At 56.4% G+C, this 57,671-nt stretch carries 49 protein-coding genes (2 of these 49 running past the window's edge); 41 read left to right on the plus strand and 8 right to left on the minus strand.

What is annotated here, in order from left to right; all coding sequences use genetic code 11:
• Positions 1–1,539: the 5' portion of an L-aspartate oxidase gene (gene nadB, locus NR201_RS15250; protein WP_010671303.1), read on the minus strand. It extends 81 nt beyond the left edge of the window; 1,539 of the gene's 1,620 nt are visible here — the first part of the coding sequence; its start codon is at positions 1,537–1,539; its stop codon lies beyond the left edge, outside the window.
• A gap of 414 nt (positions 1,540–1,953) precedes the next feature.
• Here nadB and rpoE point away from each other — a divergent pair, with 414 nt between their 5' ends.
• The 11 genes from rpoE to acpS all read left to right on the plus strand — a co-directional run bounded on the left by rpoE (position 1,954) and on the right by acpS (position 11,409).
• A complete protein-coding gene (rpoE, locus tag NR201_RS15255; protein ID WP_010257669.1) occupies positions 1,954–2,532 on the plus strand; it encodes an RNA polymerase sigma factor RpoE in 579 nt (192 codons plus the stop codon).
• A gap of 27 nt (positions 2,533–2,559) precedes the next feature.
• Entirely contained in the window at positions 2,560–3,213 is a 654-nt protein-coding gene (gene rseA, locus NR201_RS15260) for an anti-sigma-E factor RseA (protein ID WP_010257667.1), read from the plus strand.
• On the plus strand, positions 3,213–4,169 hold the full coding sequence (gene rseB, locus NR201_RS15265) for a sigma-E factor regulatory protein RseB (protein ID WP_010257666.1): 957 nt from the start codon (positions 3,213–3,215) through the stop codon (positions 4,167–4,169). Before rseA ends, rseB begins: the two co-directional genes overlap by 1 nt.
• Positions 4,166–4,630 (plus strand): SoxR-reducing system protein RseC, encoded by a 465-nt coding sequence (gene rseC, locus NR201_RS15270; RefSeq protein ID WP_010257664.1) that lies wholly within the window; start codon positions 4,166–4,168, stop codon positions 4,628–4,630. Before rseB ends, rseC begins: the two co-directional genes overlap by 4 nt.
• A 218-nt stretch (positions 4,631–4,848) precedes the next feature.
• On the plus strand, positions 4,849–6,648 hold the full coding sequence (gene lepA / locus NR201_RS15275; protein WP_010257661.1) for a translation elongation factor 4: 1,800 nt from the start codon (positions 4,849–4,851) through the stop codon (positions 6,646–6,648).
• A gap of 9 nt (positions 6,649–6,657) precedes the next feature.
• Positions 6,658–7,632, plus strand: coding sequence for a signal peptidase I (gene lepB / locus NR201_RS15280; protein WP_010257658.1), 975 nt, complete (start codon positions 6,658–6,660; stop codon positions 7,630–7,632).
• Between the two features lie 131 nt (positions 7,633–7,763).
• On the plus strand, positions 7,764–8,444 hold the full coding sequence (gene rnc / locus NR201_RS15285; protein ID WP_010257656.1) for a ribonuclease III: 681 nt from the start codon (positions 7,764–7,766) through the stop codon (positions 8,442–8,444).
• Between the two features lie 142 nt (positions 8,445–8,586).
• Positions 8,587–9,492, plus strand: coding sequence for a GTPase Era (era, locus tag NR201_RS15290; protein ID WP_010257653.1), 906 nt, complete (start codon positions 8,587–8,589; stop codon positions 9,490–9,492).
• A gap of 4 nt (positions 9,493–9,496) precedes the next feature.
• Positions 9,497–10,225: a DNA repair protein RecO gene (gene recO, locus NR201_RS15295; protein WP_010257651.1), complete on the plus strand. Its 729-nt coding sequence runs from the start codon at positions 9,497–9,499 to the stop codon at positions 10,223–10,225.
• 72 nt (positions 10,226–10,297) lie between these two features.
• The gene (gene pdxJ / locus NR201_RS15300; protein ID WP_228312493.1) at positions 10,298–11,029 is read left to right on the plus strand and encodes a pyridoxine 5'-phosphate synthase; all 732 of its coding nucleotides are present in this window, start codon (positions 10,298–10,300) and stop codon (positions 11,027–11,029) included.
• A complete protein-coding gene (acpS, locus tag NR201_RS15305; protein ID WP_010257645.1) occupies positions 11,029–11,409 on the plus strand; it encodes a holo-ACP synthase in 381 nt (126 codons plus the stop codon). Before pdxJ ends, acpS begins: the two co-directional genes overlap by 1 nt.
• Here the strand turns inward: acpS and NR201_RS15310 are convergent.
• Positions 11,406–11,654 carry a YfhL family 4Fe-4S dicluster ferredoxin gene (locus tag NR201_RS15310; RefSeq protein ID WP_010671305.1) on the minus strand — a complete coding sequence of 83 codons (249 nt, stop codon included), beginning with the start codon at positions 11,652–11,654 and terminating at the stop codon, positions 11,406–11,408. The two genes, acpS and NR201_RS15310, sit on opposite strands and share 4 nt — an antisense overlap.
• A gap of 55 nt (positions 11,655–11,709) precedes the next feature.
• Positions 11,710–12,549: a MurR/RpiR family transcriptional regulator gene (locus NR201_RS15315; protein ID WP_010257643.1), complete on the minus strand. Its 840-nt coding sequence runs from the start codon at positions 12,547–12,549 to the stop codon at positions 11,710–11,712.
• Positions 12,550–12,703: 154 nt separating this feature from the next.
• On the opposite strand from NR201_RS15315, the gene yfhb reads away from it, so the two are divergent.
• On the plus strand, positions 12,704–13,342 hold the full coding sequence (gene yfhb / locus NR201_RS15320) for a phosphatidylglycerophosphatase C (RefSeq protein ID WP_010257641.1): 639 nt from the start codon (positions 12,704–12,706) through the stop codon (positions 13,340–13,342).
• Between the two features lie 63 nt (positions 13,343–13,405).
• Positions 13,406–13,897, plus strand: coding sequence for a tRNA adenosine(34) deaminase TadA (gene tadA / locus NR201_RS15325; RefSeq protein WP_010671307.1), 492 nt, complete (start codon positions 13,406–13,408; stop codon positions 13,895–13,897).
• On the opposite strand, the gene mltF is transcribed toward tadA, so the two are convergent.
• A complete protein-coding gene (gene mltF / locus NR201_RS15330; protein ID WP_033758659.1) occupies positions 13,894–15,360 on the minus strand; it encodes a membrane-bound lytic murein transglycosylase MltF in 1,467 nt (488 codons plus the stop codon). The genes tadA and mltF overlap by 4 nt on opposite strands.
• Before the next feature lie 267 nt (positions 15,361–15,627).
• Here mltF and purL point away from each other — a divergent pair, with 267 nt between their 5' ends.
• The 5 genes from purL (at position 15,628) to glnB (ending at position 24,051) form a co-directional block, all read left to right on the plus strand.
• A complete protein-coding gene (purL, locus tag NR201_RS15335; RefSeq protein WP_061901198.1) occupies positions 15,628–19,515 on the plus strand; it encodes a phosphoribosylformylglycinamidine synthase in 3,888 nt (1,295 codons plus the stop codon).
• Between the two features lie 579 nt (positions 19,516–20,094).
• Complete coding sequence (locus NR201_RS15340) at positions 20,095–21,522, plus strand: HAMP domain-containing sensor histidine kinase (RefSeq protein WP_010257633.1); 1,428 nt, start codon at positions 20,095–20,097, stop codon at positions 21,520–21,522.
• Positions 21,523–21,525: 3 nt separating this feature from the next.
• The gene (qseG, locus tag NR201_RS15345; protein WP_033758654.1) at positions 21,526–22,194 is read left to right on the plus strand and encodes a two-component system QseEF-associated lipoprotein QseG; all 669 of its coding nucleotides are present in this window, start codon (positions 21,526–21,528) and stop codon (positions 22,192–22,194) included.
• Positions 22,194–23,528 (plus strand): two-component system response regulator GlrR, encoded by a 1,335-nt coding sequence (gene glrR, locus NR201_RS15350; protein ID WP_010257627.1) that lies wholly within the window; start codon positions 22,194–22,196, stop codon positions 23,526–23,528. Before qseG ends, glrR begins: the two co-directional genes overlap by 1 nt.
• A gap of 184 nt (positions 23,529–23,712) precedes the next feature.
• Positions 23,713–24,051, plus strand: coding sequence for a nitrogen regulatory protein P-II (gene glnB / locus NR201_RS15355; protein WP_003848647.1), 339 nt, complete (start codon positions 23,713–23,715; stop codon positions 24,049–24,051).
• A 201-nt stretch (positions 24,052–24,252) separates the two neighbouring features.
• Here the strand turns inward: glnB and hmpA are convergent, their stop codons facing one another.
• Positions 24,253–25,437 (minus strand): NO-inducible flavohemoprotein, encoded by a 1,185-nt coding sequence (hmpA, locus tag NR201_RS15360; protein WP_124890208.1) that lies wholly within the window; start codon positions 25,435–25,437, stop codon positions 24,253–24,255.
• Between the two features lie 327 nt (positions 25,438–25,764).
• On the opposite strand from hmpA, the gene glyA reads away from it, so the two are divergent.
• Positions 25,765–27,018, plus strand: coding sequence for a serine hydroxymethyltransferase (gene glyA / locus NR201_RS15365; protein WP_010257616.1), 1,254 nt, complete (start codon positions 25,765–25,767; stop codon positions 27,016–27,018).
• A gap of 128 nt (positions 27,019–27,146) precedes the next feature.
• Positions 27,147–28,295 carry a 3-phenylpropionate MFS transporter gene (locus NR201_RS15370; RefSeq protein WP_033772425.1) on the plus strand — a complete coding sequence of 383 codons (1,149 nt, stop codon included), beginning with the start codon at positions 27,147–27,149 and terminating at the stop codon, positions 28,293–28,295.
• Here the strand turns inward: NR201_RS15370 and csiE are convergent.
• Positions 28,277–29,545: a stationary phase inducible protein CsiE gene (csiE, locus tag NR201_RS15375; protein ID WP_010671313.1), complete on the minus strand. Its 1,269-nt coding sequence runs from the start codon at positions 29,543–29,545 to the stop codon at positions 28,277–28,279. The genes NR201_RS15370 and csiE overlap by 19 nt on opposite strands.
• Before the next feature lie 155 nt (positions 29,546–29,700).
• Between csiE and NR201_RS15380 the strand changes: the two genes are divergently transcribed.
• The 3 genes from NR201_RS15380 (at position 29,701) to NR201_RS15390 (ending at position 32,516) form a co-directional block, all read left to right on the plus strand.
• Positions 29,701–30,327 (plus strand): DUF1007 family protein, encoded by a 627-nt coding sequence (locus tag NR201_RS15380; RefSeq protein ID WP_010257608.1) that lies wholly within the window; start codon positions 29,701–29,703, stop codon positions 30,325–30,327.
• Positions 30,318–31,298 carry a nickel/cobalt transporter gene (locus NR201_RS15385; protein WP_256849942.1) on the plus strand — a complete coding sequence of 327 codons (981 nt, stop codon included), beginning with the start codon at positions 30,318–30,320 and terminating at the stop codon, positions 31,296–31,298. The genes NR201_RS15380 and NR201_RS15385 overlap by 10 nt, the downstream gene beginning before the upstream one ends.
• A 204-nt stretch (positions 31,299–31,502) precedes the next feature.
• Positions 31,503–32,516 (plus strand): TIGR04086 family membrane protein, encoded by a 1,014-nt coding sequence (locus NR201_RS15390; protein WP_010257601.1) that lies wholly within the window; start codon positions 31,503–31,505, stop codon positions 32,514–32,516.
• Between the two features lie 151 nt (positions 32,517–32,667).
• On the opposite strand, the gene suhB is transcribed toward NR201_RS15390, so the two are convergent.
• The gene (gene suhB / locus NR201_RS15395) at positions 32,668–33,471 is read right to left on the minus strand and encodes an inositol-1-monophosphatase (protein WP_008926709.1); all 804 of its coding nucleotides are present in this window, start codon (positions 33,469–33,471) and stop codon (positions 32,668–32,670) included.
• Positions 33,472–33,603: 132 nt separating this feature from the next.
• On the opposite strand from suhB, the gene trmJ reads away from it, so the two are divergent.
• The 5 genes from trmJ (at position 33,604) to sseB (ending at position 38,492) form a co-directional block, all read left to right on the plus strand.
• Positions 33,604–34,356, plus strand: a complete 753-nt coding sequence (gene trmJ, locus NR201_RS15400; protein ID WP_163762455.1) for a tRNA (cytosine(32)/uridine(32)-2'-O)-methyltransferase TrmJ — start codon at positions 33,604–33,606, stop codon at positions 34,354–34,356.
• A 130-nt stretch (positions 34,357–34,486) separates the two neighbouring features.
• Complete coding sequence (gene iscR, locus NR201_RS15405) at positions 34,487–34,984, plus strand: Fe-S cluster assembly transcriptional regulator IscR (protein WP_010257591.1); 498 nt, start codon at positions 34,487–34,489, stop codon at positions 34,982–34,984.
• Positions 34,985–35,072: 88 nt separating this feature from the next.
• Positions 35,073–36,233, plus strand: a complete 1,161-nt coding sequence (locus NR201_RS15410) for an IscS subfamily cysteine desulfurase (RefSeq protein ID WP_010671315.1) — start codon at positions 35,073–35,075, stop codon at positions 36,231–36,233.
• A 161-nt stretch (positions 36,234–36,394) separates the two neighbouring features.
• Positions 36,395–37,681: an aminopeptidase PepB gene (pepB, locus tag NR201_RS15415; RefSeq protein ID WP_010257585.1), complete on the plus strand. Its 1,287-nt coding sequence runs from the start codon at positions 36,395–36,397 to the stop codon at positions 37,679–37,681.
• A 46-nt stretch (positions 37,682–37,727) separates the two neighbouring features.
• Positions 37,728–38,492 (plus strand): enhanced serine sensitivity protein SseB, encoded by a 765-nt coding sequence (sseB, locus tag NR201_RS15420; protein ID WP_010257582.1) that lies wholly within the window; start codon positions 37,728–37,730, stop codon positions 38,490–38,492.
• Positions 38,493–38,532: 40 nt separating this feature from the next.
• Here the strand turns inward: sseB and sseA are convergent, their stop codons facing one another.
• A complete protein-coding gene (gene sseA, locus NR201_RS15425) occupies positions 38,533–39,375 on the minus strand; it encodes a 3-mercaptopyruvate sulfurtransferase (RefSeq protein WP_010257579.1) in 843 nt (280 codons plus the stop codon).
• A gap of 146 nt (positions 39,376–39,521) precedes the next feature.
• On the opposite strand from sseA, the gene NR201_RS15430 reads away from it, so the two are divergent.
• From NR201_RS15430 to NR201_RS15490, 13 genes are all read left to right on the plus strand, one after another.
• Positions 39,522–44,417: an alpha-2-macroglobulin gene (locus NR201_RS15430; RefSeq protein ID WP_256849943.1), complete on the plus strand. Its 4,896-nt coding sequence runs from the start codon at positions 39,522–39,524 to the stop codon at positions 44,415–44,417.
• Entirely contained in the window at positions 44,418–46,757 is a 2,340-nt protein-coding gene (gene pbpC / locus NR201_RS15435) for a peptidoglycan glycosyltransferase PbpC (RefSeq protein WP_256849944.1), read from the plus strand.
• A 175-nt stretch (positions 46,758–46,932) separates the two neighbouring features.
• Entirely contained in the window at positions 46,933–47,364 is a 432-nt protein-coding gene (gene ndk / locus NR201_RS15440) for a nucleoside-diphosphate kinase (RefSeq protein ID WP_003848684.1), read from the plus strand.
• 187 nt (positions 47,365–47,551) lie between these two features.
• Entirely contained in the window at positions 47,552–48,721 is a 1,170-nt protein-coding gene (locus tag NR201_RS15445; RefSeq protein ID WP_010257560.1) for a bifunctional tRNA (adenosine(37)-C2)-methyltransferase TrmG/ribosomal RNA large subunit methyltransferase RlmN, read from the plus strand.
• Between the two features lie 80 nt (positions 48,722–48,801).
• A complete protein-coding gene (pilW, locus tag NR201_RS15450) occupies positions 48,802–49,536 on the plus strand; it encodes a type IV pilus biogenesis/stability protein PilW (RefSeq protein WP_031292207.1) in 735 nt (244 codons plus the stop codon).
• Entirely contained in the window at positions 49,526–50,545 is a 1,020-nt protein-coding gene (gene rodZ / locus NR201_RS15455; RefSeq protein ID WP_033758630.1) for a cytoskeleton protein RodZ, read from the plus strand. Before pilW ends, rodZ begins: the two co-directional genes overlap by 11 nt.
• Before the next feature lie 37 nt (positions 50,546–50,582).
• A complete protein-coding gene (gene ispG / locus NR201_RS15460; RefSeq protein WP_003848692.1) occupies positions 50,583–51,704 on the plus strand; it encodes a flavodoxin-dependent (E)-4-hydroxy-3-methylbut-2-enyl-diphosphate synthase in 1,122 nt (373 codons plus the stop codon).
• Positions 51,705–51,809: 105 nt separating this feature from the next.
• Positions 51,810–53,084, plus strand: coding sequence for a histidine--tRNA ligase (hisS, locus tag NR201_RS15465; protein WP_010257545.1), 1,275 nt, complete (start codon positions 51,810–51,812; stop codon positions 53,082–53,084).
• A 39-nt stretch (positions 53,085–53,123) separates the two neighbouring features.
• Entirely contained in the window at positions 53,124–53,741 is a 618-nt protein-coding gene (locus tag NR201_RS15470) for a YfgM family protein (protein WP_010257542.1), read from the plus strand.
• Positions 53,742–53,760: 19 nt separating this feature from the next.
• Entirely contained in the window at positions 53,761–54,942 is a 1,182-nt protein-coding gene (gene bamB, locus NR201_RS15475) for an outer membrane protein assembly factor BamB (protein ID WP_010257539.1), read from the plus strand.
• A gap of 174 nt (positions 54,943–55,116) precedes the next feature.
• Positions 55,117–56,607, plus strand: a complete 1,491-nt coding sequence (gene der / locus NR201_RS15480; protein WP_010257536.1) for a ribosome biogenesis GTPase Der — start codon at positions 55,117–55,119, stop codon at positions 56,605–56,607.
• A gap of 61 nt (positions 56,608–56,668) precedes the next feature.
• On the plus strand, positions 56,669–56,890 hold the full coding sequence (locus NR201_RS15485) for a zinc ribbon domain-containing protein (RefSeq protein WP_022624126.1): 222 nt from the start codon (positions 56,669–56,671) through the stop codon (positions 56,888–56,890).
• 312 nt (positions 56,891–57,202) lie between these two features.
• Positions 57,203–57,671 carry the start of a glucose/quinate/shikimate family membrane-bound PQQ-dependent dehydrogenase gene (locus NR201_RS15490; protein WP_010257526.1) on the plus strand. 1,973 nt of this gene lie beyond the right edge of the window, so the window shows 469 of its 2,442 coding nt (coding positions 1–469); the start codon lies at positions 57,203–57,205; its stop codon lies beyond the right edge, outside the window.

Genomic DNA, 57,671 nt, shown 5'->3' on the forward strand with positions numbered 1-57,671 from the left:
CAGGCCGCGACTCTCTTTTCGCTCCAGCGCACAGCGCACCATCAGGTCAGCGACCTGCACCAGATTCCGTAGCTCCAGCAGGTTATTAGAGAGGCGGAAATGACGATAATATTCATCGATCTCCTGCTGAAGCAGGTTGATGCGGCGCAGCGCCCGCTCCAGTCGGCGGGTCGTGCGGACGATTCCCATGTAATCCCACATGAATAACCGCAGCTCGTGCCAGTTATGCTGGATCACCACGCGTTCATCGGCGTCATCAACCTGACTTTCATCCCATGCGGGTAGCGCAGTAACGGCTTCGATGGCGGGCAGGGTGCGAATCAGCTCCTCTGCGGCTGACCAGCCATAAACCAGACACTCCAGTAGCGAATTGGATGCCATGCGGTTAGCGCCATGCAGGCCGGTATAACTCACCTCACCGATGGCATAGAGGCCACTCACGTCGGTCTGGCCATGCTGATCAACGACTACGCCGCCACAGGTATAGTGCGCGGCAGGCACAATCGGGATGGGTTCTTTGGTGAGGTCAAAGCCAAAGGTCAGCAACTTCTCATAGATCATCGGGAAGTGCGCGCGAACAAACTCCTCAGGCTGGTGGCTGATGTCCAGATACATACAGTCAACGCCCAGCCGCTTCATCTCATGATCGATGGCCCGGGCGACGATATCGCGCGGGGCGAGTTCGGCACGCTCATCGAAATCGGGCATGAAACGGCTGCCATCGGGACGCAACAGCCAGGCACCTTCTCCGCGTAACGCTTCGGTTAACAGGAAATTCTGCGCCTGCGGATGAAACAGGCAGGTCGGGTGGAACTGATTAAATTCCAGATTGGCAACCCGGCAGCCGGCACGCCAGGCCATTGCGATCCCGTCACCGGAGGCGATGTCGGGGTTAGTCGTATATTGATAGACCTTGGCGGCACCACCGGTTGCAACCACCACGGCCCGTGCCCGACAGGTTTCCACCTGTTCGCGATTACGGTTCCAGATCCACGCGCCTACTACACGGCGTGGGCCTGGCAGGCCGATTTTATCTGAAAGAATCAGATCGACCGCGTTGGTGCGTTCCAGAATCCGGATGTTGGGATGGCTCAACGCCTGGCTTACCAGCGTCGTTTCAACCGCGTGGCCGGTGGCGTCAGCGCTGTGCAGGATACGGCGATGACTGTGGCCGCCTTCCCGCGTCAGGTGATAACGCATGTCGCCGGCCGCCTGCGGATCGAGATCAAAAGCGACACCGTTGTCGATCAGCCACTGCACGCAATGCCGGGCATTACTGGCGATAAACGAGACGGCTTCACGGTCGCATAATCCTGCTCCGGCAATCAGCGTATCTTCGATGTGCGACTCGATACTGTCAGTCTCATCAAATACCGCAGCAATACCGCCCTGGGCGTAAAGGGTTGACCCCTCATTGACCTGCGCTTTACTGAGAACTGTCACCTGATACTGTTTTGCCAGCCGCAACGCCAGCGACAGGCCAGCAGCACCGCTGCCCACAATGAGTACATCACACTGATAATCCGGGTTCGCATTCATCATAATGTTTAATTTACTAAACAAGAATAGGGCTGAGCATAAGCGCAATAGGGGTTGCTGTGAAGTATTTTAAACATCTGGCGCAGGTTTTTGTCTGATGATTTCCCAAAGTTACTTAATATCAGTGAGTTAAAACCTGGCTGCTTTTGGCGGGGTTTTTTATAGCAAACTTATTAAACCTAAAGGATTTAATGATGAAAAAGCTGTTGTCATAGGTTACTCTGCCTGCGATTTACGCTCCTTACACTGAACGAAAACGAAGAACCTGTGTAATGTCCATCGGAGCGGTAAATATCAGGGCGAGAAGTGAACTTCGCACCACATCACAACTCTAAGCGCATGCTTGCTCAGAACCATGAGATGTGCTGGCAGTTACTTTATGCGTATGAAAAATTTGGGGAGACATTACCTCGGATGAGCGAGCAGTTGACGGACCAGGTCCTTGTCGAGCGCGTACAGAAGGGAGATCAAAAAGCTTTCAACTTACTGGTGATTCGTTACCAGCATAAAGTGGCGAGCCTGGTTTCACGCTATGTTCCCTCGGGCGACGTACCTGATGTAGTACAGGAATCGTTTATTAAAGCGTATCGCGCACTGGATTCATTCCGGGGCGATAGCGCGTTTTATACCTGGCTGTACCGCATTGCGGTAAATACAGCGAAAAATTACCTGGTTGCTCAGGGGCGTCGTCCGCCATCCAGCGATGTGGATGCTATTGACGCAGAAAATTTCGAAAGTGCGGGTGCATTAAAAGAAATTTCGAACCCTGAGAACTTAATGTTGTCAGAAGAATTGAAACAAATTGTCTTTCGTACCATCGAGGCGCTACCCGAGGACTTGCGTATGGCAATCACCCTCAGGGAACTGGACGGTCTGAGTTATGAAGAGATCGCCGTCATTATGGATTGCCCGGTAGGCACTGTTCGATCACGTATCTTTCGTGCGCGAGAGGCCATTGATAACAAAGTTCAACCGCTTATCCAACGTCAGTGATAACGGCTACTGGAAGGGTACATAGGCATGCAGAAAGAAAAACTTTCCGCTTTAATGGATGGTGAGACCTTAGATAACGAGCTGTTTTCCGCCTTGTCTAAGGACGCAGAATTACAGAAAAGCTGGGCAAGCTATCATCTCATTCGCGATACCATGCGCGGTGATGTGGGCGATGTCCTGCATTTTGATATTTCTGCGCGCGTCGCTGCTGCCATCGAAAAAGAACCGTTGCGTACGGTTACAACGTTGATCCCTGAAGCTCAGCCAGAACCTTCCCGCTGGGAAAAAATGCCGTTCTGGAAAAAAGCGCGCCCGTGGGCTGCGCAACTGACCCAGGTCGGTGTCGCTGCCTGTGTTTCACTGGCCGTGATCGTAGGCGTTCAGCACTATAACCAGCCAGAGGGCAGCGCCACGCAGACCTCTGACTCTCCGGTGTTCAATACGATGCCGATGATGGGCAAAGCGTCTCCGGTGAGCCTGGGCGTGCCGTCTGATGCATTTGACACCAACAGTTCTAACCAGCAGGTTCAGGACCAGCGTCGTCGCGTAAATGCCATGCTGCAGGATTACGAACTGCAACGTCGCCTGCACGCTGACCAGCTGCAGTTTGAAACCACTGCGCCAAAACAGGCGCAGGTTGATGTTCCCGGAAATCAATCATTAGGACAGCAACAGCAGTAATGAAGCCGCTTTGGTATGCTGTTAGCCTGCTGACAGGCAGCCTGTTGTGGTCATCTGCCGCCCCGGCGCAACCTTCTGCGTCCGGGGCGCTATTGCAGCAGATGGAGCAGGCAAGTCAGAACCTCAACTACGAATTCGCCTATATCAACGTTTCCCGCATCGGCATCGAATCGCTGCGTTATCGTCATGCTGTAATCGATAACCGGATATTCGCGCAGCTGTTGCAGATGGACGGGCCACGTCGGGAAGTGATCCAGCGCGGCAACGATATTAGTTACTTCGAACCCGGCCTCGATCCCTTTTCGCTCCCCGGCAATCACATTATCGATGCTTTACCGTCGGTAATTTTTGCTGACTTCACCAAGCTCGCCACAGCCTATGATTTTATTACCGTGGGCCGCTCGCGCATTGCCGATCAGATGTGTGATGTGTTGCGCATCGTTTCACGCGATGGCACCCGTTACAGCTATGTGGTCTGGCTGGATGTGGACACCAAGCTGCCGCTGCGCATCGACCTGCTCGATCGTGATGGCGAAACGCTGGAGCAGTTCCGCGTCATCAGCTTTGCGGTGGACGAAGGGGTGCGTAATCTGATGCAGGGGCTGGAGAAAGCCAATCTGCCTCCGTCGCTTTCGGTGCCGAAAGGGGATGCGGTCACGCTCACCTGGCAGCCAGGCTGGATACCTGCCGGTATGTCGCTGGTGTCGCAGAATCGCCGCACGCTACCCGGTCTGAATAAAAATATGGAATCGAAGCTCTACAGTGATGGCCTGTTTAGTTTCGCTATCAACGTGACGCCGGCCGATAAAACCAGCACAACGCAGACATTGCGCACTGGGCGTCGTACGGTACAGACCGTTGTGCGCAATAATAACGAAATAGCGGTGATCGGCGAATTACCGCCCTCGACCGCAAAACGTATTGCGGACAGCATCGACCTGGGGTCACAAAAATGATGAGAGAATGGGCCACCGTGGTGGCATGGCAGGATGGCATCGCCACGCTGCACACTGAAGCAAAAACCTCCTGCAACAGCTGCCAGGCGCGTAAAGGCTGCGGCAGCCATATGCTGAATAAGCTCGGTCCGAAGAATGCCCACGTGATGCAAATCGCCAGCAGCAAGCCGCTGCAGCCGGGGCAGCGGATCGAACTTGGTATCAAAGAGAGCAGCCTGCTGGGTTCAGCGTTGCTGGTCTACATGACGCCGCTGTTTGGCCTGTTCCTGGTTTCCGGGCTGTTTCAGGCGCTGTTCAGCAGCGATCTGGCCGCCGCCTGCGGTGCGCTGCTGGGCGGTATCGGGGGTTTTATTGTCGCCAAAGGCGTTTCAATGAAATTCGGCGATCGAGAAGCCTTTCAGCCGGTCATTCTGAACATCGCCTTGCCTCCCGATGCGCTGCGTGTTGAAAGCGAAGCGTAACGCACGTCCAGGCCGCGCATCCCGCGGCCTTTGTCTGTTCTGCCTCGCGCAGATATCTGTTTCGCTTCCACCACGTTCCATTCTTTTATGCGCGGCGTTAACAGTGTAATATGCGTCGTCATTAATGAGGCTGACAGGATTGTGGGTAAAGAGCGATCTTCCTGAATGTGTCTGTGCTCAGGTTTTCAACTGAATTTTAAGCGAAGATATCCCAATAAATGAAGCACATAAGAAATTTCTCCATCATCGCTCATATCGACCATGGCAAATCTACGCTCTCTGACCGCCTGATTCAGATTTGCGGCGGCCTCACCGCTCGTGAAATGGCTGCGCAGGTTCTTGACTCTATGGATCTGGAGCGCGAGCGTGGCATCACCATCAAAGCACAGAGCGTCACACTCGATTACCACGCGAAAGACGGCCAAACTTACCAGCTCAATTTCATCGATACCCCAGGACATGTAGACTTCTCTTATGAAGTTTCCCGCTCACTGGCCGCCTGCGAAGGTGCGCTGCTGGTGGTGGATGCCGGTCAGGGTGTTGAAGCGCAGACACTGGCGAACTGCTACACCGCGATGGAGATGGATCTGGAAGTGGTGCCGGTTCTGAACAAAATTGACCTGCCCGCTGCCGATCCCGATCGCGCCGCGCAGGAAATTGAAGATATCGTCGGCATTGATGCAACTGACGCGGTGCGCTGCTCAGCTAAAACCGGCGTCGGCGTTCCGGAAGTGCTGGAACGCTTAGTGCGCGACATTCCGCCGCCAGAAGGCGATCCGGAAGCGCCGCTGCAGGCACTGATTATCGACTCCTGGTTCGATAACTACCTGGGTGTTGTTTCCCTGGTGCGCGTGAAAAACGGCACCATGCGCAAAGGCGACAAGATCAAAGTCCTGAGCACCGGTCAGGTTTATAACGCTGACCGCCTGGGTATCTTCACCCCGAAACGGGTTGATCGTAATGAGCTGAACTGCGGTGAAGTAGGCTGGCTGGTCTGCGCCATCAAAGATATCCTCGGCGCACCCGTGGGCGATACGCTGACTACCGCACGTAACCCGGCAGACAAAGCGCTGCCAGGCTTTAAAAAAGTGAAGCCACAGGTTTACGCTGGTCTGTTCCCAATCAGCTCTGACGACTATGAAGCGTTCCGTGATGCGCTCGGTAAGCTGAGCCTGAACGACGCCTCGCTGTTTTATGAGCCAGAAAGCTCAACGGCGCTGGGCTTTGGTTTCCGCTGCGGCTTCCTCGGTCTGCTGCACATGGAGATCATCCAGGAGCGTCTGGAGCGCGAATACGATCTCGATCTGATCACTACCGCACCGACGGTGGTGTATGAAGTCGTGACGACCAGCGGCGAAATCGTTCATGTCGACAGCCCATCCAAGCTGCCGGCACTGAACAATATCGAAGAGCTGCGTGAACCGATTGCCGAATGTCACATGCTGCTGCCACAGGAGTATCTGGGCAACGTCATCACGCTCTGTATTGAGAAGCGTGGCGTGCAGACCAACATGGTTTACCACGGCAATCAGGTGGCACTGACTTACGAAATTCCGATGGCTGAAGTGGTACTCGACTTCTTTGACCGTCTGAAATCAACTTCGCGCGGTTATGCCTCGCTGGATTACAACTTTAAACGTTTCCAGCCTTCAGACATGGTACGCGTCGACGTACTGATTAACTCTGAGCGTGTGGATGCGCTGGCGCTGATTACTCACCGTGACAACGCGCCTTATCGCGGACGCGATCTGGTTGAGAAAATGAAAGAGCTCATCCCGCGTCAGCAGTTTGATATTGCGATTCAGGCTGCCATCGGCAACCACATTATCGCGCGTTCAACGGTGAAACAGCTGCGTAAAAACGTTCTCGCCAAGTGTTATGGCGGTGACGTCAGCCGTAAGAAGAAACTGTTGCAGAAGCAGAAAGATGGTAAGAAGCGAATGAAGCAGGTTGGTAACGTTGAGCTGCCACAGGAAGCGTTCCTCGCCATTCTGCATGTCGGTAAGGACAGCAAATAAGGATTTCCAATGGCTAATATGTTCGCCCTGATTCTGGCGATAGCGACGCTGATTACTGGCATCGTATGGGTAATTGATCGTTTTAAATGGGCACCCGCGCGTCGCGCGAAACAGGCTGAGGCTCAGGCCCAGACCGGTAACGCGCTCGACAGCAAAACGCTGGCGAAGGTCGCTGCAAAGCCAGGCTGGGTTGAAACCACCGCGTCTGTGTTTCCGGTGCTGGCCGTGGTTTTCATCGTGCGTTCGTTTATCTACGAACCGTTCCAGATTCCCTCTGGCTCGATGATGCCGACACTGCTGATTGGTGACTTTATCCTGGTGGAGAAGTTTGCTTACGGCATCAAGGATCCGATCACCCAGACGACGCTGATCCCAACCGGTCAGCCGAAGCGCGGCGATATCGCGGTATTTAAATACCCGAAAGATCCGAGCCTGGATTACATTAAGCGCGTTATCGGCCTGCCGGGCGACAAAGTCATTTATGATCCTTACAGCAAAACGCTGACGGTGAAACCGACCTGCTCCGATGATAAAGCCTGTGACACAGCGTTAGCGGTAACTTACACCGACGTTGAGCCAAGCAACTTTGTTCAGACCTTTAGCGGCTTTGATGGCAACGAAACCGGCAACGGTTTTTATCAGGTGCCGCAGGGCGATACCCTGCGCGGTGGTTTGCGCCTGGGAACCCGCAAAGAGACAATCGGTAACGTGACGCATGACATTCTGCTGGTAAACGAAGCGCAGAGTCAGGCAGGCATGTATTATCAGCAGCCGGGTCAGCCGCAGGCGAGCTGGGTCGTGCCGAAAGGGCAATACTTCATGATGGGCGACAACCGTGATAACAGCGCCGACAGCCGTTACTGGGGCTTTGTCCCGGAGCGTAATCTGGTCGGTAAAGCGGTCGCTATCTGGATGAGCTTTGAGAAACAAGAAGGCCAGTGGCCAACCGGCGTGCGATTCAGTCGCATCGGTGGTATCCACTAACATTATTGTCTGATTAACAGGCAAATCGGGTGGCCTCCTCAGGGAGGCCACTGCACACCAAACGGAACGTGTTGGATTACCAGCCCCGTTTGGTATGCAGAGTCACAGACGCAACAAAGAACTGGAATCGCATGAACCCCATCCTGATTAACAAGCTTCAGCGCAAACTGGGCTACACTTTTACTCATTCGGAACTGTTACAGCAGGCCCTGACTCACCGCAGCGCCAGCAGTAAGCACAACGAACGCCTGGAATTTCTTGGCGATTCTATTCTTAGCTATGTGATTGCTAATGCCCTTTATCACCGCTTCCCGCGGGTTGATGAAGGTGACATGAGCCGCATGCGCGCCACGCTGGTGCGGGGCAACACGCTGGCTGAAATGGCTCGCGAATTTGATCTTGGCGAGTGCCTGCGCCTGGGACCCGGTGAGCTGAAAAGCGGCGGTTTCCGTCGTGAATCGATCCTGGCGGATACGGTGGAAGCGCTGATTGGCGGTATCTTCCTCGACAGCAGTATTGAGCGGGTAGAGCAGCTGATCCTCGACTGGTATCAGACCCGCCTCGACGAAATCAGTCCTGGCGACAAACAAAAAGATCCGAAAACGCGCCTGCAGGAGTATCTGCAGGGACGTCATCTGCCGCTGCCAAGTTATCTGGTAGTACAGGTACGTGGCGAAGCCCACGATCAGGAATTCACCATTCACTGTCAGGTGAGTGGCATGGCCGAGCCGGTTGTCGGCGTCGGCTCCAGCCGTCGTAAAGCTGAGCAGGCAGCGGCTGAACAGGCACTGATAAAATTAGGTCTTGAATAGATCTGTCGGGATGACAGTGCCGGAACCGGCACTGAACCATTAACCTGACACTCTATCCCGGCGTCAGAAGACGCTGAATGACACATGACTCAAATAGCACTCTTTCGGCGCCGCATCAGGCGCTGAACAATTCAGGACTCGAATGAGCGAAAACGTTACTTATTGCGGCTTTGTCGCGATTGTTGGCCGACCAAACGTCGGTAAATCCACCTTACTGAACCAGTTGCTGGGGCAGAAGGTGTCGATCACCTCGCGTAAGCCGCAAACCACGCGCCACCGCATCATGGGCATTCATACCGAAGGCGAATATCAGGCGATCTACGTCGATACTCCCGGTCTGCACATGGAAGAGAAGCGCGCCATTAACCGTCTGATGAACCGCGCAGCCAGCAGTTCTATTGGCGACGTAGAACTGGTGATCTTCGTGGTTGAAGGCACCCGCTGGACGCCCGATGATGAGATGGTATTGGGCAAACTGCGCGACAATAAAGTGCCGGTGGTGCTGGCGATCAATAAGGTCGATAACATCCAGGATAAAAGCATTCTGCTGCCGCATCTGCAGTTCCTGAGCCAGCAGATGAACTTCCTCGATATCGTGCCTATTTCCGCTGAAAGCGGCAAAAACGTCGATACCATTGCGGCGATTACCCGCAAGCATCTGCCGCAGGCCGATCATCACTTCCCGGAAGATTACATCACCGACCGCTCACAGCGTTTCATGGCGTCAGAGATGATCCGTGAAAAACTGATGCGCTTCCTGGGGGCTGAACTGCCTTACTCCGTTACGGTTGAGATCGAGCGCTTCGTGACCAACGAACGTGGCGGTTACGACATTCACGGTCTGATTCTGGTTGAGCGCGAAGGGCAGAAGAAGATGGTGATTGGCAACAAAGGCGCCAAAATCAAAGTCATCGGAACAGAAGCGCGCAGAGACATGGAAGAGATGTTCGAAGCGAAAGTGCATCTCGAACTGTGGGTGAAAGTGAAATCCGGCTGGGCAGATGACGAACGTGCGCTGCGCAGCCTGGGTTATACAGACGATCTCTGATTCAATGGAAGGCTGGCAACGCGCCTTTGTGCTGCATAGTCGCCCCTTCAGCGAAACCAGTCTGCTGCTCGACCTGTTCAGCGAAAGCGAAGGGCGGGTGCGGGTTCTGGCCAAGGGCGCACGTTCGCGGCGCTCGCAGCTGAAGGGGGCGTTACAGCCTTTTACCCCGCTGCTGGTTCGCTGGAGCGGGCGCGGGGAAGTCAAAACCCTGCGCAATGCCGAGGCGGTGTCGCTGGCTTTACCGCTCAGCGGCATCACGCTCTACTGCGGTCTCTACGTCAATGAGCTGGTCTCTCGCGTATTGCAGCAGGAATTCCCCTTCTCAGAACTCTTCTTCGACTATCTCAACTGCCTTCAGGCATTAGCCTCAACGCACGGCAAGCCCGAACCGGCACTGCGACGTTTTGAACTGGCGCTGCTCGGTCACCTGGGTTATGGCGTCGATTTCCTGCACTGTGCCGGCAGCGGCGAGCCGGTCAGCGACAACATGACGTACAGCTACCGCGAAGAGCGCGGCTTTATTGCCAGCCTGGTGGTCAATCAGCGCAGCTTTACCGGCCGCGAGTTGCGCGCCCTGTGCGAGCGAGAGTTTCCCGATGCCGACACCCTGCGCGCCGCGAAGCGGTTTACCCGCATCGCCCTGAAGCCCTATCTTGGTGGCAAGCCGCTGAAGAGTCAGGAGCTGTTCCGCCAGTTTATCCCGAAGAAAAAGCCTGAACAGGCAGAAGAATAGCGCGGGTCGTACCGCCTGTTTCACTTTGCGCGGTACACTCAACATCACGATGAATAAGAAGTGAGGATGGTCATGGCTGAGTTGCTGTTAGGCGTCAATATCGATCACATTGCCACGGTGCGTAACGCCCGTGGGACAAACTATCCCGATCCGGTACAGGCGGCGTTTATCGCCGAGCAGGCGGGCGCAGACGGTATTACCGTGCACCTGCGCGAAGATCGCCGTCACATCACTGATCGCGACGTGCGTATCCTGCGTGACACCATCCAGACGCGGATGAATCTGGAGATGGCGGTCACCGATGAGATGATCGGCATCGCCTGTGATATTCAGCCCCACTTCTGCTGCCTGGTGCCGGAAAAGCGTCAGGAAGTGACCACTGAAGGCGGGCTGGATGTGGCGGGGCAGCAGGAGAAGATGAACGCAGCCGTACGACTGCTGAGTGACGCAGGCATTCTGGTTTCGCTGTTTATCGATGCCGATCACCGTCAGATTGAAGCGGCCGTGGCCAGCGGCGCGCCTTACATCGAAATTCATACCGGCGCTTACGCCGAAGCACCAGAGGGACTGGCGCGAGACGCGGAGCTGGCGCGTATCCGTCACGCCGCGAGCTTTGCCGCCAGCCTGGGACTGAAGGTCAATGCCGGTCACGGTCTGACCTACCACAACGTGCTGCCGATTGCGGCGCTGCCGGAAATGCATGAGCTGAATATCGGCCATGCGATTATTGGCCGCGCGGTGATGAGTGGCCTGCCGGATGCGGTGAAAGAGATGAAGCAGCTGCTGCGTGAAGCCCGTCGCTGATGGCTATTCTGGGACTGGGTACGGACATCGTTGAGATTGAACGTATCGCCGGGGTGATAGAGCGCTCCGGCGACCGGCTGGCACGGCGGGTGCTGAGCGAAGCCGAATGGCAGCAATATCAGGCGCACAAGCAGCCGGTGCGCTTTCTCTCTAAACGCTTTGCGGTAAAAGAGGCGGCAGCAAAAGCCTTTGGCACCGGTATTCGCGGTGGTCTGGCGTTTAATCAGTTTGAAGTTTACAACGATGCGCTGGGAAAACCGGGATTACGCTTCTTTCAGCATGCCGCTGAAGTGGCGGAGAGGCTGGGCGTTAAACACGTTCACGTGACGCTGGCCGATGAGCGTCACTACGCCTGCGCCACGGTGATCATTGAAAGCTAGCCGTGCAGCAGCACGAACTTCTCCCACAGCGCATCACGTGATTCGGTGTGCTGTGGGTCAATGATGATGGTGTTGTCGATGGGGCATACCTGCTGACAGGTTGGCGTCTCATAATGCCCGACACATTCCGTGCAGCGGCTGACATCAATCTCATAGATCGCATCGCCCAGTGAAATGGCCTGGTTCGGGCACTCCGGTTCACACATATCGCAGTTAATGCATCTGGACGTAATCAACAGCGCCATTTTACCCACCTGATAACAACAGAGAAAGCGCGGGTATTATACGCGCTGCCGCTGATCAGACCAGCTTTTTCACCAGCGCTTCGCTGTGGCGAATATGACTGGACGCGCGTTCCGGATCGTTTTGCACCAGCGCCATAAACAGCAGATCGGTCAGGGCCAGCTGCGCCGTGGTCGAGGAGATGGCCGCGCTGCGGGTACTCTGCTCTTCCGCCACCGTATAGAGACAGTAACTGGCGCTCTGCTGCAGCGTATTCGGCGTAAAGCCGGTAAACGCCACCACATCGGCGCCTACCTGAACCGCCTCCTGCGCGGCCAGATTGATCTCCCGTCGTTCACCGGTGTAAGAGATGGCGAGCAGCACATCGCCGGGCCCCATCGCCTGCACGCTGGCCAGCAGGGCGTGCATATCCTGCTCCGCCACCGCATTAATGCCGATCTTCATCAGCTTCCAGGAGAAGTCCTTCGCCACCAGACCCGAAGCGCCGATGCCCACAAGTAAAATACGCCGGGCATTTTTCAGCAGCTGCAACACATCGTTGAGCTTCTCTTCGCTGTTGATATCCAGCGTGGCGCGGATCGCCGAGAGTTTCTCCGTCAGCAGCTTCTCGCCCACCATTTTAAGGGGATCGTCGCTGAGGATATGGTTATGCACGGTAATGGCATCTTTGTCCGCCAGTGACTCACTCAGAGCCAGCTTAAGCGCCGGAAAACCTTTGTATCCCAGTTTCTGAGCAAACTTCACTACGCTCGACTGGCTGACGCCAGACTCTTCCGCCAGCTTTTGCGAACTCAGGTGGCGCGCCCGATCGGGTTGCGACAGTAAAAAATCAGCCAGCCGACGCTCGTTCAATGCCAGACGTGGATAAAGCTGGCGAATGCGCAGCAATGAACTCATGCCCAATCCTCGTAATTCAGGGATAATCTGTGAAGAATAAACTATTCATCAGGCATTGTAGTCATCGGAATTAAAAATGACAGTCATCGCCGTAGCGCCTGATGATGGCTACACTACTCTTTATCATTCCAGAATCAGCCTGAAGGAGAGTTGTTTGACCAGGGGAACACAACGTCGCGTCGTATTTTTTGACCTGGATGGCACTTTGCACCAGCAGGACATGTTCGGCACTTTTATGCGCTATCTGCTGCGTCGCCGCCCGCTTAATCTGCTGCTGGTGGTGCCGTTATTGCCGGTAGTGGGTATCGGCTTGCTGTTTAAAGGCCGGGCGGCACGCTGGCCCATGAGCCTGCTGCTCTGGTCTATTACTTTTGGTCGTTCTGAGCGGACGCTGCTGCAACTCGAAGCCGAATTTGCGCAGTGGTTCCGCCTGCGCGTTAAAGCCTTTCCGGTGGTTCAGCAGCGCCTGACCGATTATCTCGGCAGTGATGATGCTGACGTCTGGCTCATCACCGGATCGCCACAGTCTCTGGTGGAGCAGGTCTATTACGACTCCGCGTTTCTGCCACGCGTGAAGCTGATTGCCAGTCAGATGCAGCGCGGCTGGGGCGGGCGGGTACTGGCAATGCGCTGCCTCGGCCATGAGAAAGTGGCACAGCTGGAAGAGAAAATCGGCACGCCGCTACAGCTCTACAGCGGCTATAGCGACAGCAAACAGGATAACCCGCTGCTGTTTTTCTGTCAGCATCGCTGGCGCGTAACACCCGCAGGTGAGCTGCAACAGCTGGAATAAGTTTCTAAAGGATCGGTGAGACCGCTATAATGCGCCGCTTTTCTGTCGCCCGGAGTGGTCAGCATGAAACAACAAGATGAATACTGGATGCGCCATGCGCTTGACCTGGCGCGCCGGGCGTGGGAGCAGGGCGAAGTGCCGGTGGGTGCGGTGCTGGTTCAGAATGACCGGGTGATCGGTGAAGGCTGGAACCGGCCCATCGGCCAGCATGATCCGACGGCGCATGCGGAGATTATGGCGTTGCGGCAGGGCGGTAAAGTACTGGAAAATTATCGTCTGCTGGACACCACGCTCTACGTGACGCTGGAGCCGTGCGTGATGTGCGCCGGCGCCATGGTTCACAGCCGCATCAGCCGGCTGGTCTACGGTGCGCACGATATCAAAAGTGGAGCGGCAGGATCGCTGCTCGATGTGCTGGGTCACCCCGGCATGAATCATCAGGTTGAATTACAGAGCGGCGTGCTGGCTGAAGAGTGTGCCGCTATGCTGAGCGACTTCTTCCGTATGCGTCGCGAGCAGAAAAAAGCGCTGCGGCAGGCGCAACGCCAGGATTAGTTCATGGCGATCTTCGGTTCGACCGCCGGATAGCCTTTGGCCAGTTCGGCCTGTGCTTGTTGTGCTTCAGCCTGCTGCGCCAGGCGCTTTTCCTGCTCCTGCAGATAACCCACCAGGCTTAACTGATATTTGCGGATGTTCTCCACATAGTTATAGGCTTCATGCCCACGGGCATAGCCATAAGCCGTCTGGGTGTAGTAACGCTTCTGGCTCAGCATGGGCAGACGCAGCTTCACATCCGCCCAGCTATCCGGATTACCCCCCTGGCGGGCAGTGAGTTTACGGACATCCAGCATATGGGCATAGCCCATGTTATAGGCCGCCAGCGCAAACCAGATGCGCTCATCTTCCGGGATGGTCTGCGGCACCTTCGCCATCATATCCTGCAGATACTGACTGCCGCCGCGAATGCTCTGTTCGGGATCGGTCCGGTCGCCCACGTCCAGGCTCTCAGCGGTGTTACGGGTCAGCATCATCATGCCGCGCACGCCGGTAGGGGAGGTGGCCTGCGGGTTCCAGTGCGACTCCTGATAGGAGATTGCCGCCAGCAGTCGCCAGTCAATGCTGGTGGCGTACTTCTCAAACAGCGGTTTGATGTCAGGCAGCGTGTTGTCGATGGCGCGCAGGAAAGTGCGGGTATCGACATAATCAAAGGTGCCGACGTGGCCGAGATATTTCTCCTCCAGCCGCGCCATCGCCCCTTCTTCACCCATACCGTTAAAGAAGTCGAGCATCGCGGCATTCAGGCTGTCGTCATCGCTGTGCCGCACATACCAGGTGACCGGCTCTTCGTCAGTGACGTCAAACGCCACCGCCAGCTGCGGATAGATGCGCTGCAGCAGAGCGATGGTCACGGAGTCGCCAATCGTATAGTCGAGCTTGCCGTCTGCCACCGCTTCGAGCAGGGCTTTAGGACTTTGATCGGTGGAGATCGCCCAGTCCAGATCGGGGTACTGATTTGACCGCGCGCTCTTCAGCGTTGACAGATACGCCGATCCTGACGCAACAGTCAGCCGCCCCTTTAAGTCACCGAGGTTTTTAGGGCGCGGCTTATCCACGCGATAGACCAGCTGCTGCGAAACGTTGTAGTAGCCTGGCCCGGTCTGATAGCGGGTCAGGCGTTCGCTGTTGTAGTTCAGACCCGCGGCCAGCAAATCGGCTTTGCCATCATCTAAATCGTCAAACAGATCGCTCAGGTTGGGACGTACAGTCACCTTGAGTTTGACGCCCAGATAATCGGCGAAGCGTTTTGCCAGCTCATAATCCATACCGGCCGGAGATTGGTTCACTGTGTAGTAAGTCAACGGGGAATTGATAGTACTGACACGCAGTACTCCCCGTGATTTAATCTGTGAAATCTGGTCCTGCCCACCCCCATACCAGGGAATGGATGGCCATAGCGCTAACGCTAACAGCACGGCAACCAGACCGATAAACAGATAATTAAATTTTAGGCGTTTCAAATAGTTATCTCTCGCTGGCTCTAAGGCCTCTGTCTTTTAAAGGCAGTATTTGTCTTCTTTGAACTCCCAGAGCGAGGGGCATTTTGCGCAACAAAATCACGCTGAGCAACTTTTATAGCAGCTTTTGCGCAAAATTCAGGCAAATCCGGGTCGCCAAAAATTGTGCGCAAACGGTTTCGTCGCGAGGTCGCTTTCTCTATAATACGCCCCGTTTTCCCTGTTGCGCCCAATGAAGCGTCGCCCGGCGCCCTGACGAGAGATTTATTAATGGAAATTCTGCGTGGTTCGCCCGCCCTGTCGGCATTTCGTGTAAACAAACTGCTGACCCGCTTTCAGGACGCTCATCTGCCGGTGAGTGATATTTACGCTGAGTACATCCATTTTGCTGATGTCAGCACGCCCTTAAGCGCTGACGAACAGAGCCGTCTGCAGCGCCTGCTGAAATATGGTCCCTCTCTCGCTGAACATGCCCCACAGGGGCGTCTGCTGCTGGTGACGCCTCGTCCCGGCACCATTTCGCCCTGGTCATCCAAAGCCACTGACATTGCCCACAACTGCGGCCTGCCGCAGGTACGTCGCCTGGAGCGCGGCCTGGCCTTTTATGTACAGGCCCCACAACTGACGGAAGCACAGTGGCAAACGCTGGGCACACTGCTGCACGATCGGATGATGGAAACGGTCTTCGGCGATCTGGCGCAGGCTGAACAGCTGTTCGCGCATCACACGCCACAGCCGGTGAAAAGTGTCGATCTGCTGGGTGAGGGCCGTCAGGCGCTGGTTCAGGCGAATATCTCACTGGGTCTGGCGCTGGCCGACGATGAAATCGACTATCTGGTGGCGGCGTTTACCGCACTGGGCCGCAATCCCAACGACATTGAACTCTATATGTTTGCGCAGGCGAACTCTGAGCACTGTCGTCACAAGATCTTCAACGCCGACTGGATTATCGACGGCGAGAAACAGCCAAAGTCGCTGTTTAAGATGATCAAAAACACCATGGAGCAGACGCCGGACTACGTGCTCTCTGCTTACAAAGATAACGCCGCTGTGATGGAAGGCTCAGAGGTTGGCCGCTTCTTTGCTGACGCCGGAGAGAGCGAATACCGCTGGCATCAGGAAGCCGCACACATCCTGATGAAGGTGGAAACCCATAACCACCCAACGGCCATCTCGCCGTGGCCCGGTGCTGCGACCGGTTCCGGTGGTGAAATCCGTGATGAAGGCGCAACCGGAAGGGGTTCGAAGCCAAAAGCGGGCCTCGTCGGTTTCTCCGTATCGAACCTGCGTATCCCTGGCTTTGAACAGCCGTGGGAAGAGGACTTCGGCAAACCGGCCCGCATCGTCAGCGCGCTGGAAATCATGACCGATGGCCCGCTGGGCGGTGCTGCATTTAACAATGAATTTGGTCGTCCGGCTCTGAATGGTTACTTCCGTACCTATGAAGAGCAGGTCACCAGCCACAACGGCACTGAGCTGCGTGGCTACCATAAGCCGATTATGCTGGCGGGCGGCATCGGGAATATCCGTGCCGATCACGTGCAGAAAGGTGAAATCACCGTAGGCGCGAAGCTGGTGGTGCTGGGCGGTCCGGCAATGAACATCGGCCTGGGCGGCGGCGCGGCATCATCAATGGCCTCGGGTCAGTCTGATGCCGATCTCGACTTTGCCTCGGTACAGCGTGATAACCCGGAGATGGAGCGTCGTTGTCAGGAAGTGATCGACCGCTGCTGGCAGCTGGGCGATGAGAACCCGATTCTGTTTATCCACGACGTGGGCGCTGGCGGCCTCTCCAATGCGATGCCGGAGCTGGTCAGCGATGGCGGTCGTGGCGGCCGGTTTAACCTGCGTGACATCCTGAGTGATGAGCCAGGCATGAGTCCGCTGGAGGTCTGGTGTAACGAATCACAGGAACGTTATGTGATGGCAGTGGCACCCGATCAGCTGGCGCAGTTTGAGGCAATTTGCCAGCGTGAACGCGCACCGTTCGCGGTCATTGGTGAAGCCACCGAAGAGCTGCACCTGAGCCTGGAAGATAGTCATTTCGGTAATAAGCCGATCGATATGCCACTTGATGTCCTGCTGGGCAAAACGCCGAAGATGACGCGGGATGTGGTGACGCAGCAGACCCAGGGTACTGCCCTGCAGCGTGACGGCATTACGCTGGTCGATGCGGTGAACCGCGTGCTGCATCTGCCTGCCGTGGCGGAAAAAACCTTCCTGATCACCATCGGTGACCGCAGCGTGACCGGCATGGTTGCGCGCGACCAGATGGTGGGACCGTGGCAGATCCCGGTTGCCAACTGTGCGGTGACTACCGCCAGCCTCGACAGCTATCACGGCGAAGCGTTTGCCCTGGGCGAACGTTCACCGGTTGCACTGCTGGACTTCGCGGCGTCGGGTCGTCTGGCCGTCGGTGAAGCACTGACCAACCTGGCGGCTACCCATATTGGTTCGCTGAAGCGTGTGAAGCTTTCCGCAAACTGGATGTCCGCAGCCGGTCATCCGGGTGAAGATGCCGGTTTATATGCGGCGGTGAAAGCGGTCGGCGAGGAGCTTTGCCCGGCGCTGGGGATCACTATCCCGGTCGGTAAAGATTCGATGTCGATGAAAACACGCTGGCAGGAAGGCAGCGAACAGCGCGAAATGACCTCACCGCTGTCGCTGGTAATTACCGCTTTTGCCCGCGTCGAAGATGTCCGTCGCACCGTCACGCCACAGCTGCAGGCCGATCAGGATAATCTGCTGCTGCTGATCGATCTGGGCAACGGCGCGAATACGCTGGGCGCAACCGCGCTGTCGCAGGTTTACCGTCAGCTTGGCGACAAACCTGCCGACGTGCGCGATGCCGCTCAGCTGGCGGGCTTCTTCAATGCCATCCAGGCGCTGGTGGCTGAGCAGAAACTGCTGGCTTATCACGATCGTTCCGACGGTGGTCTGCTGGTGACGCTGGCCGAGATGGCGTTTGCCGGTCACTGCGGCATCGACGTTGACATCGCCTCGCTGGGTAACGATGCGCTGGCCGCCCTGTTTACCGAGGAGCTGGGCGCGGTGATTCAGATCAACGCCGCCGATCGCGCCGTGGTTGAGCAGATCCTGGCGGATCACGGCCTTGCCGACTCGACGCATCTGCTGGGCAGCGCGCAGCCGGGCGATCGCTTTGTGATCCGTTCTGGTGACAGCGCGGTCTACAGTGAAAGCCGCAACACGTTGCGTACCTGGTGGGCGGAAACCACCTGGCAGATGCAGCGTCTGCGCGACAACCCGGCGTGTGCCGATCAGGAGCATGAAGCGAAGAAAAACGACAGCGATCCTGGCCTGAACGTTAATCTGACCTTTAATCCGCAGGAAGATGTTGCTGCCCCGATGATCGCCACTGGCGCACGTCCAAGGGTCGCGGTGCTGCGTGAGCAGGGCGTGAACTCCCATGTAGAGATGGCCGCCGCCTTTGATCGGGCTGGCTTCACCGCCATTGACGTTCACATGAGCGATCTGCTGGCCGGACGTCGCGGCCTGGAAGAGTTCCAGGCGCTGGTCGCCTGTGGCGGCTTCTCCTACGGCGATGTGCTGGGTGCCGGTGAGGGTTGGGCGAAATCGATTCTGTTTAATCCGCGCGTGCGTGACGAGTTCGAAACCTTCTTCCATCGTCCGCAAACTCTGGCGCTGGGCGTCTGCAACGGCTGCCAGATGATGTCTAATCTGCGTGAACTGATCCCAGGCAGCGATCTCTGGCCGCGCTTTGTGCGTAACCAGTCTGAGCGCTTTGAAGCGCGCTTCAGTCTGGTAGAAGTGGCCGCCAGTCCATCGCTGTTGCTGGACGGCATGGCCGGTTCGCATATGCCTATCGCCGTTTCGCACGGTGAAGGCTTTGTTGAAGTGCGTGATGCTTCGCATCTGGCGGCGCTGGAGTCGAAAGGGCTGGTGGCACTGCGCTTTGTCGATAACTTCGGCAAGGTAACAGAAACCTATCCGGCTAACCCGAATGGCTCACCAAACGGCATCACTGCCGTGACCAACGAAAGTGGTCGCGTCACTATCATGATGCCGCATCCGGAGCGGGTGTTCCGCACCGTCAGCAACTCCTGGCATCCGGCAGAGTGGGGCGAAGACAGCCCGTGGATGCGTATTTTCCGCAATGCGCGTAAACAGCTGGGTTAATGTAATCCGCTGAAAAGAGCAGGAGGCCAGTGTGCCTCCTGCTCTTTTTTGTGACTCTGTTGGCAAATGGCGACAATGAGCATGTCGTACTGTCTCTTTTTGGCGACATCTATCTCGTTGATTTTTAATGAACGCCCATCCGGCGCGATTTCATGTCGCTCAGCGGAGACAGTTTTCCCTTACTGTAATCAGATTTTGCGCAACAGTTGTCCGGTAAGCTTATTCAATCTGCTGAAAAATATAATGATTTATTTTCTGGCATGGAACTTGCTATACTCATGCAGCTGCTCATTCACCTGTTTATGATTGCCCCGCTTAGCGGAGAAGAGCTCATAAAGCCCGAATGACGCACCAAACGGAGCCTGCCGTCCAACTGACCGATAATCGCTTGCGTTATCAAACACCGGACGTAACGTTGAGTAAGGCTCCACCCATTTTTACGCGATGCATCACGCGTCGTGCCAGCGGCAGGCCATCGAGCCTGCCGTTTTCTTTTGTTCCCCTTTCTTCCGCCGACACCTTTCTTCCGCTGACAGAGTCCGTTAGCATCCAGACAGCAAATCTTAAGGAAGCGGCTGCGTGAAAAAATGGCGTTTATTTCCCCGTTCTCTGCGTCAGCTGGTGCTGATGGCATTTGTACTGGTGCTGCTGCCGTTGCTGGTGCTGGCCTGGCAGGCGTGGGAAAGTCTCTCTGCGTTAAGCGAACAGGCAGCGGATACCAACCGCAATACCTTCACCGACGTACGCAGAAGTGAGGCGATGGCGCGAACGGCGGTTGAGCTGGAGCGCAGCTATCGCCAGTACTGCGTGCTGGATGATGCCTCGCTGGCGCGCCTTTATCAGACCCAGCACACCCGCTACAGCCAGATGCTGAGTTCGCACAGCGCCAGCCTGCCCGAGCTGCCCGCATTCCAGACTTTACAGGCGACGTTGCCGCTGCTGACACCGTTAAAGTGCGATAACGGTAATCCGGTTACGCCTGCCGCAGAGGCGCTGGATCGTTTTTCTGCCACCAATGCGCAGATGGTGCAGGACACGCGCGAAGTGGTGTTTTCGCGCGGCCTTCAGCTGCAGCGCGAAATTGCCGATCGCGGCCAGTTTTTTGGCTGGCAGGCGCTGATTCTGTTTATCATCAGTCTGGCGTTGATGACGCTGTTTACCGGCATGATTATCGGGCCGGTCAAGCGTATTGAGCGGATGATCAACCGGCTTGGCGAAGGCCGGGAACTGGGTAACAGCGTGACATTTCGCGGCCCGCGCGAGTTACGCTCGCTGGGACAGCGCATCGTCTGGCTCAGCGAACGGCTTCAGTGGCTGGAATCGCAGCGCCATGAATTCCTGCGTCATCTTTCTCACGAACTGAAAACGCCGCTGGCCAGCCTGCGTGAAGGCACCGAACTGCTGGCGGACGAGGTAGCCGGTTCGCTGAACGCCGATCAAAAAGAGGTGGTCACTATCCTCGACGGCAGCAGCCGTCATCTGCAGCGGCTGATTGAACAGCTGCTTGATTACAACCGTAAACTGGCAGATGGCCCGATCCAGCTGGAACCGGTCAGCGTGGCGGAAATTGTGGAGGGGGTAGTGAATGCACACGCACTCTCGGCGCGCGCCAAACTCATGCAGACGGTTGTCGATCTGGAGGTCAGTCACTGCCTTGCCGAACCGATGTTACTGATGCGGGTCATTGATAATCTCTATTCGAACGCCGTGAACTACGGCAGCGAATCCGGTACCATCTGGCTGCGCAGTCAGCAGCAGGGCGATCGGGTCTGGATTGATGTCGCGAACAGCGGTACGCCGATCCCGCCGGAAGAGCAGGCAATGATTTTCGAACCTTTTTTCCAGGGTAGCCAGCAGCGCAAAGGGCCGGTAAAAGGCAGCGGGCTGGGATTGAGTATTGCCAAAGATTGCCTGCGCCGGATGCATGGCGACCTGACGCTGGTCTCCTGCGAGCAGGCTGACGTCTGTTTTCGAATTGAACTGAACACCACAGCCGGGAATGTCTGACTGATGAAATATTTACCCGCTTTGCTGTTGAGCACACTGACCACGCTGCTGCTCAGCGGATGTACGACCTCCCCGGCCACCTCATCCCTGCCGTCAGGCCATCAGGTAGCGGAACCCGAGGTCAGCGTGGCTGATTACCTGGCGACCCGCTGCAGTGACCTGTGGACGATAGAGAATAGCGCGGCACTGAGTAATCCCCTCTACTGGATGCGGGCCATCGATTGCGCTGAACGCCTTTCCCCCGCCGAGGCCCGAGCCGAAGCTCACCGCTGGCCGGTTGAGAGCTGGTCGCGCGCTTTCAAGCAGGGCGTGCTGATGTCGAACGGCAACGTGACGCCAGTGGAGCGTCGTCGCTATGTTGAAACCCTGGATCGCTACAGCAGCGATTTCCCGCAGTCTGTGCGTCCGCTGCTCCAGTTGTGGCGCAGTAATCAGGCCGCGCAGCTCGACCTGAGTGAAGCGCGCACCCGATATGTTCATCTGCAACAGAGCAGCGATACCCAGCTGGAGGCGATACGCCAGCAGATGGTTAAACAGCAGCAGCAGCTCAGCGACACGCAGCATAAGCTGGAGCGACTTACTGATATTGAGCGCCAGCTTTCATCGCGGAAAGCCCCGGATGTGTCTGACAGCGGCCATGGCACTGCGCTGCCGCAGGATGAGGAGCAATAATGGTCAGACAAGCGGCAAAACTGCTGCTGGTGGATGACGATCCCAGCCTGCTGAAGCTGCTGGGCATGCGTCTTCGCAGCGAAGGTTATCAGGTCACCACCGCGGCCAGCGGACCCGAAGCGTTGCGTCTGCTGCAGAAAGAAAAAATCGAGCTGGTGATCAGCGATCTGCGGATGGATGAGATGGATGGTCTGGCGCTGTTTGGCGAGATCCAGAAACGCCACACCGGTCTGCCAGTGATTATCCTGACGGCGCACGGCTCAATCCCGGACGCGGTTTCCGCCACGCAGCAGGGCGTCTTCAGCTTCCTGACTAAACCGGTGGATAAAGATGCGCTTTACAAAGCGATTGATGAAGCACTGGCTCAGCAGGCGCCGGTCAGCGATGACCGCTGGCGGGAAGCGATCGTCACCCGCAGCCCGCTGATGTTGCGGCTGCTGGAGCAGGCACATATGGTGGCGCAGTCGGACGTCAGCGTGCTGATTAACGGGCAGAGCGGCACCGGTAAAGAGATGCTGGCTCAGGCGATTCACGCTGCCAGCCCGCGAAACGGCAAGCCCTTTGTCGCCATTAACTGTGGCGCACTGCCGGAGCAGTTGCTGGAGTCAGAGCTGTTCGGGCATGCCAAAGGGGCCTTTACCGGCGCAGTCAGTGCCCGTGATGGTCTGTTTAAAACTGCAGGTGGCGGGACGCTGTTCCTGGATGAGATTGGCGATATGCCGCAACCGCTACAGGTTAAGTTGCTGCGGGTGTTGCAGGAGCGTAAGGTCAGGCCGCTGGGCAGCGATCATGATATTGAGATTGACGTGCGCATTATTTCAGCCACGCATCGCGATCTGCCAAAGGCGATGGAGAAAAAGGAGTTTCGTGAGGATCTCTTCTATCGTCTTAATGTGGTGAACCTGAAGATTCCGGCGCTGCATCAGCGCACTGAAGATATTCCGCTGCTGGCTAATCATCTGTTGCGTCAGGCGGCGGAACGGCATAAACCGCAGATCCGCAGTTTTTCCGTTGATGCGATGAAGCGGTTGATGGCGGCCAGCTGGCCGGGCAATGTGCGTCAGCTGGTTAACGTGATTGAACAATGTGTAGCGCTGAGCTCATCGCCGGTGATCAGCGATGCGCTGGTGGAGCAGGCGTTAAGCGGTGAGAATAGTGCTTTGCCGACCTTTGCAGAGGCGCGCAATCAGTTTGAGCTGAACTATCTGCGTAAGCTGTTGCAGATGACCAAAGGCAATGTAACCAATGCCGCACGTCTGGCTGGACGCAACCGCACGGAGTTCTATAAGCTGCTGTCTCGTCATGAGCTGGATGCCAGTGATTTCAAAGAGTAGCGGAGGCTGCGGAGTGATACCGGCAGGTTGCCTGCTCAGGCCCGAATCAGAATGGGTGCGGTCAGCATAATCTGGCAGCGCTTGCGGCAACCTGAAGAATCCCGGATATTACCGCCCGACAGCGCCAGCAACATTTATACTTGATAAACCCTCTGACCATGGAGGGAGTGAAAAAGGGTCTGACATGAAAAAGATTGATGCGATTATCAAACCATTCAAACTCGATGATGTCCGTGAAGCCTTAGCGGAAGTCGGCATCACCGGGATGACCGTGAGTGAAGTAAAGGGTTTTGGCCGCCAGAAAGGGCACACCGAGCTTTACCGCGGCGCAGAGTATATGGTCGACTTTTTACCTAAAGTGAAAATCGAGATGGTGGTGGGCGACGATATCGTTGATACCTGCGTCGAGACCATTATGCGTACTGCGCAGACCGGCAAAATCGGTGACGGTAAAATCTTTGTCTTCGACGTGGCGCGCGTGGTGCGCATCCGTACTGGCGAAGAGGATGAAGAGGCGATCTGATTATATCTTTATCAGCTCTTTATGCCTGAGGAACCTGATACGGATGATTGTGCGATCGTGCCTGCTCAGGGAACACGGTCAGATCGGAAAGACGCAAAACCCGCCATCCATGGCACGCTCGGCCCGCGCCGTCCTGGCGCGGGACGCTTTCCTCTTCTGCCCGTGTTCCCTTCGCTTTAGGCTAATTCGTTGCTGCCAGATTTACATCCCTTTGTGCGGGCCGAAAAGTTCGTAATGAATGCGTGTATCTGCCACGCTGGCATCACGCAGTTGCGCCACCACATGCTGCATAAAGGGCAGCGGACCGCAGAGGTAGAAGTGGGTGTCGGGTGAGGCGAGACGTGCGGAGATCGCGGTGATATCCATCAGACCCTGCGCGTCATAGCGACCGGCATCTTCAGCGGCGGGATCGCGATACCAGACCTGACTGACGAAATCGGTGAGCTGCGCGCCCGTTGCTATCACTTCCGGGCCAAATGCATGCTGTTTGCCGTTCTCTGCTGCGTGCAGCCAGCTGACCGGCGCGCGGTGCTGGCGGGCCGCCAGGGCATGCAGCATGGCCAGCATCGGCGTCTGACCCACGCCCGCGGATATCAGCGCCACCGGGGTTGCAGCATCGACCTCAAGGAAGAAGTCGCCATGCGGTGCGGCCAGCATCAGCTCATCACCCACTTTGCCATTCTGATGCAGCCAGCCGGAGACGGTGCCCTGCGCTTCACGTTTCACCGCAATCCGGTAATCTTTGCCATTACTGAGGTGAGTAAGCGAGTACTGGCGAATCTGGTGATGTTCGAAACTGGCGGGCTGCAGATGCACCGTCAGATACTGACCCGGTTTAAAGGCCGCTACCGGGCCGCCATCTACCGGACTGAAGGTAAAGCTTTTAATCACCTCGCTCTGCTGCTCAACAGCACTGATGCGAAACGCACGAGTGCCGCGCCAGCCACCGGTTTGCTGCTCCGTCGCCTGATAAATCTCCTCTTCGCGATTAATGAACACATCTGCCAGTACGCCATAGGCCCGGCCCCAGGCTGCCAGCGCCTCTTCACCCGGATTCAGCAGCTCTTTAATGGTTGCCAGCAGATTTTCACCGACGATGGCGTATTGCGCAGGCTGAATATTCAGGCTGGTATGTTTCTGTGCAATCTTTTCCACCGCAGGCAGCAGGACGGCCAGGTTCTCCAGATTCGCGCCATAGGCGCAAATGGCGTTGAACAGCGCTTCACGCTGATCGCCATTGCGCTGGTTGTTCATATTGAAAACATTTTTGAGTTCAGGATGGTGCGACAGCATGCGGTCATAGAAGTGTGCGGTAAGCGCAGGACCACAGGCGGCGATGGCAGGCAGGGTCGATTTAACCGTGGCGATAGTGTGTGCATCAAGCATAAAAGCGGCCTCTCATTTAAAGATGTATTTTAAATGCATCTTATAGCCGTCTCGCCTGTGGTGTAAATAACCCGATAAATTTCTCGGTTGTCAAAGTGGCAACTTTTTGGTGCATCCTGAGAAACCGCCGTCACATCCTGAAGAAAAATTGTGGCGTCTGAACAGGGTGAAAAGGTGTAAAAAAGCCCTGCCAGTAGCCAGCCAATCGTTTGCGTAAAAAGAGGAGGTTCACCCTACCTTCACCTGTTAAAACGGTTTACACTGTGGGCCTTCGCCCCTGAAGGGGGGTAAATACCGTCAGAAAGTTAGCTGAGTCAGGAGATCCGGATGTTAAAGCGTGATATGAACATTGCCGATTACGATGCCGAGTTGTGGCAGGCGATGGAGCAGGAGACAGTGCGTCAGGAAGAGCACATTGAACTGATTGCTTCTGAAAACTACACCAGCCCGCGTGTTATGCAGGCACAAGGTTCTCAGCTCACCAATAAATACGCTGAAGGCTATCCGGGCAAACGCTACTACGGCGGCTGTGAGTATGTTGATATCGTTGAGCAGCTGGCGATCGATCGCGCAAAAGAACTGTTTGGTGCCGATTACGCTAACGTGCAGCCACACTCAGGTTCACAGGCTAACTTTGCGGTTTACACCGCGCTGCTGCAGCCGGGCGATACTATTCTGGGGATGAACCTGGCGCACGGTGGGCACCTGACTCACGGCTCACCGGTTAACCTGTCGGGCAAACTCTATAACGTCGTGGCTTACGGTATCGATGAGACCGGTAAAATTGACTACGACGAGCTGGCTGAACTGGCGAAAACCCACAAGCCAAAAATGATCGTTGGCGGATTCTCAGCTTACTCCGGGGTTTGCGACTGGGCGAAAATGCGCGAAATCGCGGATAGCGTAGGTGCATGGCTGTTTGTGGACATGGCACACGTTGCCGGCCTGATTGCTGCAGACGTTTACCCGAGTCCGATCCCGCATGCGCACATCGTGACCTCTACCACTCACAAAACGCTGGCGGGTCCGCGCGGTGGTATCATTCTGGCGAAAAACGGCGACGAAGATTTCTATAAGAAACTGAACTCTGCTGTCTTCCCTGGCGGTCAGGGCGGTCCTCTGATGCACGTTATCGCTGGTAAAGCGGTTGCGTTCAAAGAGGCGATGGAGCCGGAATTCAAAACCTACCAGCAGCAGGTGGCAAAAAACGCCAAAGCGATGGTTGAGGTGCTTATTGAGCGTGGCTATGACATCGTTTCTGGCGGCACGTATAACCATCTGTTCCTGATCGATCTGGTGAGCAAAAACCTGACCGGTAAAGAAGCGGATGCGGCATTGGGCCGTGCCAACATCACGGTTAACAAAAACAGCGTGCCTAACGATCCGAAAAGCCCGTTTGTGACTTCCGGTATCCGTATCGGTACGCCAGCTGTTACCCGTCGTGGCTTCAATGAAGCGGACGTGCGTGAGCTGGCTGGCTGGATCGCGGATGTGCTGGATAACGTCAATGACGAAGCGACCATTGAGCGCACCAAAAAGAAAGTACTGGAAATCTGCAGCCGTCTGCCGGTCTACGCTTAATCGTTAACCTGTTGTGAGACAGCATACAAAGGATGGCATCAGCCATCCTTTTTTATTGCCTGTCCTGCGGCGCTCTGCCAGAGTAGCGCCCACTCATGCTGCCATGCAGCACTCTTGCTGGAGGGAATATGGCAATCGGCTCCGCCAGATGGCTCGGATTGGGCTACTTCACTTACTTCTTCTGTTACGGCATTTATCTGCCATTCTGGGGCGTGTGGCTGAAAGGCACCGGTCTCGATGCTGAAAAGATTGGCCTGTTGCTCGGCTGTGGCATGGTGGCACGCTTTGTCGGCAGTCTGCTTATCGCCTCTCAGGTCAAAAATCCTTCACGGTTGATTACGGCGCTGCGTTTGCTGGCGCTGATGACCTGCCTGTTCGCTGCCGGTTTCTGGGTGGGTGAGCAGTGGATGTGGCTGCTGACGGTCATGATCGGCTTTAACCTCTTTTTCTCGCCGCTGGTCCCGCTTAGCGATGCGCTGGCCGCCACCTGGACACAGCAGATAGGGCTGGCGTATGGGCCGGTCAGGCTGTGGGGTTCGCTAGCCTTTGTGATCAGCTCGGCATTAACCGGCGTGCTGGTCAGTGCTTACTCTTCAAACGCCATTCTGCTGCTACTTTCCGTCGGCGTCATCTCTATGCTGGCAGGCATGATGCTGTCACCCGCCACCCAGCCACAGGGTAATGAACGGCAGGGCGCGGCGGGCGGCGGCTGGCAGGTGTGGCGTGAATTGCTGCGTGAGAATGCGGTATGGCGATTTATGCTCTGCGTAACACTGCTGCAGGGTGCGCACGCCGCCTATTACGGCTTCAGTGCTATCTGGTGGCAGGAGAGTGGCTATTCCGCCTCCACGGTGGGTTATCTCTGGTCGCTGGGCGTGGTGGCCGAGATCGTCGTGTTTGCTTTGAGCAACCGGTTGTTCCGCCGCTGGAGCGCGCGCGATCTGCTGCTGCTTTCGGGCATTTGTGCGTTGATCCGCTGGAGTCTGATGGGGGCCACTACCGCGCTGCCGCTGCTGATTGTGGCGCAAATTCTTCACTGTGGCAGCTTCACCGTCTGTCATCTGGCGGCGATGCGTTTTATTGCGGCGCGTCAGGGAGCGGAAGTGATCCGTCTGCAGTCGCTCTATTCCGCGTTGGCGATGGGGGGTGGCATTGCGATAATGACCATGATCTGCGGCGTCCTGTTCGCTCATCTGCAGGGGCATCTGTTCTGGGTGATGGCACTGGTGGCACTGCCCGCGCTATTTCTGCGTCCCGGCTACGACTCCAGTAAATAACGAATCCGCTGCTGATGGTGTAACGTCAGCGGCAGCTCCGCATGCACCAGCGGCGGAGAGAAGAGTGGCAGCGAGGTGGGGTAGGGCGAAATGATGATGTCCACATCCCGCGGTGCGCCATCCCGCTGAAACTGTTTCACGTCCTGATAGGTAATATTGATCGGCAGCAGCGTGATCTCCCGGATCTGCTGCTCCACATCCTGCTCCAGATCGGTATCGTCACCCGTCAGAATCAGCACCTGCTTCTCCTGCAACGCATTCTCCTGCATCAGCCAGGCACCAAAAATAACGGTGATTAAGCTCACCTCTTCCGGGCTGAACGCAATCCCGTATTGCTGCTCAAACGCCTGCAGCGCCTGCTGAGTGGTACGCAACAGGCGGGGATAGAGGCGGCTGACATCCAGCGCCACGCTGTTGTCGATGCCGATAGTGAAGTGGGTGCGATCCAGCGCCTGTGCAAGATGAGGATAGAGCTGGTTAAGCAGCTCGTCGCGATCAGCAAAAGTGATGTCGGCACACCGTTCAAAGTCATTAATCAACTGTTGGGTCGCAGCCATTAACTGCTGCTCAGCAGGATGTGCAATCGCATCCACGACAGGCGTATGTATCTGGCTGAACAGCAGTGTCCAGAAGTCGGTTTCACTGACGGGCGGCGCAAGGTGGCAGCGTTTGCGCCAGTGGTGAATTACATCCTCGGCGGCCTGCCGCTCAGCCTTCTGCTGCAGCCAGTGACACTGCGCCTCACTGAACAGCACCGGCTGGCGCTGGCACAATCCATATTTCATGAAAATCTGCAGAAAAAGCCGGTCGCGTTCGCTGAAATCGCGCTTCAGACGCAGGCTACAGTGCTGGATCAGCGCCTGTAAATTGGTCTCATCCCACAGCGCCTTCTCAATCTTCATCACCTTCAGGCGCTGACGCAGGGGGGCTGCAAAATGATCGCAGACGAAATCCTGCGATAAACGCAAACTGCGTCGCAGGTTGTGCAGCAGACAGAGGCGCCGATCCAACTCTGTGCCATGAAGACGAAAGCTGCCATCCACCATCTGATGCAATTCCAGCTGGTGATATCGCTGTATCTCAAGGCCCACATCCGCGATATCCTGTCGGGCAACAGCAGGATCGACGCCATTCAGCTGGCAGACTTTTTCAAGCGTAAGCACGGGTGTCGGCAGAAACAGCAGCAATAAAAGATGGCACTGACGCTGTGAGCGGGTGAAGAGTGGTGCCAAAGGGGTAGCAGAACTCATCAATCAGGTTTCCAGCAGGCTATTTTGAGCTAAGAATAGTCAACCCCGTCAGCGCCTGCGCGGTTTACGCGGTTTATTTGCCGGAGGTTTAAGGCGGGTCACAAAATTTTGTTACTTATAGATTCTTTTCATCGGGAACGTTACTTTATAACATTATGAAACGCACACTCTTTGCCCTCTTGATGGTATTAAGTCCGGCTGTAATGGCACATCCTCACAGCTTCATCGATATGAAAACCGAACTGGTGGCGCAGGATGACACCTTTACCGGATTAAAGATGACCTGGACCATGGATGAGATTACCTCCGCCGATCTGCTTTACGACGCGGGCGAGGCGAAACCAGGCAGCGTGGTGTGGAAGAAGCTGGCGGCAGGCGTGATGGCGAACGTGCTGGGCCAGCACTACTTTTCTGAAATCTGGCACAACCAACAGCGGGTAAAGTTTTTGAATCTGCCAACCGAATACAACCTGTCACGTAACGGCCATAAAGCGGTGCTGGAATTTATTCTGCCGCTGGCGGAACCCCCGAAGCTGACCGGGCAGCGCTTTGAGATCCTGACTTTTGATCCCACCTATTTCGTCGATATGTTCTATGACAATCCTGGTGCGTTAACGCTGCCGACGGCGCTGCAGGCGCGCTGCAAGTTCGCGCTGAACACGCCAAAGCCCAATGATTCACTGAAGCAGTATGCGCTGTCGCTGGATAAAGCCGACGCGCCTGCAGAGGAGATGGATTTAGGCCGCCAGTTTGCCCAGACGGTGATACTGACATGTCAGTAATCTCCCCACCGTTACGGGCTTCCCGCCTCTGGCCGCTGTGGCTGATGGCGGGCGTGCTGCTGAGCAGCGCGTTGCTGGTCTGGCTCTGCTGGCCGCAGATTCTGATGCAGAGCGTACTGTGGCAAAAAGATCTGCATCGGCAGATGACCCAGCTGCTACAGCAGGTTGCGGAGCAGCCCCACCAGGCAGGCATTTCGCTGGTGATATTCAGCCTGCTATATGGCGTACTGCACGCGCTGGGGCCGGGCCATGGCAAAGTGGTGATCGCGACTTTTCTGGCGACCCATCCCACCAGAGTGAAAACCAGTATCAGGCTGACGCTGCTCGCCTCACTGCTGCAGGGTTCGGTGGCGATTGTCCTGGTGACGGTGATGCTGTTGCTGCTGAAAACGTCATCGCGACAGCTGCATCTCAGCAGTTTCTGGCTGGAGAAGGGCAGTTATCTGTTGGTGATCGGGCTGGGCGTGATGATCGGTTATCGGGCGCTGCGTTCGCTGTGGCGGACATTGCGTCCGCGTCCGGCCCCGGTATTTCGCGCCTTCAAACCTCACCATCAGCATGACGATCAGTGCGGATGTGGACACGCGCATCTTCCGACACCGCAGCAGATGAGCGGCAATCTCAGCGTGAAAACCCAGCTGCTGGTGGTGGTGTCGATGGGATTACGTCCCTGTTCCGGCGCGATTATGATGCTGCTGTTTGCCAAAGTGATTGGTGTCTATGGCTGGGGGGTGATCTCTGCTGCGGTGATGGCGCTGGGCACGGCACTGACCATTTCGGCGATTGGCCTGCTGGTTCAGCAGGCGCGCACGGTGGCGCAACGGCTGGCACAGCCTGGCGTTACCGCAGGCATGACGCGACTGCTGATCCCCGCGCTGGCCTTAACCGGCAGCCTGATTTTAATCGTAGCGGGTATCGCGCTATGGCAGTCAGCGCAGATGACGCTGGGTGGCGGAATTCGACCTTTCTGAATAAAAGCGCAGCGGAAATAAAATTGCCGCTGCGCTCTTCTCTTCGTTAATTATCTCTGAATTCATCTCTTTATTTTTTTCTCTGGCTGGTTTAGTGGTGAAATGACTATTCCCTGTCTACGCTGATAATACCAAAACGGCATTCCGCCGTCGGGATGATAAAAGATCAAGACCGCTTTCTGTTTATTGCGAGGAGTATATTTCATGGCTGATACCCGTATTAATAATGGCTACACCGAAACGCTGGCGACCGGGCCTGCTGGATTGCCGTTAAAACGTATTTCCTGGAGCGCCGTGTTTGCCGGTGTCATTTGTGCGTTGATCGTTCACATTATTCTGACGCTGCTGGGAACCGCCATTGGTGCAACAACCATTGATCCGATGAAAGAACAGAATCCACTCGACGGCCTGGGCACAGGCGCGCTGGTCTGGACTGCCATTGAAATGCTGGTCGCGATGGCTGCAGGTAGTTATGTTGCAGGCCGACTGGCTCAGCGCGAAGGCGCACTGCACGGTTTACTGATGTTTGGCCTTAGCACAATTTTCACTATTTACCTGGCTATTGCGCTGGCGACCAGTGTATTAGGCGGCGCGATGAATATTGTGGGCTCAGGCTTCCAGGCGCTGGGTAGTGGTATTTCCGCCGCTGCGCCATCCGTTACCCAAATGGCAAAAGACAAACTGCAGGAGAGTAATATTAATTTAGATAACCTGCAGAACGAACTGGAAACGACTTTACGCCAGACCGGGAAACCGGAATTACAGCCAGAGAACTTAAAGCAGGATGCAAATAAAGAAGCGCAGAATGCTGAAAACCAGGCTAACAACACCGCAAACCATCCACAGACAGCGGATACTGATCTGGCTAACTGGTTAAAAGGGGTGATGGATCGTCATTCCGATACCCTGCAGGCAGCCGATCGTGATGCGCTGAAAAATATTATCAAAGCGCGCACCGGCAAAAGCGATCAGGAAGTGGATCAGATCGTGGCCAAAACTGAACAGAGCTATCAGCAGGCCGTTCAGAAGTATCAGGAACTGAAACAGCAGGCTGAACAGAAAGCGCGTGAAGCCGGTGAAAAAGCCGCTGCCGCGACTGCGAAAGCGAGCTGGTATGCCCTGATTCTGCTGATCATCGAAGCGGTGCTGGCAGGCGTGATGGGTATGGTAGGTCGTCGTACTCAGCCTCGTCAGGTGCTGTCACACGAACGTCGTTAATCATCACTGAGTAACAGGCAATAAAAAAGGCGGCTGAGATGCCGCCTTTTTCTGTACTGAGGCTTAGCGCTTTAACGCTTCGCTCAGCTCATCACTGAGTAACAGGCAATAAAAAAGGCGGCTGAGAAGCCGCCTTTTTCTGTACTGAGACTTAGCGCTTTAACGCTTCGCTCAGCTCATCACGCATGTTCGACAGCATCGATTTCACCACACGTGGGTTACCCGCGACCAGGTTACCTGACAGCAGATAGCCGTGGTTGCCGGTGAAGTCGGTCACCAGACCGCCCGCTTCACGGACCAGCAGTTCACCCGCCGCAAAATCCCACGGCTTCAGGCCAATCTCAAAATAGCCATCTACGCGACCGGCAGCCACATAGGCCAGATCCAGCGCAGCAGAACCGGTGCGGCGGAAGTCAGCACACTGGGTAAAGAGTTTGGTCATGATATTCATGTAAGCCGGCGCGTGCTGCTTCATTTTGAACGGGAAGCCGGTCGCCAGAACGGTGCCATCCAGATCGCGTGCCGTGCTGCCACGCAGACGATAGCCATTCAGCTGAGCGCCCTGACCGCGTGAAGAGGTGAAGAGTTCATTGCGCATTGGATCGTAAACGACGGCGACTTCAGTGCGGCCTTTAATGCGCACAGCGATAGAAACAGCAAAGTGGGGTAAACGTTTGATGAAGTTTGAGGTGCCATCCAGCGGATCGATAACCCATTGAACATCCTGATCTTCGCCCGCCAGTTCACCGCTTTCTTCAGTGATGATGGTATGTTTCGGGTAAGATTTACGAATAATTTCGATAATCAGGCGTTCTGCTTCGCGGTCAACATTCGTTACGAAGTCGTTGCTGCCTTTCTGGCTGGCTTCGACGGCGTCCGGGGTTTCATAATATTTGGCAATTAAATTTCCGGCCTTGCGCGCTGCGCGCACGGCAATGTTGAGCATTGGATGCATCGGTATCTCTCGCTGGATGTTAAAGAACGGGGAAAACGGCGCGGAGTATAGCAGCGTGTTCGGTAAATGTCCTGCTTTATGTTAATATTCTCTCTACTGATTTTACTGACCCGTTTCTGAGTATCCCTAATCATGTTGCAAAATATTCGTATCGTGCTGGTCGAGACTTCTCACACCGGTAACATGGGCTCCGTTGCGCGCGCCATGAAAACCATGGGCTTAACCAACCTCTATCTGGTTAACCCGCTGGTCAAGCCTGACTCACAGGCTATCTCACTCGCGGCCGGTGCCAGCGACGTTATCGGCGACGCCAAAATTGTCGACTCGCTGGATGAGGCCATTGCCGGATGCAGTCTGGTGGTCGGCACCAGCGCACGCTCCCGCTCGCTGCCCTGGCCGATGCTGGATGCGCGCGAATGTGGCGTGAAAAGCGTGGAAGAGAGCCAGCAGGCACCGGTTGCGCTGGTATTTGGTCGTGAACGTGTCGGCCTGACCAATGACGAGTTGCAGAAGTGCCACTATCACGTCGCAATTCAGGCAAACCCGGAATACAGCTCGCTGAATCTGGCGATGGCCGTACAGATTATCGCCTATGAAGTGCGCATGGCATGGTTACAGGCGCAGGAGCAGGCCAGCCCGCCGCCACAGTATGAAGAGTCACCTTATCCGCTGGTGGATGATCTCGAGCGCTTCTATCAGCATATGGAACAGATGATGCTGAACAGCGGCTTTATCCGTGAAGCCAATCCTGGCCAGGTGATGAGCAAACTGCGTCGTCTTTACACCCGCGCCCGCCCGGAACGCGACGAACTGAACATCCTGCGCGGCATGCTTTCGTCGTTTGAAAAGCGAAAAAACGATAAAAAAGAAGCAGATAATAGTTGAGTGAATTACCAGGTTAAATACCTGACTAATTTACCAGGTTAAATAGTTGACCAATTTACTCGGGAATGGCAGACTTCAGAGCATCTGTTGCTAATCCTCCGATAACCGGACGCTATTGAGGTCGTACGCTATGAGACTGACATCCAAAGGACGTTATGCCGTTACTGCAATGCTGGACGTTGCCCTTCACTCCCATGAAGGTCCGGTCCCGCTGGCTGATATTTCAGAGCGTCAGGGCATTTCGCTCTCCTATCTGGAGCAGTTATTCTCCCGATTGCGTAAAAATGAGCTGGTGTCCAGCGTACGTGGTCCGGGCGGCGGTTATCTGTTGGGCAAAGCGTCTAATACCATCTCTGTCGGTGAAGTGATCACCGCCGTTGATGAGTCTGTTGATGCCACCAAATGTCAGGGTAAAGAAGGCTGCCAGGGCGGCGAGCGTTGCCTGACTCACGTGCTGTGGCGCGATCTGAGCGTGCGTATCAGTGACTTCCTGAACAATATTACACTGGCTGAGCTGGTGAATAATCAGGAGATCCTGGATGTAGCCGATCGTCAGAATGCGATTGATAATCGTCGCTTCCAGAGCCCGCGCACGCAGGAAATTAACGTCAACCAACGCGCCTCGTAATCCCCGCTGTTGCGGCCCTTACTGCTAACGCGGTCAGGGCCGAATCTGCTATAAAGACGTATGATTTTTTATACGGAGCTGTAGCGCAATGAAATTACCGATTTACCTGGATTACGCCGCCACCACGCCGGCCGATCCGCGTGTGGCCAGCAAAATGATGCAGTTTCTGACGCTGGATGGCACGTTCGGTAATCCGGCCTCGCGATCGCACCGTTTTGGCTGGCAGTCTGAAGAAGCGGTTGATGTTGCGCGTAATCAGATCGCCGAACTGGTCAATGCCGATCCGCGTGAAATCATCTTTACCTCTGGCGCCACTGAATCCGATAACCTCGCGATTAAAGGTGCAGCTCACGCCCATCAGGCGCGCGGCAAACATATCATCACCAGCCAGACAGAACATAAAGCGGTGCTTGATAGCTGCCAGCAGCTTGAGCGTGAAGGCTTTGCTGTCACTTATCTCACCCCGGCGGCTAACGGCATTATCTCGCCTGACCAGCTGCGTGCGGCGCTGCGCGACGACACGATTTTAGTCACCCTGATGCACGTTAATAATGAAACCGGAGTGATTCAGGATATCGCCGCCTTTGGCGAACTCTGCCGCGAACGTGAGATTCTGTTTCATGTGGATGCGACTCAAAGCGTCGGCAAGCTGCCTATCGATCTCAGCCAGTTACCGGTTGATTTGATGTCCTTTTCTGCCCACAAACTCTATGGCCCGAAAGGCATCGGCGCACTCTATGTCCGGCGTAAACCGCGTGTGCAGATTGCTGCGCAGATCCACGGCGGCGGACATGAACGCGGTATGCGATCCGGGACATTGCCGGTGCATCAGATTGTCGGCATGGGCGAGGCGTATCGTATCGCAGCAGAAGAGCGCGAAACCGAGATGGCGCGACTGCAGACTCTGCGCAATCGCCTGTGGCAGGGCATCAGCACACTGCCCGACGTCACCCTCAATGGCGATCTGCAGCAGAGCGCACCGAACATTCTTAACCTCAGTTTTGCTGACGTTGAGGGTGAATCACTGATCATGGCGCTGAAAGATCTGGCGCTCTCTTCCGGATCGGCCTGCACCTCCGCCAGCCTGGAGCCTTCCTATGTATTGCGGGCGCTGGGCCTGAGTGAAGAGCTGGCGCACAGTTCGTTGCGCTTCTCGCTGGGACGCTTCACAACCGAGGAAGAGATCGACTACGCCATTGCCCTGGTGCAGAAATCAGTGACCCGTCTGCGGGCCTTAATGAAATCCTGACACCCGGTCATAGTCCGGAAATTGCGCCTATATTTGCACTTCGCTGGCAACACCTGACGGAATCTGTTATCAGGTCTCTCTGCGAATTATATTTAACATCTTATTAAAGCCGTTATAACAATCAGGCTGGATGAAACAGATAACGATTATGGAGCTTTTCGATGACCACACAACCCATGAATATTACGCTTAGCAGCCAGCCCGCCGATGCGCGCTGGGGCGAAAAAGCGATTCTCAGCAGCAACGACAGCGGCATGACACTGCATCTGACCGGCGCGGATGCGCTGAATATCATTCAGCGTGCGGCTCACAAAATCGACAGCCAGGGGATCCGCCATGTGGCGCTGACCGGCGAAGGCTGGCACCTTGAGCAGTGCTGGGCATTCTGGCAGGGCTTCCGTGGTCCGAAAGGCCAGCGTCAGGTTGAGTGGCCGGCGCTGGGCGAACATGAGCAGGCGGAGTTTGATCGCCGTCTGAAAATTATCGACTGGGTTCGCAACGTTATTAACCTGCCTGCGGAAGATCTTGGGCCAGAACAGCTGGCACACAATGCAGTCGATCTGATCAGTGAAGTGGGCGGCAGTGCCGTCAGCTATCGCATCACCAAAGGCGACGATCTGAGGGTACAGGGGTATATGGGCCTGCACACCGTTGGACGCGGTTCAAATCGTCCGCCGGTATTTCTGGCGCTCGATTACAACCCGACCGGCGACGACGATGCCCCGGTCTACGCCTGTCTGGTCGGTAAAGGCATCACCTTTGATACCGGTGGCTACAGCCTGAAGCAGAGCAGCTTCATGGACTCAATGAAATCTGACATGGGCGGCGCGGCGACCGTCACCGGCGCGCTGGCCATGGCGATTTCGCGCGGTCTTAACAAGCGCGTCAAACTCTACCTCTGCTGTGCCGATAATATGGTCAGCAGCAACGCCTTTAAACTGGGCGACATCATTCGCTATCGCAACGGTAAATCGGTGGAAGTGATGAACACCGATGCGGAAGGGCGTCTGGTCCTGGCCGACGGTTTAATCGACGCCAGCGAGCAGAACCCGACGATGATCATCGATGCTGCGACGCTGACCGGTGCGGCTAAGACGGCGCTGGGCAACGATTACCATGCGCTGTTTACCTTTGATGATGTGATGGCACAGTCGCTGATGGGCAGCGCGGTGAGTGAGAACGAACCTTTCTGGCGTCTGCCGCTGGCCGAATTCCATCGCAGCCATCTGCCGTCTAACTTCGCCGATCTCAATAATATCGCCAGCCCGTCACATGCGGCGGGTGCCAGTAGCGCGGCAGCGTTCCTGTCACACTTCGTCAGTAACTATCAGCAGGGCTGGCTGCACATCGACTGCTCCGCGACCTATCGCAAAGGCGCAGTTGACCAGTGGGCGGCGGGTGCAACAGGTCTTGGCGTGCGTACCCTCGCCAATCTGTTACTGAAATAAGCCGATCTCAGCGGTGGCTGATGCCGCCGCTGTTCAAAGGAAAACTATGAATCGTCTTGAAGAGGTGCTGAAGCTGGCGGCCACTGAGCCTGCCCATCGGCCCGAATTTTTTCAGCTGTTGCTGGAATCTGATGCCTGGGTGCCAGGTGAAAGCACCACGCAACAGCTTGATGCCAGCACGCCCGTTGATCTGCAGCACTGGGAAAAAGAGGATGGCAGCAGCATCATTCCTTTTTTCACGTCAGAAGAGGCGATGAGTGAAGCGGTGAGCGGTGAGCAGTCCTGGCTGCGTCTGCCGGTACGAACGCTGTTTGAGATTACACGTGGCGAGACGCTGTTTCTCAATCCCAAACTGCCTTCCGGTAAAGAGTTTACTGCGGCCGAGATCACCCATCTGCTGGCTGAAGAGGGCAGTGCACTAAGCCAGCAAACCGTGCTGGAAGGCGGACAGTCACTATTGCTGTCTGAGGTGGCTGAACCCCCTGCGCAGATGATCGACTCACTGACTCAGCTCTTCAGCAAGCATAAGCAGGTGCGTCGCGCGTTTATCGCCAGTATCCGTGAGCGGGCTGACGAAGCGCCCAATCTGCTGATTGGCATTGAAGCGGACAGCAATATTGAGACGATCATTCAGGCGGCGGGCAGCGTGGCAACCGATACGCTGCCGGACGATGCGCCGGTTGATATCTGTGAGGTGACGCTGAACGATCGCGGCATCAGCCACTTCTTTACCGCCCACATCACGCCATTCTATGAGCGTCGCTGGGGCAGTTTCCTGCGGGACTTCAAGGGCAGTGAGCGGATTATCTGAGACAACAACGTAAACAGGCGGCTCATGGGCCGCCTGTTTTTTATTTCGCGATAGGTAAGTCGTCGCGACTGCCCCATTCGCCCCAGGATCCGTCATACAGCGTGACATCCCGTGCGCCCAGCGCCGTCAGCGCCAGAATCACCACCACCGCCGTCACGCCTGAGCCACAGCTGGCGACCACCGGTTGGGTAATATCGACGCCCGCATCGGCAAACAGCGTCTGAAGTTCCGCCTCCGGCTTGAGTTTTCCCTGTTCAACCAGGCTGTTCCACGGCACGTTCAGGCTGTTGGGAATATGGCCACGATGCAATCCGGGACGCGGTTCATCCACTTCGGCGTTAAAGCGATTGGCAGGACGCGCATCAATAATCTGTGCGCCGCCTTCATGGCTGATCAGCAGTACGTCCGTCAGGCGTTTCACGCGGCTTTCATCTGCGTGGGCCTCAAACTCACCTTCCGGCAGATTCACTTCGCCGGTTGCCAGCGCAAAACCAGCTTCTTTCCAGCCCTGCAAGCCCCCGGCCAGAATCGACACCTGAGCCACACCAAAGGTTTTCAGCATCCACCAGGCGCGTGGCGCAGAAAAGAGATTACCCTCGTCATACACCACCAGGTGCTTATCACTGCTGACACCCAGTTCACGCATCGCGACGGCAAAACTTTCGGCGCGGGGCAGCATATGGGGGTAAGGGCTGGTGTGATCGGAAAGCGCTTCAATATCGAAGTAAGGGGCGTCGGGTAAATGACCCGCCAGATATTCGGCCTGGATATCGCGAACCGCTTCCATACCGGGTGGCAACAACCGTGCATCCAGCACCTGAAGCCGCTCATCGTTGTAGTGCTCTTGTAACCAGTCGGCGGACACAAACAGTGGCGTCGTCATAACAACCTCATCTCAGCAATCTGTCATACCAGTGTCAGGGAATGTGCGCACCATCTCAAGAGAAGCGTTGATTAAATGCGAGCATTGATATGAAATTGCGCTGCGTAATCAAACGACACTCCCTGCGTCCCGGTGAAGGAACTACCATGAAGAAACGCAATACCCGGCTGCTGCTCAGCATGCTGATCGGTGGTTCGCTGCTGTCAGCGACTTTGTTACCTGTTTTGCCTCTCCAGGCGGCAGAAGTACCCGCAACCTCCCAGGTCAGCAAACCGCTGACGATTATCGATCTCTCGGAACTGCAGATCGATAATGCCGCTGCGCTGGTCTTAACCTTCAGTCAGCCGCTTGATGATAAACAGGATATCGCGCAAAAAGTCAGGCTGACCGACGATAAACAGGGCCGGGTGGATGGCGGCTGGGAGCTTTCCGCTAACCGCAAAACGTTGCGCTTCCGCCATCCCGAGCCGTCACGTCACTTCACCGTCACGGTGGATGCGGGACTGCGCGCGGCCAGCGGAGAGACGCTTGCCGCCGATTACAGTCAGAAAATCGCCACCCGTGATATCCAGCCGATGGTGGGCTTTGCCAGTCGCGGTTCACTGCTGCCGCTGCGTATCACGCAGGGACTGCCGGTGCTGGCGCTGAATGTTGACCAGGTCGATGTCGATTTCTTCCGGATAAAGAATGCCGGCCTGGCGGAATTTCTCTCGCAGTGGAATTACGGCAACAACCTCTCAAGCTGGCAGTCGCAGGAGCTGCTGAAAAGCAGCCAGCTGGTCTATAGCGGACGCTTTGAGCTCAACCCGGCGCGTAACACGCGTGAAAAACTGCAGCTACCGATGCGTGACATTACCGCACTTCAGCAGCCGGGCGTCTATCTGGCGGTGATGAAGCAGGCCGGTACTTATCGCTACAGCCAGCCCGCCACGCTTTTCACCCTCAGCGATATTGGCCTGTCACTGCATCGCTTCCCGACCCGGTTTGAACTGTTCGCCCAGAGTCTGGCAGACGGTCAGCCGCTTTCCGGGGTCAGCGTCAGGTTACTGGATGAGAAGGGGCAGGTGCTGCAAAGCGGAACCAGTGACAGTACCGGTCATCTGAGCCTCAAGGCGGATGAAAAAGGCAAGCTCCTGCTGGCAATTCAGGGAGAACAGACCTCAATGATCGACCTGGCGCGTCCGGCGCTGGATCTCGCTGAATTCCCGGTCGCGGGGCCGCAGGGCTATGACAAACAGCTGTTTGTTTTTGGTCCGCGCGATATCTATCGTCCTGGCGAAACGGTCATCGTGAATGCGCTGCTTCGCGATGCCGACGGACACCCCTTGCCCGCGCAGCCGATCAAAGCGGAGCTGGTGCAGCCCGATGGCCAGGTGATGCGGACTTTTGTCTGGCAGCCTGAAGCGGGATTCTACCAGCAGCGACTGGCGCTGCCCGCGTCGGCCATGACCGGCGACTGGATGTTGCGACTGAATACCGGCGATAACCTCAAGCGAGAGTGGAAGTTTCACGTCGAAGATTTTCTGCCGGAGCGTATGGCGTTAACCCTGAAAAATGACCCTCAGCCGCAGGCCGCTGATGCCAGTGTTGAGTTCGGTATTGAGGGGCGCTATCTCTATGGCGCCCCGGCAGCAGGTAACACGCTACAGGGTCAACTCTATCTGCGACCGGCACGCGAGGCGGTGACTGCACTGCCAGGCTACCAGTTTGGTGACATCACCGAAGAGGGGTTAAAGCGGACGCTGGATGAGGTGGATCTCAAGCTCGATGCCAGCGGTAAAGCAGAACTCACGGTAGAAAATCAGTGGGATCAGCTCCACTCTCCGCTCAATCTGATCCTGCAGGCCAGCCTGCTGGAAACCGGCGGACGTCCGGTCACCCGTCGTGCCACCCAAGCCATCTGGCCCGCTGAAGCGCTGCCGGGTATCCGGCCGCTGTTTGGTAACAAGGCGGTTTATGACTACCGCAGTGACAGCTATCACGATGAGCCGACCGTGCCGGAACAGAGCCTGGCCGAATTCGACATTGTCTATGCCAACAGTCAGGGCAAAAAACTGGCGGCAGAGAAGCTGGATGTTCGCCTGATCCGTGAACGCCATGATTACTACTGGAGCTTCTCTGACAGCGAAGGCTGGCAGTCGCAGTATAGCGACAAGGATCTGCAGGAAGATGAACGCGCCATCTCTGTCCCGGCTGATGGCAGCACCAAAGTCAGCTTCCCGGTCGAGTGGGGCCACTACCGGCTGGAAGTGCAGGCGGGCGAGAAGATCGTCAGCAGCGTCCGGTTCCAGGCGGGTTATGACTGGCAGGATAACACCAACGGCACGGGTGCATTGCGCCCGGATCAGGTCAGACTGAAGCTGGACAAAGCGGCTTACCAGCCGGGCGACACCGTGCATCTGCAGGTTGAGTCACCGGCGGCCGGTAAAGGTTACCTGATGGTGGAGTCGAGCAGCGGCACGCTCTGGTGGCAGCCACTGACCGTACCAAAGGGCGGCACAACGGTGGATGTCCCTGTTGCTGAGAGCTGGCAGCGTCACGATCTCTACTTCAGCGCCATCGTGGTGCGAGACGGCGATAAGGTCAGTGGCGCAACGCCAAAACGCGCGGTGGGGCTGTTGCATCTGCCGATGGCGACGGAGGCGCGCCGCTTAAATCTGACGCTGGATGCGCCCGATAAAATCCGTCCTGAGCAACGCCTGACGGTAAAAGTCCACGCCAGTCGTGATGGCGGCCCGCTGCCTGAAAAAGTGAATGTACTGCTGTCAGCGGTGGACAGCGGCGTTCTGAGCGTAACGGATTTTAAAACGCCCGATCCGTGGCAGGCGTTCTTTGGCCGTAAACGCTACAACGTCGATCAGTACGACGTCTTTGGCCAGCTGATCGAAGGCGGTGGCCGGCTCGCGGCGCTGCGTTTTGGTGGTGATGGCGAAGATGAATCGATGACGCGCGGCGGCAAAAAGCCGGTGACGCACGTCAATATCGTGGCGCAGCAGTTACAGGCAGTCACACTGGATAAAGAGGGCAACGGATCGATTACGCTGCCGATCCCGGCCTTTAACGGCGAACTGCGGCTGATGACTCAGGCCTGGAGCGACGACAGCTTCGGCGCGGCAGAACGCAAACTGGTGGTCGCGGCGCCGCTGATCAGCGAACTGGCCACCCCGCGCTTCCTTGCCAGCGGCGATACAGCCTCACTGGCGCTGGATCTCACTAACCTGACCGATCTGCCGCAAACCCTGAAGGTGGATCTGAGCAGCAGTGGCTTAGTGGATCTGGCCGGGGCTGCCAGCCAGAGCGTGACGCTGGCCAAAGGCGCACGTACCACACTTCAGATTCCGGTCACGGCGAAAACCGGCTTTGGTGATGGTGAGGTCGCCGTGCAGATTTCCGGTCTGAACCTGCCGGGCGAGCAGGTGAAGCCCAGCAAACAGCAGTGGAAAATCGGCGTCAGACCACCTTATCCGGCCCGGACACTGAATTTCGATGCCGTCATCAATTCCGATCAGCCCTGGCAGGTCGCGGCAACCGCGTTTACCGGCCTTGATGCTCAGACCCTGAGTGGACAGCTGACGCTGAGCAATCGTCCGCCGCTCAATATCGCCAGTTATATCAGTGCGCTTTATGCCTATCCCTACGGCTGTCTGGAACAGACCACCAGCGGCCTCTGGCCGTCGCTCTACACCAGCCATGCCGAGCTGACCGCGATGGGGATAAAAACCAGCAGTGATGAGGCGCGCCGGGCCGCCGTCGACACCGGCATTGCCCGTCTGGCGGGCATGCAGCGGGCCAACGGCAGCTTCGGGCTGTGGGACAAGCAGAGTGAGGAGGAGTTCTGGCTGACGCCTTACGTGACCGATTTCCTGCTTCGCGCCAGCGAGGCGGGCTATGCGCTGCCGGATAACGTAGTTGATCGCGCTAACGCACGGCTGCTGCGCTATCTGCAGGATCCCGCGCAGATCAGCGGCGGCGGCAGTGATAACAACGCCGCGCTGCAGTTCAGCGTGCAGGCTTACGCCGGACTGGTGCTGGCGCGTCAGCAGCGTGCGCCGCTGGGTGCGCTGCGCGCCTTGTATGAAAAGCGTGAGAAGGCCCGCTCCGGCCTGGCGCTGATGCAGCTTGGCGTGGCGCTGAAGCTGATGGGTGACGGGCAGCGCGCATCGCTTGCGATCATGCAGGGTGCCAGTCTGACGCGCTCAGATAAAGAGTGGTATGGCGACTATGGCAGCACGGTGCGCGATCAGGGGATGATGATAGCCCTGTTAGCAGAGAATAAGCTGCAGCCCGATCTACAGAATAGTCTGCTGCTGTCGCTGTCAAAAGAGGTCAACGGCAAGCGCTGGTTCTCGACTCAGGAGAATAACGCGCTCTATTTAGCGGCGCATACGCTGCAGCGTGCGCAGGGCGGAAGCTGGCAGGCGCAACTGTCGGGCAATGCACAGCCTCTGCAGGGTGATGCGCCACTGAATAAAGGGCTGGGGGCTGAACGACTGTTGCAGGGCTTAGCCATCAGTAATCCGGGCAGTGCGCCGCTGTATGGTCGTCTGGATGTCACCGGTTATCCGCTGGCCGCGCCACAGCCGGAGAGCAATGTGCTCGGGATAAAACGTGAATACTTTACGCTGGATGGCAAAGCCGCCGATCTCAGCAATCTGCGCAGCGGCGAGTTGCTGGTGGTGCGTCTGACCGTTTCGTCGAAGCGCAGCATCACCGATGCGCTGGTGGTGGATCTGCTGCCTGCCGGTCTGGAGCTGGAAAACCAGAACCTGGCTGACAGCAGCGCCAGCCTCGGCGACAGTGCGGATACGCTGAAGGAGAGCATGGGTGACATGCAGCAGGCAGACATCAGACACATTGAGTTCCGTGACGATCGCTTTGTGGCGGCACTGGCGGTGGATACTTATCGTCCCGCGACGCTGGTCTACCTGGCGCGGGCGGTCACACCGGGGCGCTATCTGATGCCACCACCGCAGGTCGAGTCGATGTATGTGCCGGAGTGGCGCGCCACCGGCAGCACGCCGTCGCAGCTGCATATTCAGTAAGTGACGCGACGCGTGGTAAACGTCAGCAGCATCAAAAAGTGGTGGCTCGCGCTGCCGCTTTTTTTTCTGGCGCTGTGGCTGGCGACATGGGGACTGGATCGGCTTTTCCCGTTGCCGCTTAAACAGGTGCAGCCTGCGCGGGTGGTTGTTGCCAGCGACGGTACACCATTGTGGCGCTTTGCTGACAGCAAGGGGATCTGGCGCTATCCGGTCACGCCAGAGGAGGTGGCTCCGGCCTATCTGCAGGCGCTGCTGACCTATGAAGATCGCTGGTTCTGGTATCATCCCGGCATCAATCCCCTGGCTCTGCTGCGTGCCGCCTGGCAGGATCTGCGCCATCAGAGCGTGATTTCCGGAGGCAGCACGCTGACCATGCAGGTGGCACGCCTTATCGACCCGCAACCCCGAACGCTGCGCGGCAAGCTGATTCAGGCGTGGCGGGCGCTGCAGCTGGAGTGGCATCTTTCCAAACGTGACATCCTGACGCTCTATCTTAACCGTGCGCCCTTTGGCGGCACGCTGGAAGGGGTGGGCGCGGCCAGCTGGAGCTGGCTGGGAAAAGCCCCGTCACAGCTGACGCCGGGCGAGGCGGCGCTGCTGGCCGTTTTGCCGCAGGCACCGAGCCGTCTGCGACCCGATCGCTGGCCGGAGCGGGCAGAAGCCGCACGCAACAAAGTGCTGGATCGGCTGGCGGAATACCGCATCTGGTCCGCTGAACAGGTGGCGGAAATCCGTCAGGAGCCGGTGTGGCTGCCGCCGCGCCAGATGCCACAGATGGCGCCGCTGCTGGCCCGGCGGCTGCTGTCGATCAGCCACAGCGATAAGATTGTCTCTACGCTTGACCCCTCACTGCAGCGCGAACTGGAAAGTCTGGCGCTGAATGTTAAAAATCAGCTTCCTCCACGCACTTCGCTGGCGATGCTGGTGGTGGATCACACCACCATGGCGGTTCGCGGCTACGTCGGCTCGGCTGATTTTACCGATGACAGCCGTTTTGGCCATGTGGATATGATCGCCAGCGTGCGTTCGCCAGGCTCGGTGTTAAAACCCTTTATTTACGGCATGGCGCTGGATGAGGGGCTGATTCATGCTGAATCACTGCTGCAGGATGTGCCGCGTCGCTTTGGTGATTACCGGCCAGGCAACTTCGATACCGGATTTCACGGGCCGGTCAGCGCCAGTGACGCACTGGTGCGGTCGCTGAATCTGCCTGCGGTGCAGCTTCTGGAGGCGCTGGGACCGAAAAACGTTGCAGCGCGCCTGCGCAATGTCGGTCTGAACTTACGTTTTCCCCCCGGCGCTGAACCTAATCTTTCCCTGATTCTCGGCGGCACCGGAGCGCGCATGGATGAGATCGTGGCTGCCTACAGCGCCTTTGCCCGCCACGGCAACGCCGGCCAGCTGCGCTGGATGCCCGATCAACCTTTACAGCAGCGGCCGCTGCTTTCGCCTGAGTCGGCGTGGATCATCCGGCGTATCCTGGCCGGGGAAGCGCAGCCCGCGGGCAATGGCAGCGTACCCGATGTGGTGCCACTGGCCTGGAAAACCGGCACCAGTTATGGCTACCGCGACGCCTGGTCGGTGGGGATTAATCCCCGTTATCTGATTGGCGTCTGGGTCGGAAGACCGGATGCGACGCCGGTTGCCGGGCAGTTTGGTTTTGCCTCTGCCGTGCCCGTCATGAATCAGATCAACAGCCTGCTGATGAGTCGCCTCAGCAGACGTGACGTTCCGGGCGATCCGCGGCCGGCCTCGGTGACGGTGGCGACCATTTGCTGGCCTGGCGGTCAGCCGTTGCCCGCCGGAGACGAAAACTGTCGCCAGCGGCGGCAAAGCTGGGTTGCCGCCGACACGCTGCCGCCTACATTACTGGCTCCCGGTCAGGAGAGCCTCAGCGGATTACGCCTGGGCTACTGGCAGAATGCGCAGGGACTGCGCGTCGCAGCAGACTGCCCCGACGCCACCCGCCATGAACGGCTGGTCTGGCCGCTGCCGCTGGAGGCCTGGCTGCCGCCTCAGGAGCGGCGGGCGCAACGTCTGCCCCCTGTCGATGCCCGGTGTCCGCCGTTACAGCAGGGCAGCAGCGCACCGCTGATCGTTACCGGCGTGATTGAGGGGCAAATTGTCAGACCGCTGCCGGGCAGGAGCGCGCTGACAATGCCGGTCGCGGTGCAGGGAGGGCAGGGCACACAGCGCTGGTGGTTCCTGAATGGTGAGCCTCTGATGACGCAGAACGCCGCAGACAGCCTGTCGCTGCAGCTCGATCATCCGGGCGAGTATCAGCTGGTGGTGATGGATGAAGAGGGGCAACTTGTCTCGGTCACCTTCAGCCGGGGCTGACGCTTTTTTGCGCTAAATCATAACTATGGCGCGTCTGCTTCGACTCAGATCAAGAATTTTCATCAAATTAGGGATCTCTGATAGGCAATGCCGGACTCAGCCCCTATAATCGGCGCCGTTTCTTAACCGGGGCGGACGCCACCGGTTTCTTCAGAACGTCAAGACAGAGGTCATCATGGCAATCGAACGTACTTTTTCTATCATCAAGCCAAACGCCGTCGCTAAAAATGTGATTGGTGCTATCTACAACCGTTTTGAAAGCGCTGGCTTCAAAATCGTTGGCGCAAAAATGCTGCAGCTGAGCAAAGAGCAGGCTGAAGGTTTTTACGCTGAGCACCAGGGCAAGCCATTCTTCGATGGTCTGGTTGAATTCATGACCTCTGGCCCGGTTGTTGTTTCCGTGCTGGAAGGTGAAAATGCCGTTCAGCGTCACCGTGACCTGATGGGTGCCACTAACCCGGCAAACGCATTGGCTGGCACACTGCGTGCTGACTACGCTGACAGCTTCACCGAAAACGCCACGCACGGTTCAGATTCTGCTGAATCCGCTGCCCGCGAAATCGCTTATTTCTTTGGCGAAAACGAGATCTGCCCACGTACCCGTTAATCGCCTGGCGATAAACGTTACGTCGGCTTTACAAAAATCTGCGTAGGGGAGGTCACTCCCGCCTGTTATCAGGCTGCAGATGTTGTACAATATTGCGCCTTCATTGACTCAGCTTAATGAAGGCGCAATTTTTTTCACCTATCCCTGAACAGCGCCATAACGTGTAACAACGAGGCCAGAGAATATTATGTCCGAACAGATTGTGACGTCCGCGTCCGCATCCCCTATTGTCGTCTCCCCCAAAAGCCAGAAAATAAACCTGCTGGATCTCAACCGTCAGCAGATGCGCGAATTCTTCCTGTCGCTGGGCGAAAAGCCTTTCCGCGCCGATCAGGTCATGAAGTGGATTTATCACTACTGCTGCGATGACTTCGAGCAGATGACCGACATCAACAAAAAGCTGCGTAACCGGCTGATGGAGCTGACGGAGATCCGTGCGCCAGAAGTGGCAGAAGAGATGCGCTCTACCGACGGCACTATCAAATGGGCCATTCGCGTGGGCGACCAGCTGGTGGAAACGGTCTATATCCCGGAAGGGGACCGCGCCACGCTCTGTGTCTCTTCACAGGTGGGTTGTGCGCTGGAGTGTAAATTCTGTTCGACCGCACAGCAGGGCTTTAACCGTAACCTGCGGGTGTCAGAAATTATTGGTCAGGTGTGGCGCGCGGCGAAAATTGTCGGCGCAGCCAAAATCACCGGCCAGCGTCCTATCACCAACGTGGTGATGATGGGCATGGGCGAGCCGCTGCTCAACCTCAATAACGTGGTCCCGGCGATGGAGATCATGCTGGATGACTTCGGTTTTGGTCTGTCGAAGCGTCGCGTGACCCTCTCTACCTCGGGTGTGGTACCTGCGCTGGATAAACTGGGCGATATGATCGACGTCGCGCTGGCGATTTCCCTGCACGCGCCTAACGATAAGTTGCGTGATGATATTGTCCCGATCAACAAAAAGTACAATATCGAAACCTTCCTGGCGGCGGTGAAACGCTACATTGGCAAATCTAACGCCAATCAGGGACGCGTGACCATCGAGTACGTGTTGCTGGATCACGTCAATGACAGCACAGATGATGCGCATGAACTCGCCGCATTACTGAAAGAAACACCGTGTAAAATCAACCTGATCCCCTGGAACCCCTTCCCGGGCGCGCCTTATGGCCGTAGCTCCAATAGCCGCATCGATCGTTTCTCCAAAGTCCTGATGGACTATGGTTTTACGACCATCGTGCGTAAAACCCGTGGCGACGATATCGATGCCGCCTGTGGTCAGTTAGCCGGTGAGGTGATCGACCGTACCAAGCGTACGATGCGTAAAAAAATGGCGGGTGAAGCCATCTCTGTGAAGGCTCTCTAGAAGAGTGACTCAGAGCGTTTCCTGAAGTGATGACGCGTGGCAGGCTGCAGCCTGTCAACGTCAACCGGATGGAAACGATTATGCGTAACGGATTACCTGCAGTTTTACTGGCGCTGTTTGTTGTAAGCGGGTGTGTCAGCCAGCATCACGAACCCGGAGCAGAAGAGGTGCGTCTGCAGTTAGGGATGCACTATCTGGCGGGTGGTGACTATGCCGCAGCTGAGCGAAACTTTCTGCGGGCACAGGCCGCCGCGCCAGAGGATTACCGGGTCTCGCTTGCGCTGGCTCGACTGGCGCAGAAGCAGGGTAATCAGACAGCGGCGCAGGCACGGTTTATACTGGCACAGCAGCAGGCCCCGGATAATGGTTTTGTTGCTAACAATTACGGTGCGTTTCTCTGCGCTTTAAGGCAGTATGGCGAAGCGCATCAACAGTTTAGTCGGGCAAGCGCAGCACCGCAGTTTGATGCACGCAATGACGCGCTTGAACTGGCAGGGTTTTGTTATCTGCAGGCTGGCGATATTGCCGCTGCCCGCAGGACACTACGCCAGGCCATTGAGGCTGACAGACGCAAAGCTGATTCGCTGCTGTCGGAAGCTGAAAAGCAGTTGGCAGATAACCATCTGGCGAAGGTGCAGGTTTTGCTTGATATTTACCAGCAACAGCTGCCCGCAACGGCACGAAGTCTGGCGTTACACTTACGTTTCGCCGCGCTACAGGGAGATGCCGCTGACGTTTCACGTTATGGCGACCAGTTAGCGCGACGTTTTCCGCAATCGATACAGTACCAGCGTTATTTAGCTAATGAATACTGAAGCCACTCAAGAAAACTCTGCATTACATTCAACAGGTGAACGCCTGCGTCTGGCCCGTGAGCAGATGGGGCTGACGCAGCAGAACGTCGCTGAACGCCTGTGCCTGAAACTTTCTACCGTGCGTGATATCGAGGAAGACAAATCGCCTGCCGATCTGGCCTCCACGTTCCTGCGCGGATACATTCGCTCCTACGCGCGTCTGGTGCACATTCCTGAAGAGGAACTGCTGCCGATGATGGCGAAACAGACACCGATTCGGGCTTCAAAGATCGAGCCGATGCAAAGTTTCTCGCTGGGCAAACGCCGCAAGAAACGCGACGGCTGGTTGATGATTTTCACCTGGCTGGTGGTGTTTGTGGTGGTGGGTCTGACCGGTGCCTGGTGGTGGCAGAATCATAAAGAGTCGCAGGATGATTTGGTGCCGATGACCGATCAGAACAGCAGCAGCGGTGATAGCGGTCAGTCGATTCCGCTGGGTGAATCCAGCGGTGACAGCGCGGCACCTGCCGCGCCTGACGAAAGCAATACCACCAGTGACAACAGCGCAGCCAGTGCGCCAGCGAGTGCGGCTCCGGCCGCCACTGGCAGCAATAGCGCGACCACCGCACAGCCGGATACCACCAGCAATGCCGTGGTTTCACCGAGCCAGGCGCCCGTGGACAACTCAGCGGCTGCACCTGCGGCCGCTAACACGAATACCAATAACAGCACGGCACCTCAGATGCCAGTAGGTGCAGCGGCGGTCAGTGAACCGGCTGCTGACCCTAATGCGGTGGTGATGACCTTTAACGCCGACTGCTGGCTGGAAGTGAGCGATGCCACCGGCAAAAAACTGTTCAGCGGCATTCAGCGCAGTGGTGGTAAACTCAGCCTCGCAGGAACGCCTCCGTATCGTCTGAAAATTGGCGCGCCTTCCGCTGTTCAGGTGCAATATCAGAATCAGCCCGTTGATTTAAGTCGTTTTATCCGTAATAACCAGGTTGCTCGCCTGACGTTGGGTGCGCAATAACAGCGTATCGCGTACCGGGCAATTGTGGAGAAGAAATATGCATAACGAAGCACCCATTATCCGTCGTAAATCCAAACGCATTTACGTCGGCAAGGTGCCGGTCGGTGACGGCGCACCCATCGCTGTCCAGTCGATGACCAACACCCGCACCACTGACGTGGAGGCGACGGTAAATCAGATCAAAGCCCTTGAGCGAGTCGGTGTCGACATCGTTCGTATCTCGGTGCCTACCATGGATGCCGCAGAAGCATTCAGGCTGATCAAACAGCAGGTTAACGTCCCGCTGGTTGCAGATATTCATTTTGACTACCGCATCGCCCTGAAAGTCGCCGAGTATGGCGTCGACTGCCTGCGCATCAATCCCGGTAATATCGGGAACAATGAGCGCATCCGTATGGTGGTGGACTGCGCGCGCGACAACAATATTCCGATTCGAATCGGCGTGAACGCCGGTTCGCTGGAGAAAGATCTGCAGGAAAAGTATGGCGAGCCGACGCCGCAGGCGCTGCTGGAATCTGCCATGCGCCATGTCGATCATCTCGACCGTCTTAACTTCGATCAATTCAAAGTCAGCGTTAAAGCCTCTGACGTTTTCCTCGCGGTTGAATCTTATCGTCTGCTGGCGAAACAGATTGAACAGCCACTGCATCTCGGTATCACCGAAGCGGGCGGCGCGCGGGCTGGCGCAGTGAAATCGGCGATTGGACTGGGTCTGCTGCTGTCAGAAGGGATCGGCGATACGCTGCGTATCTCGCTGGCCGCCGATCCGGTAGAAGAAGTCAAAGTCGGTTTCGATATCCTCAAGTCACTGCGCATCCGTTCTCGTGGCATCAACTTCATCGCCTGTCCGACCTGCTCACGTCAGGAGTTCGACGTTATCGGCACGGTCAACGCGCTGGAGCAGCGTCTGGAAGACCTCATCACCCCGATGGATGTCTCCATTATCGGCTGCGTGGTCAACGGACCTGGCGAGGCGACCCTCTCTACGCTGGGCGTGACCGGCGGCAGCAAGAAGAGTGGTTTCTACGAGGATGGTGTGCGTCAGCGCGATCGTCTCGACAACAATGACATGATCGATCAGCTGGAAGCGCGCATTCGTGCTAAAGCGTCGATGCTGGATGCCAGTCGCCGTATTGATGTGCAGCATCTGGAAAAATAATGGCGTACGCGGTTTGCGTGCGTGACTTTTTTGACTGAACCTGTGCGGTTTCATCCTCATAAGGTATGATGCCGGACAGGTTTTTTTGCATTAAGAGATTCTAACGTGGCGAAGAATATTCAGGCGATTCGCGGGATGAACGACTACCTGCCTGCGGATACCGCCCTCTGGCAACGGATTGAAGGCGTTCTCAAGCAGACGCTGGCGAGCTACGGTTACAGCGAAATTCGCTTACCGCTGGTGGAGCAAACCCCACTGTTTAAACGCGCCATCGGTGAAGTCACCGACGTGGTTGAAAAAGAGATGTATACCTTCGAAGACCGCAACGGTGAAAGCCTGACGCTGCGTCCGGAAGGCACTGCAGGTTGCGTGCGAGCCGGTATTGAACACGGTTTACTCTACAACCAGGAGCAGCGCCTGTGGTATATGGGCCCGATGTTCCGCTATGAGCGTCCGCAGAAAGGCCGCTATCGTCAGTTCTACCAGATTGGCGTGGAAGTGTTTGGTCTGCAGGGACCGGACATCGATGCTGAACTGATCATGCTGAACGCCCGCTGGTGGAAAGCCCTGGGTATCTCTGAGCACGTTCGTCTGGAACTCAACTCTATCGGTTCGCTGGAAGCACGCGCGCATTACCGCGACGCGCTGGTCGCCTTCCTTGAACAGCATAAAGAGGTGCTGGATGAGGATTGTAAACGCCGCATGTACACCAATCCGATGCGCGTTCTCGACACTAAAAATCCTGATATCCAGCAGTTACTGAATGATGCGCCACAGCTTGGTGACTATCTTGACGACGAATCACGTGAACATTTCAGCGGCCTGTGTGCCCTGCTGGATGACGCCGGGATCAGCTACACCGTCAATCAACGTCTGGTACGTGGTCTTGATTATTACAATCGCACCGTGATTGAGTGGGTCACCGATAGCCTGGGTTCACAGGGCACGGTATGTGGTGGTGGTCGCTATGATGGCCTGGTTGAGCAGCTCGGTGGGCGCGCAACCCCTGCCGTTGGCTTTGCCATGGGCATGGAGCGTCTGGTGCTGCTGGTTCAGGCGGTTAATCCTGAATTTGAACCGACGAGCAATGTGGATGTCTATGTTATCGCTTCAGGTCAGGGCGTGCAGTCTGCAGCAATGCAGCTGGCTGAGAAATTGCGTGATGAAGCGCCAGAACTGAGGCTGATGACCAACTTTGGCGGCGGCAACTTCAAGAAACAGTTTGCCCGTGCTGACAAGTGGGGCGCTCGCGTCGCACTGGTGTTAGGCGAGGACGAGGTCAAAGCCGGTCAGGTCGTGATTAAAGATCTGCGCCGTGGCGAGCAGCAAACGCTGGATCAGGCAGAGGCTGCTGCTGTCTTGCGCTCGCTGTTACAGTAAGCGTGACACAGCACCAACCATAGAAAGGAGAGGGATTGCGTGGAAGTGTATAGCAATGAGAACGAGCAGACCGACGCGCTGCGCAACTTTTTTGCCAACAATGGCAAAGCGTTAGCTATTGGCGTGGTGATCGGCATTGCTGCGCTGGGCGGCTGGCGTTACTGGAGCAGTCACCAGGACGATACGGCGAAGACAGTATCAGCGCAGTATCAGCAGCTCACCAGCGCCATGCAGGCGGGCAAACCGGAGACGCTGGAAGCGGTAAACCGTTTTGCCAGTGAAAACAGCAACACCTACGGTGCGCTGGCTGCGATGGATCTGGCGAAGCAGTATGTTGACGCCGGTCAGCTTGATAAAGCCGCGACGCTGCTGCAAAACGGACTGAAAGATACCAAAGATGCCAATCTGCAGGCGGTGATTAACCTGCGCCTGGCACGCATTCAACTGCAACAGAATCAAGCGGATGCGGCGCTTAAAACCCTTGACGGTGTGAAGGGTGATGGCTGGACAGCCATTGTGGCCGATATTCGCGGCGAAGCGCTGCTGACCAAAGGCGACAAGCAGGGCGCGCGCGATGCCTGGAGTAAAGGGGTTGAATCTGACGCCTCTCCGGCATTGAAGCAAATGATGCAGATGAAGATGAATAACTTAAGCTAAGCCAGTCAAGAGAGAGCGCATGGAATTACGTAAATACCTGCTGCCGGGACTGATTTCAGTCACTTTGCTCAGCGGTTGTTCGCTGTTTAGCGGCGAAGAAGATGTAGTAAAAATGGCCCCGTTGCCGAAGGTGGAAAATCAGTTCACGCCACAGAAAGTGTGGAGCACCTCGGTAGGCGATGGTGTCGGTGATTTCTACTCAAATCTGCATCCTGCCTGGCAGGATAATACGGTTTATGCTGCCGACCGCTTTGGTATCGTCAAAGCGCTCGATGCCGCAGACGGTAAAGAAAAATGGAAAGTCGATCTCTCTGAGAAAACCGGCTTCTTCTCTAAAAATCGCTCAGCCATGTTATCAGGTGGCCTGACGGCTGATGGCGATCGGGTCTATGTTGGCAGCGAGCGCGGCCAGGTTTATGCCCTCAACAGCAGTGATGGTAGCCTGGCGTGGCAGACGAAAGTCGCCGGTGAAGCCCTGTCACGTCCGGTAGTCAGCGATGGTCTGGTGCTGGTTCATACCAGCAACGGCATGTTGCAGGGCCTGGATCAGAGCAGCGGTGCCGTGAAGTGGAGCGTTAACCTGGATATGCCAGCGTTGTCTCTGCGCGGTGAATCTGCTCCGGCTGTCGCTTTTGGTGGCGCGATTGTCGGTGGCGACAATGGTCGTGTCAGTGCCGTGGTGCTGAACCAGGGACAACTGGTCTGGCAGCAGCGTATTTCCCAGGTCAGCGGTGCCACTGAGATCGATCGTCTTAACGATGTCGATACCACACCGGTTATCGTCAATGGCGTGGTTTACGCGCTGGCGTATAACGGCAATCTGACAGCACTGGATCTGCGTTCCGGCCAGATTTTGTGGAAACGCGAAATTGGCGGTGTGAAAGATCTGATTGTTGATGCCGGCCGCATCTATCTGGTCGATCAGGACGATCGTGTGATTGCGCTTAACGCTGACGGCGGCGTCGCCATCTGGCGTCAAAGCGATCTGCTGCATCGCAACCTGACTTCGCCGGTGCTCTACAACGGCTATCTGGTTGTCGGCGACAGCGAAGGTTATCTGCACTGGCTGAACACCACGGATGGTCGTTTTGTTGCGCAGCAGGAACTGGATAGCTCAGGCTTCCAGACCGAGCCGGTGGTCGCCAGCGATAAGCTGCTGATCCAGTCGAAAGATGGTGAGGTTTATGCGATTACCCGTTAACGGGTACACGTCTGGCAGGTGAAATCCTCCGTTCCGACGGCTCCTGATTTAATCAGGGGCCGTTTCGTTTTTAGTCAGGCATGGTATTCTTTGCGCCTTAAGCCTGAACTTGACGGCCAGAGCCGTTATAATCACGCCATTCGGGCGATTAATTATTTATTGAGGCATTTTGTTATGGTACCTGTGGTCGCGCTGGTTGGGCGTCCCAATGTGGGAAAATCTACGCTATTTAACCGCTTAACCCGCACACGTGATGCGCTGGTAGCGGATTTTCCTGGACTGACTCGCGATCGCAAATATGGTCGCGCCGAAGTGGAAGGGCGCGAATTTATTGTTATTGATACCGGTGGTATCGACGGCACCGAAGAGGGTGTTGAAACGCGGATGGCCGAGCAGTCACTGCTGGCGATTGAAGAAGCGGATGTCGTGCTGTTTATGGTCGATGCGCGTGCGGGCATGATGGCCGCCGATCAGCAAATCGCTAAGCATCTCCGTTCCCGCCAGAAAGCGACTTTCCTGGTGGCCAACAAAACTGACGGGATGGATCCTGATCAGGCGGTTGTGGACTTCTATTCACTGGGCCTGGGCGAGATCCACGCCATTGCGGCATCGCATGGTCGTGGTGTGAGCAGCCTGATAGAAGAGGCACTGCTGCCATGGATGGACAAAGTTGAGACGGTCGAGCTCACGGAAGAAGAAGAGAACCAGGCGTACTGGGCTGCGCTTGAAGCTGACGAGATTGCTGAGCAGGAAGCCGCCGAGGAAGAAGAAAACTTCGACCCGACGGGCCTGCCGATCAAACTGGCGATTGTTGGCCGTCCTAACGTAGGTAAGTCAACGCTTACCAACCGTATTCTCGGTGAAGACCGCGTAGTGGTCTACGATATGCCGGGTACCACCCGCGACAGCATCTATATTCCGATGGAGCGTGATGGACGTGAATACGTTCTGATCGACACGGCGGGCGTGCGTAAGCGTGCCAAAATCTCTGACACTGTAGAGAAATTCTCGGTGATCAAGACGCTGCAGGCGATTGAAGATGCCAACGTGGTGATGCTGGTGATTGATGCCCATGCCGGTATTTCCGATCAGGATCTGTCGCTGCTTGGCTTCATTCTCAACAGTGGTCGTTCGCTGGTGATTGTGGTCAACAAATGGGATGGCCTGTCGCAGGAAGTGCGTGATGAAGTGAAAGAGACACTGGACTACCGTCTGGGCTTTATCGATTTCGCCCGCATCCACTTTATCTCTGCGCTGCACGGCAGCGGCGTCGGCAATCTGTTTGAGTCGATCACTGAAGCTTATGACTGTTCGACGAAGCGTGTAAACACCTCGCTGCTGACCCGCATCATGAATATGGCGGCAGACGATCACCAGCCACCGCTGGTACGCAGTCGTCGCGTTAAGCTCAAATACGCGCACGCGGGGGGCTATAACCCGCCTATCGTGGTAATCCACGGTAATCAGGTTAAGGATCTGCCAGATTCTTACAAACGCTACCTGATGAACTATTTCCGTAAATCACTCAACGTGATGGGAACGCCAATTCGTATTCAGTTCAAAGAGGGTGATAACCCTTATGAAGGCAAACGTAACCTGCTGACACCAACGCAGCAGCGTAAACGTAAGCGTCTGCTGGCGCATATGAAAAAGAACAAGCGTTAAGAATAGAGGGCCATCTGGCCCTCTTTTTTTGCCCTGAATAAACCGGAGCAGGGAGAAAATAGTGACTATTATTTGCGAAAAATGTCAGCAACCGCTGTCGCTCAGTGACGGTGAATTTATCTGTAATACCTGCGGTACGCATTACCCCGCACAACCCTGCTGTCCGGAGTGTCATCAGCCGCTTGAGGTGCTCAAAGCCTGCGGCGCGGTGGACTATTTTTGCCGGAACGGACATGGCCTTATCTCCCGCAAGCGCGTCCTTTTCCAGCCGCCAGGTCACTGACGCCGCTTTCAGCTACGCTTAAAACGTCTGAGAATTCAGAGCGACGACTGGCTCATTTTGTAGCAAAAATGCTATTGCGCCGTAACAAATGAGTTGTGGATGTTCACTCTGTAATGTACCAGGTGGTACAATCCTGCCGCGTCGTGGGAGGGGCAAGCCACATCCGTGTTCTTCCGGCCCATCGATCTCACGGACGCGGGTCTGTTTATATTCGATTTGAAACCGAGCGATGCCTGGCGCGGACTGTCTTAACGCGCCGGCGTCCGGATGGCATCTGTCCGGGTGCTCTGTTTATTCAGGAGAGTAAGTATTATGGCTGAAACATCCTCCCGCTCCGGAAAGGGGCTGGGAATAGCATCCGTGCTGCTCGGACTGGTGCTGCTTGCCACCGGTCTGTTTTTTGCAATTGGCGGCGGCAAACTGGTTGCACTTGGTGGCAGCGGGTACTTTTTAATTGCGGGTATCGTCACTGTACTCTCCGCAATTCAGTTCTTCCGTCGTAAATCCTCGGCAGTGGTTCTGTTCCTGCTGGTCTTTGTCGGCACCCTGATCTGGTCGCTGTTCGACGCGGGCCTGGAGTTCTGGCCGCTGGTATCACGCCTGATGGTGCCTGCCGGACTGATGCTGCTTGCCTTCCTGATCTGGCCTTCACTGCGTAAGCATGAAGGTAAGCACTCACTGGCAAAACCCTCTTATGCGTTCTCTGCGCTGCTGGCGGCAGGCATGGTTGTTACGCTGGTGCAGATGTTCCAGCCACATCCTACCGTTGCAGGCACGGGCG

Source organism: Pantoea sp. Fr-CA_6 (genome assembly GCF_024520895.1).
Lineage (GTDB): Bacteria > Pseudomonadota > Gammaproteobacteria > Enterobacterales > Enterobacteriaceae > Pantoea > Pantoea agglomerans.

Excerpts from the sequence above, each read along its gene's own strand:
- rpoE (WP_010257669.1), top strand. The coding sequence starts at position 1,954 with ATGAGCGAGCAGTTGACGGACCAGGTCCTTGTCGAGCGCGTACAGAAG.
- rseA (WP_010257667.1), top strand. The coding sequence starts at position 2,560 with ATGCAGAAAGAAAAACTTTCCGCTTTAATGGATGGTGAGACCTTAGAT.
- rseB (WP_010257666.1), top strand. The coding sequence starts at position 3,213 with ATGAAGCCGCTTTGGTATGCTGTTAGCCTGCTGACAGGCAGCCTGTTG.
- rseC (WP_010257664.1), top strand. The coding sequence starts at position 4,166 with ATGATGAGAGAATGGGCCACCGTGGTGGCATGGCAGGATGGCATCGCC.
- lepA (WP_010257661.1), top strand. The coding sequence starts at position 4,849 with ATGAAGCACATAAGAAATTTCTCCATCATCGCTCATATCGACCATGGC.
- lepB (WP_010257658.1), top strand. The coding sequence starts at position 6,658 with ATGGCTAATATGTTCGCCCTGATTCTGGCGATAGCGACGCTGATTACT.
- rnc (WP_010257656.1), top strand. The coding sequence starts at position 7,764 with ATGAACCCCATCCTGATTAACAAGCTTCAGCGCAAACTGGGCTACACT.
- era (WP_010257653.1), top strand. The coding sequence starts at position 8,587 with ATGAGCGAAAACGTTACTTATTGCGGCTTTGTCGCGATTGTTGGCCGA.
- recO (WP_010257651.1), top strand. The coding sequence starts at position 9,497 with ATGGAAGGCTGGCAACGCGCCTTTGTGCTGCATAGTCGCCCCTTCAGC.
- pdxJ (WP_228312493.1), top strand. The coding sequence starts at position 10,298 with ATGGCTGAGTTGCTGTTAGGCGTCAATATCGATCACATTGCCACGGTG.
- acpS (WP_010257645.1), top strand. The coding sequence starts at position 11,029 with ATGGCTATTCTGGGACTGGGTACGGACATCGTTGAGATTGAACGTATC.
- NR201_RS15310 (WP_010671305.1), bottom strand. The coding sequence starts at position 11,654 with ATGGCGCTGTTGATTACGTCCAGATGCATTAACTGCGATATGTGTGAA.
- NR201_RS15315 (WP_010257643.1), bottom strand. The coding sequence starts at position 12,549 with ATGAGTTCATTGCTGCGCATTCGCCAGCTTTATCCACGTCTGGCATTG.
- tadA (WP_010671307.1), top strand. The coding sequence starts at position 13,406 with ATGAAACAACAAGATGAATACTGGATGCGCCATGCGCTTGACCTGGCG.
- purL (WP_061901198.1), top strand. The coding sequence starts at position 15,628 with ATGGAAATTCTGCGTGGTTCGCCCGCCCTGTCGGCATTTCGTGTAAAC.
- qseG (WP_033758654.1), top strand. The coding sequence starts at position 21,526 with ATGAAATATTTACCCGCTTTGCTGTTGAGCACACTGACCACGCTGCTG.
- glrR (WP_010257627.1), top strand. The coding sequence starts at position 22,194 with ATGGTCAGACAAGCGGCAAAACTGCTGCTGGTGGATGACGATCCCAGC.
- glnB (WP_003848647.1), top strand. The coding sequence starts at position 23,713 with ATGAAAAAGATTGATGCGATTATCAAACCATTCAAACTCGATGATGTC.
- hmpA (WP_124890208.1), bottom strand. The coding sequence starts at position 25,437 with ATGCTTGATGCACACACTATCGCCACGGTTAAATCGACCCTGCCTGCC.
- glyA (WP_010257616.1), top strand. The coding sequence starts at position 25,765 with ATGTTAAAGCGTGATATGAACATTGCCGATTACGATGCCGAGTTGTGG.
- NR201_RS15370 (WP_033772425.1), top strand. The coding sequence starts at position 27,147 with ATGGCAATCGGCTCCGCCAGATGGCTCGGATTGGGCTACTTCACTTAC.
- csiE (WP_010671313.1), bottom strand. The coding sequence starts at position 29,545 with ATGAGTTCTGCTACCCCTTTGGCACCACTCTTCACCCGCTCACAGCGT.
- NR201_RS15380 (WP_010257608.1), top strand. The coding sequence starts at position 29,701 with ATGAAACGCACACTCTTTGCCCTCTTGATGGTATTAAGTCCGGCTGTA.
- NR201_RS15385 (WP_256849942.1), top strand. The coding sequence starts at position 30,318 with ATGTCAGTAATCTCCCCACCGTTACGGGCTTCCCGCCTCTGGCCGCTG.
- NR201_RS15390 (WP_010257601.1), top strand. The coding sequence starts at position 31,503 with ATGGCTGATACCCGTATTAATAATGGCTACACCGAAACGCTGGCGACC.
- suhB (WP_008926709.1), bottom strand. The coding sequence starts at position 33,471 with ATGCATCCAATGCTCAACATTGCCGTGCGCGCAGCGCGCAAGGCCGGA.
- trmJ (WP_163762455.1), top strand. The coding sequence starts at position 33,604 with ATGTTGCAAAATATTCGTATCGTGCTGGTCGAGACTTCTCACACCGGT.
- iscR (WP_010257591.1), top strand. The coding sequence starts at position 34,487 with ATGAGACTGACATCCAAAGGACGTTATGCCGTTACTGCAATGCTGGAC.
- NR201_RS15410 (WP_010671315.1), top strand. The coding sequence starts at position 35,073 with ATGAAATTACCGATTTACCTGGATTACGCCGCCACCACGCCGGCCGAT.
- pepB (WP_010257585.1), top strand. The coding sequence starts at position 36,395 with ATGACCACACAACCCATGAATATTACGCTTAGCAGCCAGCCCGCCGAT.
- sseB (WP_010257582.1), top strand. The coding sequence starts at position 37,728 with ATGAATCGTCTTGAAGAGGTGCTGAAGCTGGCGGCCACTGAGCCTGCC.
- sseA (WP_010257579.1), bottom strand. The coding sequence starts at position 39,375 with ATGACGACGCCACTGTTTGTGTCCGCCGACTGGTTACAAGAGCACTAC.
- NR201_RS15430 (WP_256849943.1), top strand. The coding sequence starts at position 39,522 with ATGAAGAAACGCAATACCCGGCTGCTGCTCAGCATGCTGATCGGTGGT.
- ndk (WP_003848684.1), top strand. The coding sequence starts at position 46,933 with ATGGCAATCGAACGTACTTTTTCTATCATCAAGCCAAACGCCGTCGCT.
- NR201_RS15445 (WP_010257560.1), top strand. The coding sequence starts at position 47,552 with ATGTCCGAACAGATTGTGACGTCCGCGTCCGCATCCCCTATTGTCGTC.
- pilW (WP_031292207.1), top strand. The coding sequence starts at position 48,802 with ATGCGTAACGGATTACCTGCAGTTTTACTGGCGCTGTTTGTTGTAAGC.
- rodZ (WP_033758630.1), top strand. The coding sequence starts at position 49,526 with ATGAATACTGAAGCCACTCAAGAAAACTCTGCATTACATTCAACAGGT.
- ispG (WP_003848692.1), top strand. The coding sequence starts at position 50,583 with ATGCATAACGAAGCACCCATTATCCGTCGTAAATCCAAACGCATTTAC.
- bamB (WP_010257539.1), top strand. The coding sequence starts at position 53,761 with ATGGAATTACGTAAATACCTGCTGCCGGGACTGATTTCAGTCACTTTG.
- der (WP_010257536.1), top strand. The coding sequence starts at position 55,117 with ATGGTACCTGTGGTCGCGCTGGTTGGGCGTCCCAATGTGGGAAAATCT.